A 56,544-nucleotide genomic window follows, 5' to 3' on the forward strand; every position below is an offset into this window, starting at 1 on the left:
GGGGTCAGCGCCGTGGGGCCGTAGATCCAGTCCATGAAGGAGTAGTCGTAGGTGTCGCGGGCACGCATCACCGCGTTGCGCTGCTCCCGCTCGACCCCGACGTGGTGCCACAGTGCGCCCCATGAGCGTGCGGTGAGGACCACCCGACGGCAGTGCTCGGGACGCACGGCCTCATAGGCGGCGAGCGCTGCCTCCCAGTCGACTCCGGATCCGGCCTCGGACCTCTTCGCGACCTGCGCGCCGACATGCTGGGCGAGCACCCAGCCGTCCTCGATGGCCATCACGGCGCCCTGGGCCATGTACTGCAGCGGCGGGTGGGCCGCGTCGCCGAGCAGGGCGATGCGGCCGGTGACCCACTTCATGAGCGGCTCGCGGTCGAACATCCGCCACCAGCGGTCGCGCCACATCAACGGCAGGCCCTTCTGGACCTGGTCGCACGTGCCCTCGAAGGCGCGGTCGAGTTCGTCCGGCGTGCCCCAGTCGTCCTCGCCGGCCAGGGCCTTGGGCGACTGGAACACGGCGACCTGGTTGAACATCTGCCCGCCGCGCAGCGGGTACTGGACGAAGTGGCAGCGGGGACCGACGTACAGGACGACGTCCTTCTCGTGCACCTCGTTGGCGCGCACCTGCTCGAAGGGGACTGCGCCGCGGTAGGAGACGTATGCCGAGTTGACGGGCTCGTCGTCGACGATCAGCGTCCGGGCGACCGAGTGGAGGCCGTCCGCGGCGATGACGACCTCGGCTTCGTCGGTCCGGCCGTCGGCGAAGGTGACGCGCGCGCCGCCCTCGATGTTCGCGTAGGACTCGCAGCGCGTGCCGGTCACCAGCTCCACACCCGCCCACTCGCAGCCGTGCAGGAGGACGCCGTGCAGGTCGCTGCGGTGCATGACCATGTAGGGGAAGCCGTAGCGGCGTTCCAGGTCCTTGAGGTCCACCCGGGTCAGCTCGCTCGCGTCGAGAGCGTCCTTCATGATCATGTGCTCGGGCAGCACACCGAGTTGGACGGCCTCGTCCAGGAGCCCGTACTCGTGCAGGATCCGGGTGCAGTTCGGTGCGAGCTGCAGGCCCGCGCCGACCTCGCCGAATTCGGGAGCCTGCTCGTAGAGGCGGACTCGTAGGCCCTGGCGGGTGAGGGCCAGTGCGGCCGAGAGGCCGCCGATGCCGCCGCCGATGACCAGGACGTCGGGACGGGGGGTGTCTGTGATGTTCATGTCTCGCTCCCGCGTGGTCACAGCCACGGCCTCAGGGGTTTGGCGGGCAAACCGTCCGGGGTCGTCACGCCGGTGTACGGGCGGCCCGCCAGGTAGGCGGTGATATCGGCGTCGCTGCCCTGGACCGTGGGGCCGGTGTCGTGGCCGCGCTTGCCACCGATGTCGTGGCGCAGTTCGGTGAGGAACTCCTCGGGCAGGTCGGCGAATTGGACGCCGGTGTCGAGGTCGACGGCATGCACCATGACCTCCCTCGTGCGCATCCACGGGACCTCACCCGCCGGCACGGTTCGTCCCTGGGCGGTCAGTACCTCCGCCTGCCACTGCTCCTCGGTCAGCTCGGACATCGCATACGTCAGTAGCTGGGCCGACTCCTCGAACCAGGCGACGAGCCATGCGGCGGGCAGCTGTGCGCCCGATTCGATGTCCGCCAGGCGCTGCTCCGGCGAGCTGTACATCGGGGTGGGCTCACCGGTGCGCGCCCAGTGCATGAGGTTGCGGAGGGCTCGGGCGTTGGCGGCCACGTGGGCCACGACGTGCGCCCGGGTCCAGCCGGGGAGCAACGAGGGCGTGCGGTACGACGTTTCGTCGAGGTCGGCGATGGCCTTGCGGCACAGTGCGGTGCCCTCGGCCACCCAGGCGAGCGTGGTCGGCAGCGTTCTCATCGCGCGCCCTCCGAGACGACGCGGTTCTCGAGCCGCCCCACCCCCTCGATCTCGGTGACGATGGTGTCGCCTTCCTGCAGGAAAACCTGCGGCTTGCGGGCGTGGCCGACACCGCCGGGGGTGCCGGTGGCGATGATGTCGCCGGGGTTGAGCCGGATCATCGTGGAGACGTAGCGGACCAGGTCGACCGGGTCGAAGAGCAGGTCGCCGGTGTTGTCCTGCTGCATGACCTGCCCGTTGACCTCGCAGCGGATGTCGAGCGAGGGGCGCGGTCCGCCGACCTCGTCGGTGGTGACTAGGAACGGGCCGAGCGGGGTGGTGGAGTCCCAGTTCTTGCCCTGCAGCCACTCGCGGGTGCGGAACTGCCAGTCGCGGCAGGTGACGTCATTGAGGACGGCGAAGCCCGCGATGGCGGCCTCGGCCTGCGCCTCGTCGGCGCGCCGGACCTGACGGCCGACGACCACGGCGAGTTCGGCCTCCCAGTCGAACTGCTCGGTCTCGACCGGGCGCCGTACGTCGTCGAGGGCGCCGACGAGGGTGTCCGGGAACTTGCAGAAGAGGGTGGGGTATTCGGGCAGATCGCGGCCCATCTCCTTGATGTGCTTCTGGTAGTTCAGGCCGACGCAGACCACCTTGGTGGGGCGGGGGACCAGCGGGGCGAACTCGGCGTCCGCGCCTGCATACCGCTGACCGTCGGCCGCCGCCGCGGCGTCGAGACCGCCGGCCGAGGCCAGCACGGCACCCACGTCCGGCAGACCGAGATCGACGAGGGCGCCGCCCTCGACGCGAACTGCCGTGGTGTGGTCCCCGAGACGGATGGTGGCGAGCTTCACGCGTTCTCCTCGATGTGGGTGCGGAACAGGTTGAGCTTGGTGAACAGGGGGGCGTCGCTGAACTGGAACAGGTCGAGCGCGCCGGAGTCGGAGTCTGACGGTGATGCCTCGGACCGGATCGACAGGGGCTGCCAGGATGGGACGACGAAGAGGTCGCCGCGCTGGACTGACCAGGAGAAGTCGCCGACGGTCACCCGGCCGGAGCCGTCGAACACCTGGTACACCGACGAGCCCGTCTCCCGGCGCGGGGCCGTCTCCGCCCCGCTGACGAGGCGATGGAACTGGGCACGGATGGTCGGCAGAACGTCGCCCGCGGTGGTGGGGTTGGTGTAGCGCACCAGCGCGTGGCCGGGCCCCATGGCGCCGGGGTGGCCCGCGCGCTCCAGCTCCAGCTGGTCGGCCAGAGCGGCGTCCGTGTCGACCCAGCGGTAGCACAGCAGGGGAGTGCCCTCCCTGTGCCCGAGTTGCGAGACCGGCGCCAGACCCGGGTGACCCCACAGCAGCTCCGAGCGAGATCGATTGGGCGTCGCGTGCTCCTCTTCGGACAACTCGTCCCGGCCGAAGTCGAAGAACTGCGCCTCTACGTCGTACTGGAAGGGGATGTCGAGCCCATCGATCCAGGCCATGGGCGTGCTGGCCGAGTTGTGGTGGGCGTGCCAGTTCATCCCCGCCTGCGGCAGGAAGTCGCCCCGGCGCATCGGCGCCGGGTCCCGCTCCACGACCGTCCACACGCCCTCGCCTTCCACGACGAACCGGAAGGCGTTCTGGGTGTGGCGGTGCTCGGGCGCGTCCTCGCCCGGCATCAGGTATTGGATGGCGGCCCACAGGGTCGGAGTCGCGTACGGACGGCCGCCCAGGCTCGGGTTGGACAGGGCGATTGCCCGCCGTTCGCCGCCGCGGCCGACCGGCACGAGGTCGCCGGAGCGGCCTGCCAGGTCGAGCAGCGTCTTCCACTCCCAGCGGTGCGGCTGCGCCTTCGACTTCGGGTGCTCGGGCATCAGGTCCCCGATCCGGGTCCACAGCGGCACCAGCAGGGCCTTCTCGAAGCCGCGGTAGAGGTCTTCCAACTCGGGAGTCACCGGGGGCTGACCCGGCTGGTCCTCGGCGGTCAGGGAGACGGGGGAGACCACGTCGTCGTGTTCGCTCATACGGGAACGGTGCTCCGTATGGTCTGCTCTGGAATAGTAGATTCTGATGGACAGAACATGTGAAGGGCGGTCATGGTGGCCAGGTCGATGAAAAACCCGCCGACATACGGCGTGACGAGCGTGGACCACGCGCTGCAACTGGCGGTGATTCTGCAGGTCGAAGGGGATCTGACCGTCTCCGAAGCCGCCCGTCGGCTCGGAGTGGCCCGTTCCAGCGCCCACCGTCTGCTGTCTACTCTTGTGTACCGCGACTTCGCGGTGCAGAACGAGGACCGCAGCTACCGGGCCGGGCCGGTCCTGGAGATCGCCGACAAGGCACAGTCGAACGTAGGTAGCCTTCGGGCCGCCGCTCTCGGCCCGCTGCGCCGTCTCGTCGACACCCTCGGCGAGACTGCGAACCTCACCATCCGTACCGGCCGGACTGTGCGGTTCATCGCCTCGGTCGAGAGCTCGCAGGCCCTCCGGGTCGGCAACCGCGAGGGCATGGTCTTTCCGGCGCACCAGGTGAGCGGGGGACTGGTCATGCTCGCCGCCCTCACCGACGACGAACTGACCGCCCTCTATGCCAACGCCCCGACCGATGGTTCCGAGGAGCGCCCGGATCCGGCCGAGCTGCGCACCGAGCTCAGTGCCGTCCGACGCAGCGGCACCGCCGTCAACCTGGAACGTTCCGAGCGAGGGGTCGTCGCCATCGGGCGCGGAGTGACCGATGCGATCGGTGCCACGATCGCGGCCGTGTCCGTGTCCATGCCGAGCGTGCGGTACTCGGCGGGCCGGGTGCAGGAGATCGTGTCGGCTTTGGCGGTGACGGCAGAAAGGATCTCCGCCGAGCTGGGGGATGTGATCGATGGCGTACGCCGGTCAAAGGCCCCCGGCTGAGTTCAGCCCTACGCCGAAGGAAGCCGGGTCCACCAGCCCCAGGCCGCCGACCGGCTGTGACCGGAGGCACTGTTGCGCCCATATCGTCTTCCCTCTGCTGGTCTGACGGGTTCCCCAGCGATCGCTGAGCTGCGCGACCAGAAGCAGCCCGCGGCCGCCCTCGTCGTAGGTGCGGGCGCGGCGCATGTGGGGTGCCGTGCTACTGCCGTCCGAGACCTCGCAGATGAGGCTTCTGTCATGGATGAGGCGCAGTTGGATGGGCGGGTCCGCGTAGCGGATGGCATTGGTGACCAGTTCACTCACGATGAGTTCGGTGGTGAAGACGGCGTCGGTCAGGCCCCATTCCTCCACCTGGCGGACGGCTTCCCTGCGGATGCCGGCGACGGCGGCGGGCTCGGGGTCCACCCTCCACGTGGCGACCTGCGAGGCGTCCAGCGCCCGGGTACGCGCGATGAGGAGGGCGACGTCGTCGGTCGGCCGCCTGGGCAGCATGGTGCCAAGAACCGTGTCGCACAACGCGTCCAGCGAGGGCACGGGACGGCTCAGGGTTTCGCACAGCCGGGAGATGCCGACCTCGATGTCCATGCCCCGCTCGCGAGATTCGATCAACCCATCGGTGTAGAGGGCGAGCACACTGCCCTCTGGCAGGTCAACCTCCACAGCCTCGAAGGGTAGTCCGCCCAGGCCGAGCGGGGGTCCCGCCGGCACGTCGAGCAGTTCCACGCCGCCGCCCGGACGCACCAGTATCGGGAGCGGGTGCCCGGCGCGGGCGAGCGAGCAACGGCGTGAGATGGGGTCGTACACGGCGTACAGACATGTTGCCCCGACGTCTCCCGCGGATTCTGTACCTTCGGCAGCCTGCCCCCAGCCCGCTCCGTCTCCCTCGTTCGAGAGCCGGCCCACCAAGTCGTCAAGGTGAGTGAGCAATTCGTCAGGGGGCAGATCGATGTCCGCCAATGTCCGTACGGCCGTACGCAGCCGACCCATGGTCGCCGAGGCGTGGATTCCGTGTCCCACGACATCGCCCACGACCAGCGCCACCCTCGCCCCGGACAACGGGATTGCGTCGAACCAGTCCCCGCCCACCCCGGCGCGGGCCCCGGCCGGCAAATAGCGGGACGCCAGTTCCACCGCGGCTTGCTCGGGCAACCGCTGCGGCAGCAGGCTGCGCTGAAGGGTGACCGCCGTGTCGCGTTGACGTGTGTAGCGCCGGGCGTTGTCGATACAGACGGCCGCCCTGGCCGCCAGTTCCTCGGCCAGCACGAGATCGTCCTGGTGGAACGGCTCGCTGCGCCGGTGACGGACGAAGACCGCGACACCCAGGGGCGCTCCGCGTGCCGACAGAGGCGCCGTCATCACCGAATGGATGCTGGGCTCGCGGACTCGGGCGGTCCGAAGCGGGTCCCGTGCGACCCACTCGGCTACCCCGGGATCGGTCATCCGGTAGAGGGCGGCACGGCCGGCTCGGAGACTTTCCACCGGTGGGGAGCCTTCCGGGTACCCGTCCACTTCGCCCGGAGCGACGACGGCCTCGGGTACGTCGGGATACACGGACTGGTGAGCGATGCGGCGCAGAGCGAGCGGTTCGCCGACCGCCCACGCGTCCGAGGACGGCTCGTGCGCGTCGTCCAGGGACGCCAGCAGGTCGACACTCATGAAGTCGGCGAGTTCCGGGACGGTCACATCGGCCAGTTCCTGCGCGGTCCGCGTCACGTCGAGGGTGCTGCCGACGCGCTTGCCGGCCTCGGCGATCAGTTGGAGGCGCTTGCGGGCCCAGTGCTGCTCGGTGACGTCGTGTGCGGTGAGACTGAGACCTTGGATTCGGCCGTTGCTGTCCCGCAAGGGCGCGTGGGAGACCTCCCACGCGTGCTCGCGGGTTTCGCCGAGGGTGCGCAGATACACCTCGCGGCTGAACGGCTCACCCGTCTCCAGTACGCGCTTCATGTCCTCTTCCGCCAACGCCCCGGCCCAGTTCGGCATGACCTCCGACACACGCAGCCCGCGCATGGAGTCCTCAGTGAGGTCGAGCGCCCGTTGCATGGCCTTGTTCGCCGTCCGGAGGCGGCCGCTGGCGTCGTACAGCGCCACAGTGCAAGTGGGGGATTGCGAGAAGCTCCAGTTCACGAGGGCCTCGTTGCCCGGCTGGGGTGGTGGCCCGGCCAGGGCGGAGACAAGCAGCCATCCGCCGTCGCCGTGCTCCGACAGCCTGTGATGGGCGACCACTCTTCTTTCCAGGCGGTGGCCGTCCCGATGCCTGAGCGTGAGATTTCCCTGCCACTGCGGGAGGTGTGCGAGGGGTGGCAGGTCCTTTGCCGGAGGCTGCTCGGCGAGCAGAGTGGACACCAGCCGACCCAGGATCTGCGCCGACGAGTATCCCAGCAGGCGTTCGGCACCTTCGCTCCAACCGGTGACGGTGCCGTGCTCGTCAACTACGACGCGTGCCGTGAGCGCCTGGCCGACCAGGTCGCGGTCATTGAGGAGACTCGCCTCGTGCCCGGCGGTGTCACTGCGCTCCATGGTCGCTCATCTCGTTCTTGCTGAGATTTTCCAGATCCTCGCCGCACTGAGGTCTCCATGGCTTGGGACGGATGCGCCGCCCGCCCGCCGGGGTTTGCGAGAGTCGTCATACGTAGACGTATTCATGTCGCTTGAATGCATATAGGCGTATTCGGCATTATCTCGCAGCACAGTGGACCAAGCCCGTCCTTCGCTTGACGCCGTGACCGATTCGGAGCCGCACCGGCCAGCCATCCTCCGGCTCTCCCTGGACGGCAAGCCGGTGCCGACCTGGCCGGTCGGGCTGAAGCAGGCCGACGGACCAGTCGAGGCCGGCCCGGCGACCGAGTGCGTCACGCACCATCCACCACGGGTGACCAGGGAAGTCGGACGGGGACGACACGGGGCGGAGTCAGCGGTCGAGGCCCCGGACCAGGTAGTCCCAGACCTGGCGGAGTGCGGCCGCGGAGTAGATGTGCTCGCGCTTGGCGTGCGACTCGTCCGGTTCCGACCACACCGGCCAGCCGCCGAAGCCGTGCGTCAGCAGCTGCTGCTGGCAGGCCCTCTCCAGCAGGACGGCGGTGACGGTGGCGGTCTCCAGGTCCGGGCCGACGGTCACGATGCCGTGGTTGACCAGGAACACGGCTTTGGCGCCACCGAGTGTGGCCGCGACCTCCTTGCCGAGCGACGGGGTCATGATGAGGTCGGCCGTTCCGGTATAGGCGGGCACCTGCGGCGGGACGAAGAAGTTCGCGGCATGGCTCACCGGCCGCAGCGACTGGCCCGTGGCAGCAAGGGCGACGGCGTGGGGCGAGTGGACGTGGACCACCCCGCCGACGTCCGGACGGGCGGCCAGGATCTCCGTGTGAATCGGGTATTCGCTGTGCCGGGGCCCGTCGCCCTCCAGGACGTCGCCGGACTCGGCCACCAGGTGCACCCGCTCGGGTGTCACTTCTTCAAGCCCCCATCCGGCGGCTTTGATCCATGCACCCCTGCCCTGCGGGTCCCGGGCAGAGGCGTGGCCCCAGACGAGGTCGCCGTGGCCGTCGGCGGCCAGGATCCGGGAAGCGGTGGCGACAAGATCGCGCAGGTCGTCTGCCATGGGTCTCCTTCTAGTTCTTCTCTTCAGACCCCAGGTCTGTTAACGGAGGATAGGAGCCCCGTCGGTCAATGCCCATTGCTTTCTGGCAGGCAGAACGCCATGAGCTCCGGTCGCTGGATCCGGTCGGCCATGTCTCGCGTCAACTGGGCCGCCCGCGCGACCTGCTGTTCTCCGAGTCGAGCCGTGGGGGCCGCAACGCTGAGGGCAGCGGGTGGGCGGTTGCCGCCGCGGGGCACCGCGACCCCCACCGAAACTGACGCCCTCCTCGCTCTCGTCGTGGTTGACCGCGTATCCCCGTTCCCGGACGTGGTCCAGTTCCGCGAGCAACTGTGAACGGCGGCGGATCGTGTGGGGGGTGACCGGAGCCAGCGACTCGCCCGGATGCAGGCGCAGCACGGTGTCTGTCGGCAGTTGGGCGAGTATCACCTTGCCCAGGCTGGTCGCGTAGGCCGGCAGCACACGCCCGATCCGCCCGGCCACGCGCAGCGCGAGCTCGCTCTTCACGCAGTCGAGGAAGCGCACTTCGCCCCCCCAGGGTGCCGAGGTGGACCGTCTCACCGGTGACGGAGGCGAGTTTCTCGAGCATCGGGCGGGCCAGGGCGCGGATGTCCATCCGGGCCGCGGCGGCGAGCCCGATCTCCATCAGGGCCGGACCCGGGCGATAGATCCTTGTCTCGGGGTCCGGTATGGCGAAGCGGTGGTACACGAGCATGGCCAGCAGTCAGTGAGCCCGGGACTTGCCGATGCCGAGTTCCTCGTACGCCTCAGTAAGCCGCAACTGGCTTCGGTCGCGGAAGAGGAGCAGGAGGCGCAGGGCCTTGTCGACCGTCTCGAGGGGGTACTGCGGGACCTGCTCCACCTCCTCTTCTGAGTTCTTCATAGCAGAACTTTAGTGGTCTCTTGGCGACCCTACGACTCTGCAGTGCTTGGTCGGCAATATACCTATGTTCTGTTGATTGATGCTCACGTTCTGCTCCGGAAGGCTCGGTGAGCGCGAGCCATCGTTGGAGGCGCTCATGGGAGACCCCACGTCCGGCCTGACGGTGCCCGGCGGCTTGGCCGCCGGGACTCGCCGGGTCCTCATCGGGACGTCTATCCTCTCCTCGGGTCGGCTCATCGCCGGTGTGGGTCGGCGGTGCCACCAGAGCCTTCCGCCGACGCGCTGGCCCGGGCCGGTGACGGCCGGCTCGCCTCGCCCGGACGGTTCCTCCTCTGGTCCCCGCCACTTATCTCTTCGGGGCGATCGACCAGGACGGCAGAAAGTGGCGCCGGGCTCTCGACACCGCCTTACGCCATCTCCTCGGGGTGCCCCCAGAAGCTGTAGCGGACACCTGCATCTGGGGCGCCCCTGGGCAGTTGCTGCACCGGCTGGCCGAGTGGGAGCGCGCTGGCGTCCGGAATGTGAACGTCGCACTGTTCACCGACGGCTGGAGCGCGACACGTGCCCGATCGGCGAGCACAGTGTTCCGCACTTGTCCGGCACACCGGCGGTCACCGTCTGACCGCAGTCCATCGCCGCACATCCGCACTCCATCGTGGACTACGCCTCGATGTAGGGATGGCACGAACCCCACCGCCTCGACCTGCCGGACCCGGTTCGATCCGCCAGCTCTCCCGATCCCCTTCGGCCTTGGCCTGCAGCGCATGATGATCAACCTTGCTCAAGAAGGGCTCGGCCCGCGTGGGGTCGGCCCCGTGCCGCCAGGGCCCCTATGTAGCCATACCCGACCATTTACTGTCTGAACAAGTAAATCCCATGGTTCAACCCCGCCGCATGTGTAACCCGCATCATCTTGCGCGACCTGGGTGCAAGTGTGCGCGGCTGATGGGCTGGCGGGAGCTCGGCCCTCGACCTGATCAGGGGGCGAGGACACCTCCTGCTGTCCGGGAGTCATTTTGCCCCAGTCTTGGTGCTGCCCGGGCGCCACCGTCGAGAGTTGCACCCGTTGTTCGTGCATGCGCAAGTGTCGGCGATCGCGCCCGGGCTCCTGCATGGGGCTGTCCCGAACTGGGCACTCTCGTCGGACAAGCGGCCGGCAGAGCGGAGCGGCTCGCCTACGACGGGCTGAGCAGTTGGGCGAGCACCGGCGCCATGACGCGGATGATGTCGTCGACGTCTGCGTCGGCAAGGGTCGGGATCCCGATCAGCTCTCGGTGTGCGTTGATCCCGAACATGAATGACGCCAGAAGCCCCGCACGCAGCTGAGCGTCGGGTCCGTCGATGATCTTGGCGAGTGGTCCGATGCCTTCCTCCGTGACGACCTCACGCAGCAGCTGTGCTGCCGCTTCGCTGGTGAAACTGGCGCGCGCCAGGGCCGCATGGGCCTGCTCGCCATGCCAGCGGCTCAAGGCGAAACGCAGGATGGTTCGTGCTGTGGCCAGGGGATCCTCGGCCGGTAGCTCCGGGAACTCGGCCCGCAGCTCGACGGCTTCGCGGAACAGCTGGTCCTTCGAGCCGAAGTAGGTGATCACGGCCGCCTTGTCGACACCCGCTGTGTCAGCGATCTCGCGGATCGTCGCGCGCTCGAACCCGGCTTCGGCGAAGCACTGCCGCGCGGCCTCGAGAATGCGCCGGCGAGTGCGCTGGCCCTTGCGTTCATGCCCCGTCGATTCGGCCTCCATGTGAGCGAAGTATGGCGACGGGAGGATAAGAAATCAACCGATGTTGATGTGACCAGCGTGCATTCTCGGAGGGCTATGGGACCGCTCGAAAGCTGAACTTGTGTGGGCTGCGAGGCCGCTCCTAGCGTCTCTGTTCACGACGACCGCACCGGCGCGACGGCGTTCTTCTGCCGTCGCACCTGCGTTGTGCGGCCGCGGACTTGCCGAGCCGCAGAGGAGCGCAGGGACCGTGAAGTTCTCGATCTACATGAACCCGCAGACGTCGGGACCCGATGAGGACGTCGAGCGCATTGAAGCTGGCATCCGCCAGGCAGTGCGGGTGACGGACGCCGGGTTCGCCGGCGTCGTACTGACGGAGCATCACCTGTCGGACTACAACACCTACGGCGACAACATCATGATGGCGGCGCACCTCGCCGCGAGGGCGCAGCCCGGCACACGGTTCTTCCTCGCCGCGGTCATTCCGTCGCTGCATCACCCGATTCGACTGGCGCAGCAGATCAACCTGCTCGACATCCTCACTCAGGGCAATGCGATCGTGGGTCTGGGCTCGGGCGGCTCGCCGGTCGAGTTCTTCGGCCTTGGACGCAATCCGCAGGATCGCTTCGAGGACCACGCTGCGGTGGCCGATGCGATGAACGCGGCACTGGCCAAGGCGCCGGACGACCCTCCCCTGAAGTGGGCGACGCGGTACGAGTCGGGCACCGTCTTCACGCGAGTGATGCCCGGTCGCTATTCCGGAAGCGCTCCGCTGTTCGCGCGCGCCGCGGCGAGCGACGAGGGTGCACGCGCCGCGGGCGAGGCAGGCATGTTCCTGTTCACCGGTCGGGCCCGCCTGGGGGAGATGGCCGCACGCCTGGCGCTGTACCGCGACGGCCTGGTGGAGGCGGGGCTCGACGATCAGGCCATCGAGGAGCGGCTGGAGTGGAGCTTCTGCCAGAAGCAGGTCATCGTCCGGGACAGTGATGACGAGGCACGCGAAGAGGCGTTCAAGCGGATCCGGCTGACCGAGGAGTACGCGGGCCGGATCCAGGGAAAGGTGGCGCACCTTCGGCCGGACAATCGGATGCGCACTATCGTCACCGCCGCCAACACCGAGGCCGCCGAGTTCTTCGAGAAGGCGTTCATCGTCGGGACGCCCGCCACGGTCCGTGCGGAGTTGCAGCGCTACGCCGAGGCCGGCATCCGCCATCTCGCGCTGTACTTCAACTTCGGCTTCATGACCAGCGGCGAGGCCGATCGTTCGATCGACCTGTTCCTGGACGAGGTGTACCCGCACTTCCGACAGGACGCGGTCGCGTCCGCGGGGGCGGTGTCCTGAGCCATGGCGCATCACTTTCTCTCGCTCATCCGGTACACCGAGGACGCCGGACCCGACATGGTCGAGGCGACCACGGTCGCCGCTCAGCAACTGCTGGGCCCATCTCCCGAGTTGCGCGCGCTGAACATCGGTCCGCCGACCGCCGTGCGCAACTACGACGGGGCCATAGATCTTGTGATCGATGCCTCCTTCAACGACGCGGAGGCGTTCGAACGGTTCCGGGGCGCGGCGACAACACGCGAGTTCAGCGAGAAGTGGCTGCGGCCGCACGCCGAGGTGATCCACGTCTCTTACGACGACAAGGCCCAGGTCGAGCGCAACAAAGACAACTTCCGGCGGTTCCAGGAAGAGGTGATCGTCGGCGGCGACATGTCGTTGCTGCCGGAGTTGATGGCGCCGCAGATGCGCGTGGTGCGCGCTGCCAATGACACGCTCATGCGGTGGGAGGGCCGTGTGGTCCCGGAGGAGCGTCTCTGGAAGCACGACCAGTTCATCAATGGCTACCGCGCCGCTGTCGGCACAGTGCGCGACCACCGGCGCATCATCGAGCACATCCACGGCGAAGGCGATGTCGTGTGGGCGCGCTGGACGATCGAACAGCGCCACGACGACGACCGGCACGGCATCCCTGCCACCGGCCGCCTCGTCAGGACCGGCGAGGTCGGCATGGTCCGCTTCGACGACGCGGGGCGCATGGTCGAGGGCTGGTTCATGACCGATCCGTTCGAGTTCTTCGAGCAGGTCGACGCGACGGTGTCCGTCTCCCCGCGCGGGGAGTGACGCGCACACTGCCCGCCCCTTACCCACACGGCGCTCACTTTTCCCCAGGCGTGCCCCAATGGAGAGGTACACCCCATGCAAGGGATCCCACCGTCCACTCGTGGACGCACGAAGCGCAACGTCCTGGCGGTCACGGCCGTGCTGGCCATGACCGGGATCAGCGTTGCCGGTTGCAGTGGCTCCGCGTCGAACGCCGAGTCCACTGACGCCGCAGGCGCACAACAGAAGACCCTCAACATCGTCGTACCTGCGCACGCGGCAGCCGCTCCGCTCTATATCGCCCTGGAGAAGGGTTACTTGAAGGAGGAGGGTCTCGACGTGAAGATCTCTCCGCTGTCGAGTCTCGCCTCGGCCTTCCCCGCACTGGCGACCGGTAAGTCCGACGTACTGTTCGCGAGCATCTCGAGCGGCGCCGTCGCTGTGGCCAACGGCCAGAAGTTCAAACTGATCGCGGAGTCGAGCGTCGGAAGCCCGGGCTCGGTCGGGGTCGTCACCAACGACCCCAAGATCAAGCGCGGCGCAGATCTCGTCGGCAAGAAGATCGCTTCGCCCACCAGAGGCGGCGTGTGCGATCTGGCCACGAATTCGGTGCTCTCGAAGCAGGGCGTCGACACCTCGAAGATCCAGTGGGTCGAGCTGCCGGTACAGAGCAGCGGCGCCGCCCTCGAGCGCGGCGACGTGGACGCCGTGTGCGCCGTGGAGCCCGCGATCACGCAGCTCAAGCAGGAGATCGGCGCGGACCTCGTCGTGGACTCGCAGACCGGCGAATTCGACAAGATGCCCGACGGCGGCTACTTCGTCACCGAGGACTTCGCCAAGCGGAACCCGCAGACCATCGCGGCGTTCCGCCGGGCGCTCGCGCGCGGCGTCGCGGACGCGAAGGCCGACAAGAAGGCGCTGCGCAAGACGATCGCCGACTACAGCGGGATGCCGACCAAGGTCGTGAACGCGATGACGCTGCCCGCCTACGTGACTGGGGCCGACCCCGCACAGGTCCAGCGCGTCCTGGACATGCTGAAGGACGCAGGCGCGCTACCCAAGCCGATCACGGGCCGGGAACTTGTCGTCCGGTAACGGGCGGGCCGAAGCCAGCAGAAGAGGAGACCACATGAGCGGACACGTTCGCATCGTCGGACTCGGAGGATCGAGTCGGCCAGGATCCGTGAGCGCAGCGGCCCTGAGGCTGGCGCTCGACCACGCCACCGCGCTCGGCGCCGAGACCAGCATGCTCAACGTGGCGGACCTGGACCTCCCGCCGTATCCCGTCGCCGTCGCGTCCGGTGGTCGCACGGACGATGCCATCCGCCTCGTCAAGGAAGTCCGCGCGGCGGACGGCATGATCGTGAGCGTGCCCTGCTACCACGGCACCATCGGCGGCCAGCTGAAGAACGCGATCGACTACTTCGAGGACCTGGCCGGCGACGCCGAGCGCCCCTACCTCACGGGGACGGCCATGGGTATCGTCACGGTCGCCAGCGGCTGGATCGCCGCGGTGGGGACCGTGACGACGGTGCGGGCCGTCGCCCACGCGGTGCGGGCCTGGCCCACACCGCTCGCCGTTCCGATCACCACGCGGATGGACCCGGTGTTCGACGCCGACGGCAACTGCACGGACCCGCGCACCGACATGCGCCTGAAGGCGATGGCGCACGAGGTGCACGAGTTCGCTCGGATGCGTCAGGCGCTGCCCGCCGTCGCGGAGCAGCCGTCATGACGGTCACCGGACGCGGTCGGGTGGCGGTGGTCGACCTGGCCGCAGTCAAGCGCGCCCTGCGCGGCGCGGTCGGTGTCGTGGCGTTCCTCGCGCTCTGCCAGGCCGTCACGATGCTGCTCCCTGTGAGCGAGAAGTACCTGCCGGACACGATGTCGGTGCTGCGCGCGTTCTTCGACCTGCTCGGCGACTCGACATTCTGGAGCAGGCTGCTCGAGACGCTCGCGGAGTGGGGCGCCGGCATCGGCATAGCTATCGCCTTCGGGATACCGACCGGAGTGCTGCTCGGCGCGTCGGACCTGCTCTATCGGATGTTCCGCGGGCCACTTGAGCTGCTGCGCCCCATCCCCGGCGTAGCCCTGATGCCGCTCTTCATCCTCGTGTTCGGGCAGACCTTCCAGGCGACCATGTGGCTCGTCGCGTACGCGTCGATCTGGCCGATCCTTCTCAACACCATCTATGGCGTCCACGACGTCGTGGCCACCGCGCGCGAGACCGCCCGCAGCTTCGGCCTCGGCCGCACCGCGATCCTCGTGCGCGTCTACCTGCCTAGTGCGCTGCCGCTCATCCTCACGGGCGTGCGGGTCGCGGCCGGCATCGCGCTCATCATCGCGGTCGCTGTGGAGCTGTTGATCGGCACCGGCGCGGGTATCGGTGCGTTCATCAGCGAGACGACGCTCGCGGGGCAGGACACGGCCATCGTCTACGCCGCCGTCGTGGCGGCCGGCCTGCTCGGTCTGGCCATCAACGTCGGCCTAAGTGGACTGGAGGCCGGAATCTGCCCATGGCGTGCGGCGGGAGGCGGTCGCCCATGAGCGCCCCCCGGCACTCCGTTCGCCGCGCAGTCGAGCGGTGGGGCATCGCCGTGCTCGCCCTCATCGCTTGGCAGTTGGCGACGGCCCGCGCCCAGTCCGTCTACTTCCCTGAGCCGGCGAAGATCCTCCAGCGCATCCAGGAGCTGTGGCTGAACGCCGACGCCGCCCACCTGTTCGTCAACGGCGACTTCCTGAGCCGGCTGCTGTCGTCACTGAGCAGACTGTTCCTAGGCTGGGGAACGGCAGTTGTCGTCGGCGTGGCCGCCGGTGTCGCCCTCGGGCTCTGGCGGCGCGCGGAGGAATACGCCAACCCGACGCTCCAGTTCCTGCGCTCGCTGCCGGTGCCGGCGCTGATCCCCCTCTTCCTCGTCGTTTTCGGGACCGGATTCCAGATGCGGCTCTCCCTCGTGGTGTTCGCCGTGGTCTGGCCGATTCTGCTCAACACGATCGAGGGCGTGCGCAGCATCGAGCCTCAACTCCTGCGCACCGGAGCCGTGTTCCGGGTCCCGCGCAGTCGGCAGATCCTGCTGGTCGTGATCCCGGCCGCCTCTCCGAAGATCTTCGCAGGCATGCGGATCAGCCTCTCCATCGCGCTGATCGTGACGATCCTGTCGGAGATGGTGGCGAGTACCGACGGTGTCGGGATGGGGCTGATCGATGCTCAACGGACGTTCGCCATGCCGGACATGTGGGCCTACATCGTGCTGTTCGCCGTGCTCGGCGTCACCCTCAACGGCCTCTTGATGGCTGTCGAGAACCGAGCCCTCGCGTGGCACCTCGGCGCACGCCGCCGCGATGGCGGAAGCTGACAGGGAAGGACGGACACCCGCAATGCTCACGGTCGACTCGCTGCAGCACACGTACAGGTCGCGCACCTCGTCACACGAGGCCATCGCCGACATCAGCTTCTCGGTGACGAAGGGAGAACTCGTCTCGATTGTCGGACCGTCGGGTTCGGGCAAGACCACCATGCTGCACTGCATCTCCGGCCTGATGCCGCCGACCGGTGGCACCGTCGAACTGCTCGGAGAACCGGTCACGTCCGTCCCGGAGGGGCTCGCGATGGTGTTCCAGAACTACACCGAATCGCTGTTCCCCTGGCTCACGGTCGAGTCCAACGTCGTCTTCCCGCTGCGCTACCGCGGCATCGATCGCGCCGAACGGGACGGACGGGCGCGCGACGCGTTGGAGGCGGTCGGGCTCACCTCGGCGGCGCAGAAATACCCGTGGCAGCTGTCCGGCGGCATGCAGCAGCGGGTCGCCATCGCCAGAGCGCTCGCCTACCGGCCCAGTCTGCTACTGATGGACGAGCCGTTCGCCTCCGTCGACGCGCAGACCCGGGAGGACCTCGAGGACCTGGTCCTGCGCGTCCACGAGACGTACGGTATGACGATCCTGTTCATCACGCACGACATCGACGAGAGCGTCTACCTCGCGGACCGAGTGCTCGTGCTCTCCAGCCCGCCGAGCCGGATCCTGGAGGAGATCGCGGTTCCCCTTCCTCGCCCGCGCGACCAGATCGTCACCAAGGGGCACGACGACTTCGTCCGGATCCGGACCGAAGTCGCGCGGCACATCCGGCATCGCGACGTCCCGGTGGCCGGCGCGTGGTAGCCATGGGCGAGCGTCCGGAGTTCCACCGCCCGAAGGTCGACGGCGTGGCGGTCGACCGCGACGTACGGGTGCCGATGCGTGACGGCGTGCACCTGTGCGCCGACGTCTACCGTCCCGAGGGCGCCGCACAGGAGCGTCACCCCGTACTGCTCGCGGTCTCCCCGTACCAGAAGGACCTCGCCGGCCTCCCCGCCGTACCGACGTACCCGACGCGCGAGACGGGGCCGATCGAGTGGTACGTCCAGCAGGGCTACGTCTACGTTCTTGCCGACGTCCGCGGGACGGGAAAGTCGGACGGACGCTGGGAGGTGCTCGGCGCGACGGAGCAGCGCGACCTGTACGACCTGGTCGAGTGGGCCGCCGAGCAGCCCTGGTCGACGGGCAGGGTCGGGATGATCGGCCAGTCGTACTTCGCCATGCTCCAGTGGCTGGCGGCGATCCAGCGTCCACCGCACCTGGCGTGCATTGCGCCGTACGACGCGTCCATCGACGAGTACCGCGAAGCGGCCTTCCACGGCGGCATCCCCAGCAGCGGCTTCATCACCCTGTGGAGTTTCGCCGTGCGCGCCATGCACGCGATGGGGCCGCGCGGTGCCGACGGCCTTGCCAAGCTCGGCGACGTCGACCGCGAACTGCTCGAGCACCCCACCGACGACGACTTCTGGCGTGAGCGCTCGGCGTACTGGCGCATGGACCGGATCGACGTCCCGGTCTTCTCGATCGGCAACTGGGGCAAGCACGCGCGACACCTGCGCGGCAACATCCTCGGCTTCGAGTTGGTGACGAGCCCCAAGCGCCTCTACGTCGAGGCGGGCGCGCGGCCGTCACAGCTCAACGTCGCCAAGGCCCTGACCGACTACGAGTCCACGGAGTTCCACGAGCGACTCCTGCTGCCGTGGTACGACCACTGGCTCAGGGACAAGGACAGCGGGATCATGACCGGGCCCGCGGTGCGCCTGCACGTCTCGGGGACCGACGAGGAGCGGGCGTTCGACCGGTGGCCGCCGCCGGGCGTGGAGTGCGTGCCGTACTACCTGACGCCGGGCCCGTCAGACGTGGTCGAGTCGCTCAACGACGGCGGGCTGAGCACAACACCGCCCGAGGGCAGTCTGCCGAGCACGAGTTACCACTACCCGCAGGCGGAGTGGCACGTGGGGACGACGCTGGTCAACCCTAGCGGAGTGCCCAACCAGGTGGCCCGCATCCTCACCTTCACCTCGGCGCCGCTCGACGAGGACGTCATGGTTATTGGGCCGGTCAAGCTCGTGTTGTACGCCTCGTCGGATCAGTCCGACACCGACTTCATCGTCCGGCTGACCGACCAGGAGCCCGATGGCACACCGCGGCCCGAGGGAGCCGCCCCACCAGGGCAGGTCCTCACCCGTGGCTGGCTGAAGGCCTCCCATCGGGCGGTCGACCCGGAACGCTCGACCGACCTGCGCCCGTTCCACACGCACCGTGATCCGCAGCCGTTGGAGCCGGGCGAGGTCTATCGCTTCGAGGTCGAGGTCCTCCCGATCGGCCACGTGTTCCGGCGGGGGCATCGCATCCGTCTGGAACTGGCCAACGGCGACTCACCGATGACGGAGGGCATCTTCACCCACTTCTACGGAGTGAAGGCAGGGGTGGACACGGTCCACCATGACGCCGTCTCGCCCTCGCATCTCTTGCTCCCGGTTGTGCGCGGGTAGCCCGTTTCGGAGGAGGCTGTGTGGGTGCGGCGCCGCCGTCAGGCGGCACTCGGCAACGGCGCCGTGCCTTCGTCCACCTGCTCTATCGGGCCTGCACCTGGCGCGCTATGCGTCCTGCGGGCGAGCGCCTCCTCGACGAAGTCGACGTGCAACCACGATCGTTCACGCCCGGCACGGCGGGTGGCGTAGACCGGGACGGTGGGTGTGTGGGAGAGCGTGATCTCACACAGGTCGCCGACGGCCAGGTCGCGGTCCACGGCGCTGCGCATCAGCAGCGCCGCGCCGCAGCCTTCACGGACCGCAAGCTTGATCGCCTCCGGGTGGCCGAGGTCCGTGGTTGCAACCGGCATCGGATAGCCGACCGCTGCGAGTGCGCCGGCAAGGAGGTCTTCGGTCGGTTGGTCGCTGCACGACGTGATGAGGTCGAGGTCGCCCATCTCGCCCGGCGAGATCATGGATCCCGCGCGCGGATGATCCGGCTGGGCCACCAAGGCGAGCTCCTCGCGACCGATCGACTCGACGTCGAGGCCATCCAGATCGGCGGGGGACAGGCACATCACCACCGCCACGTCGGCGTCCCCCGACCGGACGGCTGTGAGCGCCTGCGCCGGTTCGGCGACACGCAACGCGATTCGGATGTCCGGGTGTTGCACCCGCAGTCGGCAGACGATCGGTGGCAGCACGTAGCCTGCCAGAGAAGGTCCGGCGACCACGATCAATGACTCCTTCAGCCCCGCTTCGAGATCCTCGAGTTCACGCGAGATCTGGTGGGTGCGCGACAGCATCTCACGGGCCCAGTCGTAGGCGGCACTGCCGGCCTTCGTCAATCGGACTCCTCGGCCCTCACGCTCGAAGAGCCGTACGCCCAGGTGCTCCTGGAGCGAACGAAGGTGCGCGCTCACCACGGGCTGCGTCACAAACAGGCGCTCGGCCGCGCGGCCGACGCCGCTGGCCTCCACGACGCAGCAGAAGACTTCCAGCTTGTAGAGCGAGAAGCGGTTGTCGAAGGACATGGTCGGCCCGACTAGCCGAGCTGGGGCGCGCGCTGGACCTCAGCGCGGTCGTTGTTGCCAAGCAGTTCGCAGGACATTTCTCCTCCGTCCATGGCCGACGTACAGGACTGTATGACCGCCGATTGAAAAAAACAACGCCTGTTGTGAAAATGGCTCTGGCGCCGTGTGAGGACCCCCATCGAGGCTGAGGGGGACAAGAATTGGCGACCCGCCAGGTCCGCGGCACCGATCGCCGCCGATGGCTCGGCGCGCCCGCCGGCCGGGACGGATCCCACCGCATGGAGCGAACCAGAGCCGGGCGGACCGCTCTGCAGGCTTCGCCAAGCGCCGTTACCGGGTAGTGAAGTCGGCCATCATCGCCATGTCCTCGTGCTCGAGGTTGTGGCAGTGCAGCAGGAACCGCCCCGCATAGTCCGTGAAGCGGATCGCCACCTCAACCGCTTGCGCGGGCAACAGGTCCACGGTGTCCTTCCAGCCTGCGTCGTAGGGCCCAGGTTCCCGGCCGTCGCGGGCCAGGACCTGGAAGGGGTCGAGGTGGACGTGGACAGGGTGGTGGAAGTCGCTGATGAACCGCCACACCTCAGTCGTCCCCAGGCGCGGCGTCGCCAGATCGCGCCCCGGCATGTAGTCCTGGCCGTTGATCGTCCAGCCGGCCTCACGCGAGCCGCGCGCGAAAGTGAAGGTTCGGGTGGCCGTCGCCCGGGCCGGATCGAGCCGCCCGATGGTGGACAGCTGGTCGGGCACTGCGGTGTCGTCCGCGGGTGTGCGGGCGGTGGGGGAGACATCGAAGCGCATCACCTCGGCGGTGGTGCCGGAACCGAGCCTGTTCACCAAGCGGACCCGTGTGCCGGGGCGGTAGCGGCCGAAGTCGACGACGATGTCGAAGCGTTCGGCCGAGGCCATGTCCAACCGGTCGTGGGCTACCGGCCGTTCCAGCAACCCTCCGTCGCCGCCGATCTGAACCAAGGCGTCTCCGCCGGGCGGCTGGGGATCCAACTCCAACCGGTAGCGACGGGCGTTGGAGGCATTCAGCAGGCGCAGGCGGTAGCGCTGCCGGGCGACGTCCAGAACGGGCCAGGGGGCACCGTTGACCAGGATGACGTCGCCGAGTACGCCGTTCATGTACCGCTCGGTCACCCCGGGCTGACTCCCGAGGTACGGGTCGAGGGAGGGGTAGGCGAACGAGCCGTCCGCGGCGAAGGAGCGGTCGCAGATCATCAGGGGGATGTCACGGTCGTGGCGAGGCAGCGGCAGGGCATCCTCCTCGTCGTCATGGATGACGTGGAAACCCGCCAGGCCACGCCAGACGCCGGGCCCGGTGAAGCCCATGCGGTGATCGTGATACCAGAGCGTCGCCGCCCGCTGGTCCAGCGGATAGCTGTACGTGCGCGTCCCTTCCGAAACCACAGCCGTGGCGTCCTCGTTGTGGGCCCCCTGCATCCCTCCCGTCGAGGTTGTCGATCTCCGCGCGCCGACCGGCAGGATCAGATCGGTCGGATAGCCGTCGCTGTCGTGCGGCGTATGCCCGCCGTGAAGGTGAACCACCGTCGGCTGCGGCAACTCGTTGCGATGGTGCACGATGGTCCGACGACCTGAGCGAGAGACGATCGTCGGGCCGGGGAAGCTACCCGCGTACGTCCATGCCTCGGTCCGCAACCCGGGCAGAATCGACAGGTGAGCGATGCGCTGCGTGATCTCGTAGGAATCGGCCACGGCGTCGGTGTGGGCAGGCCGCAGGATCGAAGGTACGGGCAGCGGCACCTGGTACGGGCGTGGCAGCGGCGCGGTGCTGGTCAGCAGGAGGCCGGGTTGGCCGTGGCCGAACGCACGCCAGGCGGCCGGGACACCGGCGGCGATCGCCCCCGAGCCCACAGCCGTGCCCGCCGCCGCCGCGAGGAAACGTCGTCGGTTCACGCCTGCTCCTCGGACGATTGCCGCACCGGGCGCCAGGCCCAGACCAGCATGAGCAGCGCACTCGCGATGATCGCCGTGCCCAGTGGCACGTGAAGGGCGAGCACGCGACCGTAACCGAGGCCGATCTCCACCCCCTCCGCGGTGAACAGCACTGCGCTGGCCACCGCCGGCCATCCGGGACCACGTCCCGGCCGCCACAGCAGCACGGCGGTGATCGTCAGCAGGACGGCCGCCAGAGCGGTGGCGGCGGCGCCGGCGGCATGCATGCCCAGCGCACTGTAGTTGCCGGAGAGGAATCCGCCCGCGAGCGCCGCCTGGTCAAGCGCGAGCAGCGCTTCACCAGTGATGACGATCCGGAACAGCAGCCGCGGCCAGCGCGGCGGAGTCGGCGCCCTGTTGGGCGTGTGGGTCACTTCTTGTTCGTCGGTCACGATCGCTTGCCCTGTCGAAGTCTCAGCCCTCGAGTCCGCGGTGGTCATACCAAGCCCAGGAGGGCCTCGGCGTTGCCTGCGAGGATTCTGTCGGTGTCCTGCGCGGCGAGACCGGACCGCTCGATGTAGCTGACGCTGTCGAGGTAGTGCTCTCCTGCCTGGTAGGGGAAGTCACTCCCGAGGACGAGTCGATCCGCGCCAACTGCTTGAACCGCGGCGTGCAATGCCGCCTGGGAGCCGTGAGCGACCGTGTCGTACCACATCTGGCGAGCGGCCTGGCTCGGCGGGACGGGTGCGTCGGGCGCCTCCACGTGCGCGAGGTGGTCCCACCGCTCCAGCAGCACGGGCAGCGCACCGCCGAGGTGGGAGTTGAGGATGCGCAGGCGGGGGTAACGGGTCGTGACCCCACTGGTGATGAACTGAGCGGCGGCGACCGTGTCCTCGGTGGGCGCGCCGACCATCCAGGTGAGGTGGTGGTCGGTGATGTGCGGGGAGCCCGCGCCGACACCCGCCGGGTGGACGTACACGACGGTGCCGCGGTGGTTCAGTTCCTCCCACACCGGCGCAAAAGTCGGGTCCGTCAGCGCCCTGCCTGCCGCCGTGGTGGTCACAGCCACGCCGACGACGCCCGGAGCACCCAGGACGCGATCAACTTCAGCCAGGGCGGCGTCCACGTGGGGCAGCGGCAGAGCGGCGAAGGCCAGGAAGCGGTCGTGGAACCGGTCGACGAGGCCTATGTATCGATCGTTGATCATCTGCGCGGCCCGCGCGGCCTGGGCGGCGTCCGGCAGCGCCCCGGTCAACGGGGAGGCGGAGAGCACCTGTCGGTCCACGCCGGCCCGGGCCATCAGGGCGAACCGGGCCTCGAGTTCCTTGTCGGTGTCGTCGGCTCCAAGGCCGCGGTGGCTACCGGTGGTGGTGACGCCGCAGCTGTCCAGGTAGTCGAGGTAGTCGCTGGGGTACACGTGGGCGTGCGTGTCGATGCGCATGGAGGTATTCCTTTGCGGTCGAGAGGCTGAGGGGGTGGGTGAGTGGGTACCTGGCCGGCCGACTCCGCCACACCAAGAGCCCTACGCATCGGCCGGTCCGCCCAGGTAGGCGTCCATCCGAATGGACCGTAACACGCAGAACTCAACGCTCGTTGAAATCTGCGCCTGCCCCGTCCGCTCCGTCTGCCCCGTAGCGAAGTCCGTCGGCGAGCAGGGTGATCACGCGTTCGGTGTAGTCGGGGTCGTCGGGAGCTACGAGGTCGCTCATGGCTCGCAGTAGGTCGTACGGGACGACGTCGGAGCGGATCCCCCCGGACTTGGCGGCGGCGTCGACCAGGTTCGTGATGGCGGGGACAAGGCGGTCCTGGAAGTAGACGGGCAGGCTCTCGTAGGTGGCGGGTTCGCTGGAGTGCAGCGCGGCTTTGAGCCCGCGCTTGGTGACGAGGAACTGTGCGAAGCGCCGCAACCACCGCTCGAGGGCTTCGACCGGCTGGTACTCCTCCGCCAGGGCGGGAGCCGCGTCGGCGCACGCGTCGATCTCTCGGCGGAAGACGGCGGTGATGAGGTCCGAGCGCTGCGGGAAATGGCGGTAGAGCGTGCCGGCGCCCACCCCCGCCTTGGTGGTGATGCGACGCACGGGGGCGTCCACGCCATCTGTTGCGAAGACCTCGGCAGCTGCCGTCAGCAGGGCGTGCAGGCTGCGCTGCACGTCAGGTCGTACACGGCGGCCGGTGGGTGGCTCCTCGGCGGGGCGATCGGGCATGAAAGCGAACCTCTTGCAATCTGGAACGATGTTCCATATTCTCAACATTGAACGGTGTTCCGTTTTTACCATAGCGGGGTGCCGGACCAGTAGCCCACACGAGGAGAGCCATGCAGTACCGCACGCTGGGTCGAACCGGCATCAAGGTCAGTCCCTACTGCCTGGGCGCGATGATGTTCGGTGCCCAGGGCAATCCCGACCACGATGATTCCGTCCGCATCATCCACAAGGCGCTGGACGCGGGGATCAACTTCGTCGACACCGCCGACGTCTACGGACGTGGTGAGTCCGAAGAGATCGTCGGCAAGGCGCTCAAGGGCCGTCGGGACAACGTCGTGCTCGCCACCAAAGCCCACCGCCCCATGGGGGACGACCCCAACCAGCAGGGCAATTCGCGGCGTTGGCTGATCCGCGCCCTGGAGGACTCGCTGCGCCGACTGCAGACGGACCACGTCGACGTACTTCAGCTCCACCGGCCGTCGCCGGACACCGACATCGAGGAGACCCTCTCCGCCCTCACCGACCTGGTGCGCGCCGGGAAGGTCCGGGCCATCGGCACCTCCTCCTTCACCGCCACAGACATCGTCGAGGCGCAGTGGGCGGCAGATCGTCACGGCCTGCACCGGTTCCGCACCGAGCAGCCGAACTACTCGATACTTGACCGCGCCATCGAGCGTGAGGTCCTGCCTGTCTGCGAGCGCTACGGGATGGGCACGCTGGTGTGGAGCCCGCTGGCCGGAGGCATGCTCACGGGCCGCTATCGCAAGGGTCAGGAGAACACCACTCACCGGAGTGGGTTCGGCTTCAGGCACCTGAGTGACGAGCGTCGCCTCGACGCCGTCGAGCAGCTCATCCCCCTCGCTGAGAAGGCGGGCATGTCGATGACGCACATGGCCATGGCCTTCACGATCGCTCACTCCGGTGTCACGTCCGCGATCATCGGACCGCGCACCATGGCCCACCTCGACGACCTGCTCGCCGGCGCCGAGACCGCCCTCTCCGACGAGCTCCTCGACCAGATCGACGCCATCGTGCCGCCCGGCACCAACGTTGGTCGGCTCGACATGGCTTACGACCCGCCCGCCATCCAGCGTGCCATGCTGCGCCGCCGCCAGCCCTCCGACCGCGCTGCCGCCTGATTCATCCCGGGCGCGGATCCGACGGCCGTCCGCCGGAGATCCACCCACCCGGTAGTGGCTGCCGATCACAGCGGATGGGATCGAGACCGCCACCGATCACGCGATGCCACTCTTAGACAGGAAATTCTGAAATGACCACACAACCCATCGCCACCCCATCCCGGACCCGAGCTGTCACGTTGTGGGTCGTGCAAGGGATCCTCGCCGTATTCCTGCTCATCATGGCTGCCGGGCCGAAGCTGCTCGGAGACAGCGACATGGTGGAGATGTTCGATGACCTCGGTGCCGGACAATGGTTCCGGTACTTCGTCGGGGCAGTGGAGCTGGCCGGCGTGATCGGGCTGGTGATTCCCGTTCTCGCCGGGCTCGCCGCGCTCGGGCTGAGCGGCGTGCTCCTCGGCGCGGTGGTCACCCAGCTGTTCGTGCTCGACGAGCCCAGCATGGCGCCGGCCCCGGCCGTGCTCGCGGTGCTCATGGCTGTCATCGCGTGGGCGCGGCGCGCGGAGATCCAGGCACTGGTGACCCGGCTGCGCCGGTGAGCACATCGAGGACCGCGTTGACGGCGGGGACGTGCCCCGCCGTCAACGCGGTCCTCCTCAACCTCGCTCGGCGTCTCGCTTGAGCCGGGCTCTTGGTGGTGTGTTGTCCCTGGCGAATCCCCTTATCCGTGGCTGACGACATGGACACGGCGCCTGGCGCTCGCCCTCATGCTCCTCGTCGTCGGCGCGGCACCGGGTCTTCGTCGCACTCATGCGGCCGTCGACGACGCGCTCTCGACGGTGTGACAGGACCGAGGGCTGCGGCCCGGTGCCGTGTTCCTCTGTAGCGGCCCGCGTGTTGGCGACGCATTGTCGATCGTGCGGCTGGGTGTACTCGGCGCCCGCTCCCCCGGACGCCATCGGCTTGGGCGACAGTGTCCGGGGAGCGGGCTGCGCTTATCGCGCATCGCTGGGCGATTCGGTCGCGACATCGATGATGACGCGGCCGAACACCTTGTTGGCCCGTATCGCCTCCAGAGCCTCCTCGGCAGCGGCCAGCGGGTAGGAAGCGCCGATGACCGTCGGGACCTTCCCTTCGGCCACCAAGCTCAGGGAGTGATCGATCTCGGCACGGGTCGCGTACCGCGACCCGGTCACTTCCACCTCGTGGTTGACCAGAAACAGCGGATCAACTGTCACCGACGAGCGAATGTTCGGCGGCACCCCGACCACGATGAACTTACCGTTGACTCCGAGGGTCGTGACCGCGCTGGTCGTGCTCGCAGTACCTACCAAGTCGATGCATGCGTCCAGCGGTCGGCCCGCAGTGTTGATGATGTCCTCCCGCCAACTGCCGGAGTTGGAGTCGACGACGGCGTCAGCGCCGGTTGCTTCGAGCGCCCCGAGCTTCTCTTTGTCGCGCTCCACCGCGATCACGAGGGCGCCGAAGGCTTTCGCCATCGCCACCATGTGGATACCGACACCGCCGCCGGCCCCGATCACGGCGACCCGCTGCCCTGGGACGATCTTCGCCCGTTCTCGTGCCACGTGGTACGTCGTCGCGACCGCGTCCGCGATGACCCCTCCTTCTCTGAGTGGTACAGCCGCTGGTATCCGGACGAGATTGATGGCAGGGAGGACGGTGTACTCGGCGAATGCCCCGTCCACCGCCGCTCCGATGAACCCCTTGAAATTCAGGCAGTGCGTTTCCCTGCCTGAAGCGCACATGGCGCAAGAGCCGCAGAAGAGATAGAAGGAAGCGGTCACCCGGTCGCCCTGGCGCCAGCCGTGCACACCGGGGCCGAGCTCCGCGATCGTGCCGGAGAGCTCGTGCCCGATGATGCGCGGGGCCGAACCACCCAGGTTCCCTGAGCGTACGTTCTCCAGGGTGAGGCCGGCGCCACACGCGACGACCCGCACCAGGACTTCGCCGACCCCGGGCCGGGGCACGGGCACCGTCTCCTGCACGAGCCGCCCGCCGAACTCCTTCAGCACCATGGCCTGCATGTTCACGATCCGCTCCCCTCGCCGTCACGCGAACCGGAGGTTTGACGCGGAACGAGACGGTCGACGGGCGCCCAAGCAGGCGTTTGGCCGAAGCCCGACGGCATCCGGACGTTCTTGGACCGGACGAACTCCCGCAGCGCCTCCTTCGCGTTCTCCCGGCCGAAACCACTGGCCTTCATACCGCCGAACGGCGAGCCGAGCAGCGACCCGCGGAAGTAGTTGTTGACGAACACGATGCCCGCTTCGATGTCACGGGCTGCCCGGCTCGCCTGCTCCTGGTCTCGCGTGTAGACGGCGGCCGTCAGACCGTAGTCGGTGCTGTTCGCGATGCGGATGGCTTCCTCGTAGGACTCGAACCGCATCACTGAGCACACAGGCCCGAAAATCTCTTCCTGGGCGATCCGCATCTTCTCCGTGACGCCTGTGAAGACGGTTGGTGCTACCCAGAATCCGTTCCTGAACTTCGGGTCGTCCGGAACTCGGCCGCGCGCCGCGACCCGGGCGCCTTCCTGCTGACCGATCTCGATGTAGCTCAGTACGCGTTCCTGCTGGGCGCGGTCGACCATCGGCCCGATATCGGTCGCCTCGTCGAGGCCGTCGCCTACGTGGAGTCCCTCCGTGGCGGCGCAGAAGCGCTCCAGGAAACGGTCATGGACCGAAGCATGAAGCAGGAGCCGTGACGTCGATGTACACGCCTCGCCCTGGTTGAAGTACATGCCTTCAATCGCTCCCCGCAGGGCGTCGTCCAGATCCGCGTCCTCGAACACGATCAGTGGGTTCTTGCCGCCGAGTTCCATCGTCACCATGGTCAAGTTGTCCGCGGCGCTGCGCATCACCGCCTTCCCCGTCTCGGAAGCGCCCGTGAACGTGAGCCTCCCGACCATCGGATGGCCGGCGAGCGCGGGGCCCGCCGCTCTCCCGGTGACGCTATTGACCACGCCCGACGGCAACACCTCCTGCATGAGCTCGATCATCCGCAGCGCGACCAGCGGTGCCTGCTCCCCGGGCTTGAGGACGATCGTGTTGCCCGTGGCCAGGGCGGGGGCGATCTTGCCTGCGAGGTGAATCGGCGGCCAGTTGAAGGGCAGGATCGCGCCCACCACGCCGTACGGCTCGGGAACCACCTGCGCATTCGTTGGACCTTGCAGGAGGAATTCCCCGTCAACCTTGTCAGCGAGACCACCGAAGTACTCGAACAAGGCAATGGAAACGGCGACGTCGAAGTTCCGTGAGTCCCGGAGAGGCTTGCCGACCTCGCGTGTCTCCAGCCAGGCCAACTCGTCGGCGTGCCGACGGATCACGTCGGCAACGCTGAACAGGAGTTGCCCGCGCTCCCTGGCGCTGCGGTACCGCCAGCCCCCCTCGTATGCACGCCGTGCCGCCCGTACAGCGGCATCGACCTCGCCCGCTGTGCAATCCGGAACCCGGGCGATCGCTTCACCGGTCGCGGGATCCTGCACCTCGAACCACCGCTGGCTCTGGCTGTTGGTCCGTGTTCCGTCGATGAGGATCTGCCAGTCCGTACGGTCCAGTGTGAAGCTGGCTGTCATGGGAACCTCCCTTTCGTATCAAGTGGTGGTTCGTTGACGAATGCGGTTGGGCGGGAGGCCGTTGCTCGCGGTGACTGTGTCGAGCGTCGAGCAGGCCCCGGAGTTCGAGTGGCGGGCCAATCTCGATCCAGACCGGCCACCGGTGGGGGAGGGCGACGTGGGAGGAGTGAACCGTTGCTTTCGGAAGCAGGAGATCGCACGGTCTCTCAGCGTCCGGTGGCGATGGATGGCTGGGCCGAGCACACGTGGAAGGCGCTCTGGATTAGCTCGTCCTGACAAGCCGTCAAACCTGCGGTGTACGCCGCCACCGGAGCCGGAGCAAGTAGCCGCGGACGACGCGCGGTCGCCGTAGCCCGGGGCGCCCTACTGCTCGGATCCCGGTTCCACGGTCACCTTGGCGCCGATCTGGTTGAGCACCTCGATGGGATCCTGCATGAACCAACCCTCGATCATCCGACCCTGGCTGTCGAAGCGAACCATCGCGGCCTCGTCGATCGTCAGCAACTTGCCCGTGGGCGAAACGCCGTAGCGGTCGCTGTCGTGCTCCTCCTCGATCTTCCAACGAGCCCAGATGACGTCTCCTTCGCCGTGGATCGCTTCGATCGTGCGGCGGTGGATCTTCGGCTTGCCTATGACCTCGCCGTACCGTCGGATGAACTGATCCGGTGTGATGACGCGTTCCTGCGGAACCTCGCCCCCGCCAAGACGGACGAAGGAGTCGTCTCCGCTTCGCAGAAGGCGCATCTGGGGCGCTATCAATTCCGGTACCACGGACATGTCGCCGCCGACTACCACCTCTTGCTGGAACCGTCGGAAGTTGCGCTTGTTGCGTTCGACGTTGTCTTCACTCACCTGGTACTCCAACTCGTCTGTGGTGTGCCGGTCGTTTTGCACTGGGCCGAGGGCGTCCCTGGTCGCTTGCGCCGAGGTCGTCGAGTCACATGTGAGTAGCTTGCTAATTTCGTGGCTGAAGTAGGAAATGTCCTCATCTGCTTGACTCGATTGAGCAGGCGGGCTGAACGGAAGATTTCCTCGTGTCATCGACTTCGAGCGGCGGACGCATGGTTATGAAACGCGTGCTTCGCCCTACCGGTCCAACATCTTGTGCCTCCGCAGTGACAACCTGGAGTTGTCGAACCGTGGTGATTGGCAGAGTCGGAGCAGCGCTTTCTGTCGGCCTCGTGGGCGCAGGAGGGGAGCTTGTAGCGCGCGGCTGCCAGTTTTCACGGGCGGTGAACTGCCGTGTACCAGAGGCCACATGGACTATGCCGGAGGAATGCCTTGATCGCGATGGACCCGCCACCTGACGGGGCCCTACGAGTAGTCCGTGTGTTTACCTGTCTTGCATGGACCTGGACCTGCGCCTGGTGCGTTACGTGGTGTGCATTGCTGAAGAGTTGCACTTCGGCCGTGCGGCTGGGCGTCTGCACATCACTCAACAGGCCTTGTCTGCTCAGGTCGGCAGGCTTGAGCGTCGGCTCGGTATAGCGCTCTTCATACGCGACCGTAGGCACGTGGAATTGACCCCTGCTGGTGCGTTGTTCGTGGAGCATGGACGGCAACTCCTTTCCGACGCCGACGACCTGCTGTCGGAGTTGGCCGACGCGGTCCCGGCCGTCCGAGTGGACATGGTCACCGAGGGACTGCCTCTGTCGACTCTGGTGACCCATCTGAGAGCCCAACTTCCGCAGGTGGCATTGGAGTTCACTCAGCACCACGGCCTCACCGCCGCTGTTCCCCGACTGCTGGCGACTGAGCTCGATGTGGCCTTCGGTTGGGTCGGTGGTCTACAGGAACCACTGCCCGTACCTCTGGAACACCAGGTGGTACGGCGCGAGCGCCTGCGCCTCGTGGTGCCTAAGGATCATCCGCTGGCGGGGCTCACGGAGGTGCCGCTGAGCCGGCTCGCAGCACACCCGATCATGCTGCATACGGCCAAAGAGGCAGCCGAGTGGGAACGCTGGAACGATGCCCTCAGCGCTGAGTTCGGGCTGCGCATCGTCGAGCGTGTGCATGGACACGGCAAGGCCAGCACTCTTGCGGCGATCCGGGCATATGGCCGTCCAGCGGTCGCAACGCTGGAAATGCCGGTCCCTGAGGATTTGGTGGTGCGCCCATTGGTGGCGCCTGTGCCGGTATACGAATGGTCGATGGTGTGGCGGTCTGCCCACCAGACACCGGCGGCGATCCGGGTGACCAACCTCATCGCGGAGATCGCCGAGACTCTTGCGTGGCAGGCGCCACCTGCCAGAGCCTATTGGGAACCGACCGCTGGTCACCGAAGGGCGGATCAACCTGATCCCTGAAAGGGCCAGGCAAGAATCTGACGGACCAGCGGCGCCACTTCCGCAGCGAAGGTAGCGATCTGGCGTGCGTGGTCGGCAGCTGTCGACGGTCAGAAAATTCCCCACGATCTAAAGACCGCCCAATCCCTCGGCCGCCGCCTCGCCACCCCTGCCGATTTCCGGGGGGCTCATCAGGCTGGCTCAGCCGGAGTCCGCAGGCTCACCCGAGGGAAGCTCACCATGACGAACAACGGACCTGGAGCACACCACGGGCCACCGCCGAACGCTCACCTGTGGAGCCGGGACGGCTTCAACGGCGACATGCGCGTCACCGTACGGCGGTACCTCATCGTTGATTGCGCCTCAGTGCAGGGCCGGCACGCACCCCACCGCCTCGATCTCCACCTGCCCGACCGGACCGACCCAGTCCGCTCTCCCGACCGTCTTCGCCACAAGCCGCAAGGACCTCTCCCTCGCGGCCTCAGCCCGCTCGGCGCCGACGCCGTTCGTCTGGCGCAACGCAGGGAACGACGAACTGCACTTCGTACAGGACGGCGAACTGGACTACGTCACCGACTTCGGCACCCTGCGCGCCGAACCGGGAGACTTCGTCTGCCTGCCGCGAGCCGTCACGTATCGCGTCGTGCCAGTGAGGACACCGACCCTTCGCGTGATCCTGGAAACCCCGGAACAGCTTCGGCTCAGCGCCACCGGCACCGTTCGGAATGATCAACTTCGCGCGGGACGTCAACGCCCCGACCCCAGTCTGAGTTCGGACGAGCCCGGCCAGACTGACCTCCTGGTCAAGGCTTTCGACGGCATAACCCGGTTCAGCCTGCGGTGCGACTCCCTTGCGTTCGTCGCGGTTGTCGGCGGACGGATCCCCGTGTTGAAGCTCAACCTCGCCGACGTCCAGCCGCAGTCCTACCTCCCGCACGGCGGACCCCGGGCTCCTTCGCCGAGAGCAGCAGCCGCGATCTGCTGCTGTATACCTCAGCGCGCGCCCCGGCGCCCGTCCGCTGATGCACCACAACGCCGACTACGACGAACTCATCTTCTACTTCAGCGGACCGGGCGCCTACGGGGCTCTCGACGAGCCCGGCCAGATGACCTGGACGCCCAAGTCGGTCGGTCACTGGGGCCCGGCAGAGGACGTTCCCAAGGGCTACGCAGAAGAACGAGCCCGTGATGAAGACGATCGTCTACACGGCGAAGACGGTCTTACGGCCGTACATGTCGCCGAACTTGCCGACGAGCACGGTCGAGACGGTCTGAGCCAGCAGGTAAGAGGTCACCACCCAGGATATGTGCGAGCCGCCGCCCAGATCCGCGACGATCGTCGGCAGCGCCGTGCCGACGATCGGCTGGTCGAGCGAGGCCAGCAGCATGCGCCCGGCGATTGGTGACGAAGATGACGGTGCGTTCGCGGGGGCTCAGAAGCTGGGGCGCGGACTGATCTGTCCCTGTCCCTGTCCCTGTCCCTGTCCCAGGCGAGGCGGCTGATGCCGTCACGGGAACCGTCTCGGTAGGAGGGGGCGTTCGGCTCTCGGAGCCAACAATGCCATAGGTGGCCGACCATGGAGATGAGGAAATTAGATGGAGGAAGCACCCGATCTCAATCCATTGCTACTGATCAGAGGCTATATTTCAGGACGTCTTGTAAAGAATTTGCCGACCAATAAATTACCGCCGCGACGGCTTCACCTACACCGGGCGGGTGGAACGAAGAACCCGCTGGGGGTGGCGGCGGACTTGCGACGTGGGTCGGATCCGCTCTGCGGCTCCGCCGGGGCGCCCGATGCGACATTCGGGCGCCCGTGCCGGCCAGTGGAGTACCCCACTCTGAGACCTGGGCCGGAGTCTTCGTTGCCACGATGCCGCGGCCGACCTGTGCGGCACCTGGCACGCGCTTGTGGGCGCGGGGGATTCCCCGTAGGGCGGGGCCGGGTGTCGGCTTCCGCTCATCTCGAACGGTCGGCGTCGAGGGTACGTACGATGGGTCAAGGAAATCAATGAATGTCTATTTTTGTGTCGGTGTCGCCCTCGACCACGGGTCGGCGTCGCCCCCACCACGGGATATGCCGCTTGTAGCATCGAGTTGGGCGAGGAGAGGAGGCGCAGCGTGGCTGCCGCCGAGGTGACGGAAGAAGTGCCGCAGTCGAGGCCCTCCGGGCGAGGACGGCCGAGGAAGCAGACTCCCGAGGGGGAAGTGGATTGTCCACGCAAGGGCGAGCGCACCCGGCGGCGCATTCTGGAGGCGGCTCGCCGGAAGTTCGCCGAGGTCGGCTACGAGCGGGCCACCATCCGGGCCATCGCGGCCGAGGCCGATGTCGACAAGTCGTCGGTCATCCAGTACTTCGGCAGCAAGGACGCCCTGTTCCGTGAGGCGGTCCACTGGAGCATTCCCATCGCCGAACTCACCACCGACGACCCGGGTGAGACGGTGGAGAACTACCTTCGCGGCATGCTCGACGCGTGGGCGGCCGACCCGCACACCCCCATGGCCGTGCTGCTGCGGGCCAGCATGACCAGTGAGGATGCCGCGGAGCTGTTGCGGACGCACGTCACTGCCGAGTCCGTCGGGCCGATCGCCGCCACCGTCACGGCCGGTGATGCCCGTCTGCGCGCCGCGCTGGCCAGCGCGATGCTGATGGGGATCGCCAGCCAGCGCCACCTGCTGCGCATGCCGGATCTCGCAGCCGCGGACGTCGAGGACGTCCTGCGCCTCGTCGTCCCCGTGTTCCGCGGCCTGATCGCACCCGAGCAGGCTTCCGAGCAGGCCCACAGAGATACTCCCGAGCAGTCGGCGCCCGCCGGGGACTGATCGTTCCGGGCTGCAGCGCGTCCCGATGTATTCAGACCGACCGCGACGTCTCGGCCTCGAACCTGGCCTGGGTGGTCAACGCCCACGCGAGCTCACCGGGGCCTCGTCCTGGAGGAGGGTGTCAGTCAGGGCCGAGACCAGCAGCCACTTACTGTGGCCCTGGTCTGTCGTTCTGTGGTGTATCGACCACCCTCTGGTCGATACAGTGGCCGTCCTGGTGCCTCAGGGCGAGTTCGCCGTGCCATCGCGCAAGCGTGGCGGGCGGCGGCAGGTCCTCTTTTGGAGGTGCCCCGGCGAGCAGGAGGACGGATGCCCTTGGGTGCCCCAGCATGGGGAAGTGGGTCCGCAGGCGCATGCCCACCACCCGAGTTGCATGTATCCATCTATGAGGCATTGTCGCGCAGGCCTGGAGCCTCAGAACGTCACCCCTGAAGTCTTGCCGGCGCGACTGCGGCCGGGTCGGGTCGCCGGGGCCTGTCAGTAGAGGCGCGGCGGGATACCCGGGGAGTCTTCGCCGTCGGTGGATGATGTGTCCATGAGGTTCGCCTCGATGCGGGCCAGTATCCCCATGGCCTGGTCGTATTCCTCGCTCGTGAACCCGTCCGCGGTGATCGTCTCCAATTCGCGCCATACCTGCAGGACCCGGTCGCGCAGGGCTTGGCCGGCGCGGGTCGCGTCCACGACGACAGCGCGACGGTCCTCGTCGGACGGCCTGCGGGTGACGAAGCCCGACTGTTCCAGGCGCTGCAGCATCTTGGTGACTGTCGACGGATCGAGGCCCAGGGTCTTGATGAGGTCCGCTTGGCGCTGCGCGCCGCGCTGCCACAACTGCATCATCAGAAGCTCCTGCCCCGGGTAGAGGCCGGTCTCGCGCAGCAGGTTGCTGGCCACCATCCGGTGCATGCGAGCGGCGCGGAAGAGGGCCTCACCCATCGGAGTGTCGACGGCGGTCGGGGCCGCATCGGCCCTCCGCTGTATCGACTCGGACGTTGGCGGCACGGTTGCTGCTCCTCCTGTGTGGCGGCACGGGGCCGGGGCCGGAGACCAAAGAGTCATCCGACCCCAAGTTATTGGTCGACCAATATAATACCTTGAGAGTGACCATTTGTTGATGTCGCTCTCTGTTCAGGGGGGAACCGCTCCCGTGGCGCGCTCGTCCGCGTTGATGGCGCCGCGGTCGCGGCTGGTCGCACCATCGCCGTACTGTGCCGAGATCGCACGCCCTGAGGGCTTCTCCGGACTGTCAATCTCTCCCGTTTCGTCACTTGAGGAATGCGTTCGCAGTGTCCGAGGTCGAAAGGACTGTTGGGCGACCAAGTGAGTGAATGAATCGGGGTCGGGCCGATCCGAGATTTCCAGCTTGCGGATGCGTTGCTCGGCTCCGTCATATCCCGGTGCGGTCGTTCGCCGTCCGCCCCGTGGAGGTGGCGGGCGGCGTGAGATCCGGCTGCGCGCAGCGCACCCGGTGGGGCCAGGCGTCGGTGGCGCGGTGGCGACCGGTCTGTTGCCGACGGTCGGCACAGTGCACGGGCAGCACGTCAACGCGGCGGGCCGAGCACTACCTGCCCGTAGAGCTCCGATGCTTCGGCGAGCTTCTCGGGCGTGATGGCGAAGTCCTCGGGCCGAGGGGTGGTGATGTCACGCCCGGCGTGCCGGAACAGTCCCTCGATGCCCGAGGGCGTGGCGATCATGAGGAGGTCGGCCGTGTCCGAGGTGATGCGGTATCCGTGAGGAATGTTCTTGGGCAAGTAGACGATGCCGCCTTCGGAGAGCTCCATTTGTTCCTCGCCGAGCCAGAGCAGCGCGGTGCCCTTGATCAGCATGAAGATCTCGTCCTCGAGGGTGTGCATGTGGAAGGGCGGTGCCTCGTCCTTGCCGACCGCGAATCTTCCCACGGTGAGTTGCCCGTTCGTGGCCTGGCCGTCGAGGAGGACGGAAAACGTGCTGCCGTCCAGCCATTCAAGTGTCTGCTGTTGGTCGGGCTGGGCCAGGTAAGCCATGGTCATGGTGTGATTCCTTCTTGTCTCGGCCGCCTTTGACAGTGGTCTTCGGTGGTCTTTGGTGGTCGTAGTGGTCTTCGGTGGGATGGATCGGCGCGACTGGTCTGCTACGCCAGGAACGGGGCGAGCGTGGCCAGGAGGGCTTCGGGCCGCTCGTCGGGGATGTAGTGTCCGCTGTCGGCTATCACTGCCGTCGTGACGTCGGGTGCGACCGCGGTCAGGCTGCGTGCCAGGTAGGGCCCCACGCTGTGTTCGCCGCCGACGGCCAGTACGGGCATCGTCAGGACACCGCCCGCGTCACCCCAGGCCCGGTTGGCCCGGCCGTCGTCGAGCATGGTGCGGTAGTGCTCGAAGCCGCCGCGCAGGGCTTCCGGGGCGCGCAGGGACGCGACGATGACGTCGATCTCCTCCGACGGGAACGCCTTGGGGTCGGCTGACATCTTTGCGAACCACCAGCTCAGGAAAGCGCGTTCGTTGCCCTGGAACAGCAGTTCCGGTGCCTCGGGGGTCATGAAGAGCCCGAAGTGGAAGTAGCCGCCTGTCGCCGGGTCCATGATGTCTTCCAGGCCGTACCCAGGGACGGCCAGGTCTGCCAGGACGAGCCGGTGTACCTGCTGGGGGTACAGGCGGGCATAGGAGAAGGCGACCATGCCGCCAATGTCGTGTCCGACCAGGCGTACCGGGCCGTTCAGTCCCAGGGACTGGAGCAGCTCGTGCACATCGCGTGCCTGGGTGTCCTTGTCGTAGCCGGTCTCCGCGACTGCAGAGCCGCCGGTGCCGCGCAGGTCGGGGGCCACGACGGTATATCCCATGTCGGCGAGGGGGCGCAGGATGTGCCTCCATTCCCGCCATGTCTGCGGCCAGCCGTGCAGCAGCACAACGGGCTCGCCCGCGCCGCCGATGACGCTGTGTATCAGGGTGCCGTTCACTTCCCGGACGACCTGTGAAAAGCCCTCGGGGAGGTCTTCGGCGACGGCCTGCTCGTACGGGGTCTGCGGGGTGGTACTGGTCACTGCTGTCTCCTAGGAATCTTTTGGTGCCGTCAACGCTGGGATGTGGCACGTGTGACAGAGGTGAAGTGAGGGCGCCGGGCGGCGCTGCCGGTCTTGGCTCCGCCGCCCGGCGGGCGCCTTCTTGCGGTGCGTCACCGTGTCGAGCTCGATGGGGTTGACACGGTGACGGACTGGAGCGCTACGGCGGGCTCGTTGCCCCATGGAGTGCCGCCGACGTGCCACCTGGGTCGGGGTGGCTTCAGGCGCCCCCGGCTCCGCAAGGTCACTGCTGGGGCATGAGTCCCATGACGAAGGGGATGATCTTGCCGCCGCGGTCGCTGGTCCAGTTCCCGGCCAGTTCGGCCATGAGTTGGATTGAGGAGGTGATGGTGGCGCCGGCGTTCTCCATGCGGCGGATGGAGATGTCGTCGGCCATCTTGGTGGGGGAGCCGCCCGCGTCGGCGACGACCTGGACGTCGTAGCCGAGCTGGAGGGCGGTGAGGGTGGGGTAGACGGTGCACACGTCGTTGGTGACGCCCGCGATGATCAGCTTCTTGCGTCCGGTCTCCCGCACCGCGGCGGCGAAGTTCTCGTCGTCCATGGCGTTGACGACGCCGAGGCGCTTGATGCGTGCCTCGAACTCCTTGGGGGCGATCTCGGCGAGTTCGGCGAGCAGCGGGCCCTGGGCGTACTCCTCCATGGAGGAGGTGAGCACCAGCGGGATGTCGACCGCCTTGGCCGTGTTGGCCAGCGCCAGGGCATTGGCCTTCAACTGCTCGAAGGGGATGGAGCGGACCCACCCCATGGTGCCCACCTGGTGGTCGATGAGCAGCATCGCCGTGTTCTCGGCGGTGAAGGACTGTGCAGACATGATGACCTCTTTCAGGACGGTGTGACCGGCTGGTGCGTGGATCGTCCAGCGCTTCCACGAAGCATATTACTTGGTCGACCAAGTGTTTGCTGCCATCGATGTACGACACTCGGGACCCCTCGGGGATGGGGTGAGGCGGAGCCGAGGTTGACCGGGCCTGTCCGGTCCTCGGTGGCAGGTGATGTGAGGAGAGGGGTTGCGTAGTGAGGATTAAATCTGCAGGTCAAGGCTGCCAAATGAGTATCTCGGGGAGGTTTGGTCGAATGGTGGGCCTGCAGTGCACGCAGGGCGCGACCCTCCCTGTCTCGATGCCGGGCGGGCCGTCCGGGCCGGACCTCGGCCTGCTGGAGGGTGTGAGCTATCGCACTCGAAGGGAAGCTATTGGCCGACCCAATAATTGCCAGGATGGAAACCGCTTCGTACGCCGGAGGGCCGGTTCGGGGAGGGGTTGCTTGCCGTGGATGCGCTGCGGGTGGTCCTGGCCAAGTGTGCCGAGCGGCTGCGCAAGGAACTCGCGGAGAGCCAACGATCCTGCTGCGGCGCGGGAGTTGGAGTGGGCCTGACGGCTCCGGGGGCAGGCGGCATGTTGGTAGTCCTGCACTGCGAGGACGGAATGGACGAGAGCGTGCTTCCCGCCGACTGCCAGGCGATCCTCAAGGTCGAGAGCCAGAGGCGCGCCCCCGCCTTGACCGCGCCTTCCGTCGTGGCCATGCCCGGCCCGCAACCGGGCGTCGGCCACCCGTCCCGTAGCACTCGACGCGCCTGCGGTGTGGGTTCCTGCTGTCGGACACCGCCCGTCCGCACGGGGTGGCCTTCCATTCCAGTGGGGCCATCAGATACGGCTTCCGGCCGGCCCGGCACCGGCACGCGGCCCGCCCCTTCCGCGAGGCGCTTGAGCAGGCCGGCGCCCGACCGAAGGGCGTCGCCGATGGCGTGCGCGTGTCGACCAAGACTGAACGTTGTTCCAATCCCTGCTGCATGCCATGTAGTTGATGCCGGGGCATCGTCCAGATGCACGGAAGCTCCTGACGCGCCTCCGCCGCAGGGGCACCTACGCCCGTCTCGCCGCCACCCGACATCTAGAGCTCGGAGGCTACCTCGGGACAACGAAACCACGGCCACGGACTTGCACACCGTACGGCGCGGGAAGGGCTCCGTGCGGCTCGGCCGAAGTCGGTGGTGCTGGACAAGCCGAGCCTCGGTCGCCGAGGCGGGCCCGGGGCCTCGTGTCATGCCCCCATTTCGTCCGCGATCGCGCGGACGGTCTCGAGCAGCGCGGCAGAGGCGCTCTCGATGGAGGAGCCGGTGGCGTGCCGGGCGGGCATGACGACGGCGACGACGACCGGAAGCGGACTTCCCGACGTGAGAACCGGGGCTGCGATGGACGTGACACCGGGTACGACGCCACCCGAGGTGATCGCGACCCCGGTCTTACGGACCTCGGCTCGAATGGCGGCGAGTTCTGCGGCGGGCCGTTTCTCGGAGTCGGCGAGTTCGCCGCGCAGGACGGGCTCGGTGAGGGTCTCCGGGAGATGCGCGAGGTAGACCCGGCCGATGGACGAGGCCAGCATCGGCAGGGTTGCGCCGATGCGTACGGTGATGGGAAGGGCGTAGGAGCCGTAGTCCCAGCGCACGACGACCGGTCCGTTGTCGCCCCACACCGCGAGGTTGACGGCATGGTTCGTGCGGTCGCGCAGTCCGGGCAGGAACTCCCCGGCGATGCCGACCTCGTCCATGCGCCGCAGGGCCTCGATGCCGAGACGGCGCACGGCGGGGCCGAAGTCGTAGAGGCCGGAACTGCGGGACTGGGAGACCAGCCCTGCCCGGCCGAGGCTGACAAGGTAGCGGTGCACCTTGCTGGCCGCCATGCCGCAGGCCGCGCCGAGCTGGGTGAGGCTCATCGGACCGCGGCCCTGCTCGAGGGCCTGGAGCACGGTCATGGCGATCTCGACGGACTGGATGCCCTGCCGGGCGTCGGGTTCGTTGGCTGTTCCCACAGGGTGACTATACGAACCCGGTCTCCGTGGGGCGCTCACGGGTGGTGACGACGTTCCGGGCGGCGGAGTGCTCGGCCCGGGCGAGCGGGACCAGTGCCGCGAGGACGGCACCGAGCAGGCCGGGGACGGCGAACAGGTAGAAGTTCCACTCCACGGCGAGGCCGGAGGACAGCACCCAGCCTCCGGTCGTGGGTCCGGTGATGGCGCCGAGTCGGCCGACGGCGAGGGTCCAGCCGATGGCCGGACCGCGCAGCGCGTCGGGATAGCGGGTGACGACGAAGGTGTTGGTGAGGGCCTGGGAACTGATGAGTCCCATGCCGCTGATGAACATCAGCGGGAACAGCAGCGCTGGTCCGGGGTGGAGGGGTATCAGGATCAGGCAGACCGCCCCGGTGAGGAAGGCGACGCCGACGACCGGTTTGATGCCGAGCCGGTCGGCGATGCGCCCGCCGACGACCATGCCCACTCCGGCACCCGTCCACATGGCGGCGGTCTGCAGCAGCGACGAACCCAGCGAGTACCCGGCCGTCCGCATGATGGTGGGGAGCCAGGTGCTGATCCCGAACACGAGCAGCAGCCCGCAGAACGCGACCATCCAGAAGAGAAGGGTCACCGACCGGACGCCGGGGCCGAGCAGGAGACGGAGCCCGAACAGATCGGAGCCGGATCGCGTGGACGACGGCAGAGGCGAGGCCGTGCCCGGAGTGGTCGGGCTCTCCGGAAGAAACTTGACCGCGAGAGGGATGACAACGGCTGCCGGCAGCGCGCCAAGCACGTAGATCCAGCGCCAGGAGACGTCCGGCAGCAGTGCGGCGGCGAGCAGCGGCGCCATGAGCGCGCCGGCCGCGTACCCGGAGTTCATCATTCCGATGGTGCGGCCCCGCCGCTCGGGCTCCGACAGGTCCGCGACGTAGGCGTTCACGGTGGGCAGCACCACGCCGAGCCCGACGCCGACCAGCAGGCGCGCCGCGCCGAGGAGCGTGAACGTCGGCATGGTGGCGCAGACGAGCATGCCCGCCGAGAACAAGGAGGCGCCGGAGATCAGGAGGCGGCGACTGCCGATCCGGCGGATCAGCGCGGCGGACAGGGCTGCGCCGAGGAGCATGCCGATCGGGACGAGCGAACCGACGGTTCCTGCGGAGGACTTGGTGGCGCCGATACGGGAGTCCGCGAGCAGGGAGGGGACGGAGGCGCCGTAACAGGCGAGGTCATAGCCCTCGAACGCGGCAAGCAGAGCGGCGAGGGCGAGCACGGACGGCCGTAGGATGCGACGGCTCGGGAGGGGGACGGATGGGGCCATGGGCGTTACCTGCCTTCGTTGCCAGGTGGTGCGTGGGCCGGGGGACGAGTGGGCGCGGATGGCAAGGGGGGTGAGCGGTACGGCCGTTCACAGGGCTGCGAGCAGGTTCTCGGCGAGCGTGGCGACACCGGTTCCGGTCGCGGTTCCGTAGACGTAGAAGTCGGGTCGGACGGCGATCGCGTCGACGCCGACCTCGGCGAACCAGGCCGCGTAGCTCCCGTTGACATCGTGCACGAAGGGGAGTGCGCCGCTGTCCGCACCCGGAGCCACGATGGTGACGCCTGCGTCCCTGAGTGCATCGAGACGCGGCCTCAGCGCCGGGACCGAGGCCGGGCGCAGCAGGAGATGGAACCCGGCGCCGACGACTTGGTCGAGCAGTCCCTTGCGTCGGCCGTCGTCGACGACGCCCTGCACCGACAGGGCACCGCCGCCGTCGCTCAGCAGACCCGGCCCGAGTCCGGGAAAACGGATCTTCTCGGGGGCCTCGGCCGCAGCTCGGCCCGCGATCAGCCTGGCGTCGCGGGCCGCGGCCCGCATGGGGTCGCGGATCGTCTGCGTACGGCCGAGCTCGATGCCCTTGGCGATCACGGCGCGGACATGTGGTTCGCGCTCTGTCTGATACGTGTCGAGCAGCGCGTCGTCCGCCCGGCCGCGCAGGACGAGGTCGAGCTTGAAGGCGATGTTCTGTGCGTCGCGTACCCCGGAGCACATGCCCTGGCCGAGGAACGGGGGCATCTGGTGGGCGGCGTCACCGGCGAGCAGCACGTGTCCGATCCGCCAACTGTCAGCGACCAGCGAACGGAAGGTGTAGGTCGCGACGCGGATCAGATCGGCGTCCTCGCGTGAGAGGTGGCGCGCGACGCGGGCCCACACCTTGTCGGGGGCGCGCTCGAAAGCAAAGGCTTCCTCGGAGTCGAGCATGAAGCTGAACCGGTGGTGGTCCGGCCCGAGCGAGATGATCGAGGTGGGACCGGCGGGATCGCCGAGTTGCAGTGCGGCCGGGACGGCGGTGGCTCGGCGGAATCGGAAGTCGCAGACCATCCACGGCTCGGAGAACCCGAAGTCCTGCTGTCCGACCCCCAGCGCGGCACGGACGAAGCTGTTGCCGCCGTCGCCGGCGACGACGTAGCGGGCGTTGATCTCCTCGCCGCCATCGATGCTGAGGGTGACGCCGTCTGCGTCCTGGCGGACGGCGGTGACCGGGCTGTTGTGCCTGACGTGCACAGTGGGGGACGACCGGCACATCCGGTCGAGGGCTTCCTCCAGGTCGGGCTGGTACATCGAGTACCACTCGGCCCAGCCGCTCCGGCCGGTCTCGGCGTAGCCCTGCTCGATCAGCAGGTCGCCGGAGCCGTTGCGCCATTCGTAACTGTGCTGCACGCGCAGCTTGGGCAGCAACTCCTCCGCGATGCCCAGCCGGGCGAGGGTCCGCATCGTCTCGTCGTCGAAGATCGCGGCTCGGGGGAGGTTGTACAGCCCCGCGTACCGCTCAAGGACGAGCACCCGGTGCCCGGCCTGACCCAGCAACGCAGCCGTCGTCATTCCGACCGGCCCGTAGCCCACCACGGCCACATCAACCTGGTGGGACGTTCCGTCGATCGCCATGTCCACTCCTCTGTGAGCCTTGACGACCGCACACGCTAGTTTCATTATTCGTGAAGTCAATGCCTAATGGTGAAATTGCTCGAAGGAGATCGCGATGCGGACGATCGGTCTTGAGGAACACTTCGTCACGCCCGAGCTGGTCGGATACGGTGCCGGATCGGCATCCATCGCCCAGCCCGGTGCGTGGAAGGAGGCGTCGCGGCGCCTGTTGGACCTGACCGACGAACGGATCGCGGAGATGGACGCGGCGGGCCTCGACGTCCAGGTGCTGTCACTGAACGCGCCGGGCATCCAGGCGGAGCCGGACCCGGCCGTCGCGGTCGCTCGCGCTGTCGCCGTGAACGACCTCCTCGCCGCAACGATCGAGGCGAACCCGACCCGCTACGCCGGGTTCTGCGCCCTGCCGCTGCAGGACCCGCAGGCGGCGGCCAAGGAACTCGAGCGCGCGGTACACCAACTCGGCCTGCGCGGAGCACTCGTGAACGCCCACACCCGCGGCCGGTATCTCGACGACCCGGAGCTGCGCGTGGTGTGGGAGTACGCCGAGGGGCTCGATGTGCCCCTGTACCTGCACCCTGCCAACGGCATCGATTCCGCACATGTGCTGTCCGGGCACCCGGAGTTGATCGGCCCGATGTGGAGCTGGGGCACGGACACCGCCTCACACGTGCTGCGGCTGATCTTCGGCGGAGTCTTCGACGACTTCCCCGAGGCAAAGCTGCTGCTCGGACACATGGGCGAGGGGCTGCCCTACGTTCTGTGGCGGCTGGACTCCCGGTGGGGCTTCCACAACCATCACGGCATCGAACTGCGCCGGGGCATCCCCTCGGAGTATCTACGCCACAACCTGTACATCACCACCAGCGGTGTATGTTCGGCCCCGCCACTGGTCTGCGCGCTACTCGCCCTCGGCCCCGATCACATCCTCTTCGGCACCGACTACCCCTTCGAGGAGATGAGTACGGCGACCGAGTTCCTGCGCACCGCTCCGATCAGCGACGAGGACCGGGCCAAGATCGCGCATGTGAACGCCGAGCGACTGCTCCGCATGTGAACCGTCCCCGGCGTAACCGGGCGACGAGCCGGTCAGCGGCGGCCGGTCCATGGCGAGCCGACTGATGGTTGCCCCCTGCCGCAATACTGAATCACGGACGACTTGTCCACGTGCAAGGGCGCGCTGTTCTGTGACGCCCTCCACTGGACCATCCCAATCACTGAACTCGCCACCGATGATCCGGCCCGGTCGGTGGAGAATTACCTGCGCGGCATGTTCGAGGTATGGGCGGCCGACCCTCGCACTCCCATGGCCATGCTGCTGAGGGCCAGTATGACCTGCGAGGATGCCGCGGAACTCTGGCGGGAGCGCGTCAGTGCCGAGGCCATCGGGCCGATCGCCGCCACGGTCACGGGTGACGACGCCCGGCTGCGGGCGGCGCTGAGCAATGCGATGGTGACGGCCATCGCGAGTAAGCGACTTCTGCTGAACATGCCCGATCTTGCCGCCGTGGATGTCGAGGACATCCTTCGGCTTGTCGTCCCCGTGTTCCGCGATCTGATCGCTCCCAAGGGGGAGTCGGGGCCGTCGCCGTCCGCGGGGAGTGATCTCTGCGGCCGAGGAGTAGTCCTCGATCGGAACACCGCCGCCGGCCGTCGTCCTGTCCACGCAGGCGCGCCCGTCGGGCCGGGTGTTTTCGCATGTCAGAGGCGCTCCGATGGGTGACTGTGCTGCTTGGCCGCGCAATGCGCGACGGGCCTCGGGCGGCCAGACGCATCGAGAACGTCACCCCAGCTGATAATTTTTCTCAACGCTTGTATATTTCACTCGATGGCACTTGTCACGCAGCTCTGAACCTGGAGTCACCCATGCCCACCGACAGCCCGGTCACGGCCACCGGCCAGCGCTCCGCAGGAACCACCAAGGTGCCCCGCCACCTCGGACTGGCCCTTGTCGTCATTGCCACCGCGCAGCTGATGGTCGTCCTCGACGCCACCATCACCAATATCGCGCTCCCGAGCATTCAGACCGACCTCGACGTGTCAGCTTCGAACCTGGCCTGGGTGGTCAACGCCTACGCGCTCGCGTTCGGCGGCCTGCTGCTCCTGGGCGGCCGGGCCGGCGACCTGTATGGCCGGCGCCGTATGTTCCAGGTCGGTATCGCGACGTTCACCGTGGCTTCGCTGCTGGGCGGGCTGGCGCAGAACGAGGGGCTGCTCATCGGCGCCCGCATCCTGCAGGGGATCGGCGCCGCGATCTCCGCACCATCCGCGCTGTCGTTGATCGCCACGAACTTCCCCGAGGGCAAGCCCCGCAACCGGGCCATGGGCGTCTACGCGGCCATGGCGGGGCTCGGCTCCACGGTGGGCCTGCTGCTGGGCGGCATCCTGACCGACTACCTCGACTGGCGCTGGGTGTTCTTCGTCAACATTCCCATCGGCGCTGCCGTACTCGTCGGGACCAGGGTGCTCGCCGAGGGCGAGCGGAATACGGGCCGTCTCGACGTGCCCGGAGCGATCACCGGCACCGGCGGTCTGATCGCCCTGGTGTACGCCATCACCCGCGGCGGTGAGGACGGTTGGACCGACGGCCTGACGCTCGGGTTCCTCGGCGCGGCTCTTGTGCTGCTGGTGCTCTTCGTCTTCCTCCAGGTGCGGTCCGCGCATCCGATGATGCCGCTGCGCCTCTTCAAGGACCGCAACCGCGCCGGTGCTTACGCGAGCATGCTGTTCGTCGGCGCGGGCCTGTTCGCCACCTTCTACTTCCTGACGCTCTACATGCAGCAGATCCTCGGCTACAGCCCGGTCAAGACAGGGCTCGCCTACCTGCCGTTCAGCGTCGGCATGGGTGTCGCGGCAGGCGTCAGCTCGCAACTCGTCGCCCGCCTGGCACCCCGGCAGATCGCCGGCCCCGGTCTGGCGGTCGGAGCCGCGGGCATGTTCTGGTTCGCCACGCTCGAACCGGGCGCCTCCTACGTGACGCAGCTGATGCCCGCCATGTTCGTCACGGCGGTCGGCCTGGGCATGACGTTCGTCCCGATGACCCTCGGCGCGGTGAGCGGTGTACGAGACCAGGACTCCGGCATCGCCTCAGCCCTGCTCAACACCTCACAGCAGGTCGGCGGTGCGCTGGGCCTGGCCGTACTCTCCACGATCTCGACGTCGGCAGCGAACGACCAACTGCCCGATGCGGCAGAGACCTTGTACCGGGCCCTCGCCATGAAGGACTTCGGCCTGGTGGCCAAGGCCGGCGACGCCCTGACCCATGGCTACACCACGGCGTTCGTCGTCGCGGCGGTGTTCTTCATCGGCGGTCTGCTGATCACGCTGTTCGCCATCAATGCCGGCAAGCAGGGACAGGGCGAGGCCGCGCACGCCGCCCACATGGGCTGACCACCCACACGCCAACGACCGCAAGGAGGACGGTATGCACGGGCCCCGTGTCCTGTCGACCGTCACCGACATCGACACCCACAAGATCGGGACGCAGTTCTCGGCGCGCGGTTCGCGCTTCGCCGTCGACCTGGATCCCTTCCTCAACATGGATCTGTTCGAGATCACCGGACCGACCTTCGCGCCGCACCCGCACGCCGGATTCTCCGCGGCCACCTACATGTTCGACGACTCCGTCACCCGGCTGCACAACCGGGACAGCCTCGGCGACAACAGCCTGATCGAACCCGGCGGCGTGCACTGGACCGTCGCGGCTTCCGGGATCGTGCACGACGAGGTAGTCGAGGAGAGCGGCCGTCTCGGGCACGGCGTGCAGATCTTCGTACGGCTGCCGGAATCCGCTGAGGAGGCCGACCCGTACGGCCTGCACTTCCCCCCCAACGAGCTACCCAAGGGCGAACTCACCGAGGGCGTGACACTGCGAGTGGTGGCTGGCGAGGCGTTCGGGATGCGCTCGCCCGTCCGTGAGGCGGCCGAATCCCACGTGTACGACCTGCTGTTGCAGCCCGGCGCACGCGTCGAGATCCCCGTCGACCCTGACCACCGCGGCTTCGCGATGACGGTCCGGGGCAGCGGGCGCATCGCCACGCCGACCAGCCGCGGTGACCTCGGCCCGGTCGGCCTGGCCGTGTTCGAGCCGGGCGAAGGGGCCGTGGAGATCGAGGCCGGCGAACAGGGGGCGCAGTTCCTCTTCGGAGCGGGCAGGCCGCTGCGTACGCCCGCCTACATGTACGGCGGGTTCTGCATGTCCAGCGAGTCGCGTGTCGTCGAAGCCGTGGAGCGCTACCAGTCGGGCGCCATGCACGGCCTGCTGACCGCACCGTGATCCATCCCTGGCAAGTCCTCCAGCAAGCCAACTTCCAGCACATGCACACCCATTGAGGAGAACATGATGTCCAAGAAGGTAGTAGTCGTCGGTGGTGGCTACGGCGGCAGCGCCGCGGCGAAGGCGCTGGACGGCGTCGCCGATGTCGTTCTGGTCGAGCCCAAGGAGGCCTTCTTCCACGCCGTGGGCGCCCTGCGTGCGGTGGTGGACCCCGACTTCCTGCCCCGGATCTTCTTCCCCTACGACAAGTTGCTCACCAACGGGCGTGTGGTGCGCGACCGTGCGGTGCGTGTGGAACCGGGCCGCGTGACGCTGGCCTCCGGCGAGGAGCTCGCGGCTGACTACATCGTGCTGGCCACCGGCTCCGGTTACCCCTTCCCCGCCAAGATCGACGTGGACTACACCGCGGACGCCCAGCAGAAGTACCGCGAGGCGCAGGCCAATCTCCACGCGGCCGAGCACGTCCTGCTGCTCGGTGCCGGGCCGGTCGGGCTGGAGTTCGCCGGGGAGATCAAGGCCGTCTGGCCGCAGAAGAAGGTCGTGGTCGTCGACCCCGTGGCCGACATCCTCAGCGAGTACGCGCCGGAGCTGCGCGAGGAGGTCCGCCGTCAGCTCGGTGAACTGGACATCCAGCTCGTCCTCGGCTCCCCGCTGAAGGACAACCCGCCCACCCAGCCGGGCGAGCGCGGCCCCTTCCATGTCAGCACCGCCTCCGACGTCGACATCACCGCCGACATCTGGTTCCGCTGTTTCGGCGTCGTCCCGCAGACCGGATACCTCGCCGGGGCCCTCGCGGACATACGCCAGTCGGACGGGCAGGTGGCGGTGACCGAGACCCTCCAGGTCAAGGGTCAGGACACGGTCTTCGCCCTCGGTGACATCACCGATGTGGCCGAGCCCAAGCAGGCCAGCGCGGCGAACCGCCACGTCGAGGTGGTCGCGGGCAACATCAGGGCGCTGATCGAGGGCGAGGGCGAACTCGCCGCCTACCAGCCGGGCCCTGCCGCCATCATCCTCCCGCTCGGCCCGACCGGGGGAGCGGCCCAGCTGCCGGGCAGGGGAATCGTCGGCCCCGACGTCACCTCCCAGTTCAAGGGCGCGGACCTGCTGACGGGCCGCCTCGGGCAGCTGTTCGGGGCGGCTGGTGCCTGACCCCGTGACACACGCTCACTGATCGCGGCTTTCGCCCACAGAGGAGGCACGGATGTCCTTCACCGAAGAAGAGATCAGCTATCTGGGCTCACAGCGGCTGGCGCGCCTCGCCACCGTCTCGGCCGACGACCAGCCGGACGTCGTACCGGTCGGGTTTGAGTACGACGGGACGTACTTGTACGTGGGGGGCGTCGCCCCCGCGAAGACCCGCAAGTTCCGCAATGTCGAGGCCGGGAAGACCAAAGTGGCCCTGGTCGTCGACGACGTGGTCAGCACCGATCCGTGGACGCCGCGCTATCTGCGCGTCTACGGCACCGCCGAACTCGTCGAGCGCAAAGGCCGCTTCGGGACGGCGCCGTATATGCGGATCACGCCAACGATCTCGTGGAGCTTCAATCTTGAGGGCGGGCCGTTCGCCCGTGACCGAACGGTCAGTGTCCGGCGGACTGTTCACACGGGCGGCGCCGGGGACGGCGCGTAGTGGGACTGCGGGCCCGAATCGCGGACGAACTCAAGTCGACCGTGCACGGCGGGGAATTGAAACTGGAGCGGTACGCGGGTCCGCCCGGTGATCCCGGACTGCTCGGGATCGCTCCGGACAGCCCTGTCTGGCGGGTGCACGGCCATCCGACGGGGATGCTCACCGGCGGGTTCGCGGCGCTCATGCTCCAGTCCCTGCATCCGTTGGCGATGGCCGGGGTCGACCAGCACTCGGACTTCCGTACCGATCCGACCGGCCGGCTCGTTCGTACCGCTCGGTTCATCACCACGACCACCTTCGGGTCGCAGCAGGCGGCTCGGGAGGTGATCGACCTGGTACGGCGGATCCACACCCATGTGCACGGGACCGCGCCGGACGGCCGGCCGTACCGCGCGGACGACCCCGAGCTGCTGACTTGGGTGCACACCGCCGAGGTCTACAGCTTCCTGACGGGCTACCAGGTCTACGCACCGCGACGTTCCCGGCTCACCCGGGCCGAATGCGACACCTACTACGCGCAGGCCGCCCCCGTCGCCGAGGCGCTGGGCGCGGTGCAGGTGCCGCGCAGTACACGCGAGGTCACCCGCTATCTGGCCCGCATGCGACCCGAACTCCACGTCACCCCAGCCGCGTTGGAAGCCCTGCGGTTCCTTCGCGGCTTCGGCCGCACCGGGCGGGAACGGCTGGTCGCGCGCCTGCTGATGAACGCCGCGGTGGGGCTGCTGCCGGGCTGGACGCGGGCAGAACTCGGCATTCACCGTCCGGTCCTGGTGCGCGCCGACTGGGACCTACCGGTGGCCACCGTGGTCGGCCGCGGACTCGAGTGGGCTCGCGGCCCGTCCGAGATCCATGCAGCCGCGCGGGCTCGGCTGGCCGCGGTGGCAACAGGAGCACATGGCAGCGATTCCGGCAGTCACCTTCATCGAGAGGACTCAACGTGTCGAACGATCCAAAGGCCGCCGTCAACCGGCTGATCGAGGACGTAATCAACGCCCATCGCCCCGACCTCGCCCACGAAGTGCTCCACCCGAAGCTCCAGATCCGGCGCATGGGGATGCAGGGATCGGCGCAGTACCTCGGAAGCCTCGCCAAGGCGTCGCGGGACGGCCTCAATGAGCACGGCGCGCCCCCCGCGGACCCCGTCGAGGGTTTCAAGGCCGTCTACGGCCTCCTGCTGAGCGCGTTCCCCGACCTGCGCAACAACGTGGTGGGACCCCAGGTGGTCGTCGATGACCTGGTCATCACGCACGTCACCTTCTCGGGCACTCACGAGGGCGAGTTCCTCGGGGTCGCCCCCACGCACCGCAAGGTCGAGTTCGACGAGGTCCTGTACCAGCGCGTCACCGACGGCAAGGTCAGCGAGGTCTGGGCAGTGGGAGATGAACTCGGCTTCCTGCAGCAGCTCGGAGTGCTGGCGAGCCCCGGGGCCTGACGCGTCGCCAGAGCCCTTGCCGTAGACACCCGCAGAGTAGGGAGACCAGAAGTGAGCAACAACTCCGCCGCTCTCGGCGGCCCCGGATTCGATCCGGAGGCGATCCGCCGCAAGTACCTGGAAGAGAGCGAGAAGCGACGGTCGGCGGAGCCGACGCCGGCACGGACGGTCGCGGAGAGCGCGGTGCTGTCCGTCGAGGACCCCTTCGTCGAACCGGGCTTCGAGCGGGAGGCGCTGCACGACGAGGTCGACGTCGTCGTAGTCGGCGGTGGACACACCGGACTCGTCACGGGCGTGAATCTGCGCAAGGCGGGCGTGCCGCGCGTGCGCCTGTTCGAGAAGGGCGGCGGCTTCGGCGGCGTCTGGTACTGGAACCGCTACCCCGGCATCCGCTGCGACGTCGACGCCTACTCGTACATGCCGATGCTCGAAGAAGTCGGCACGATGCCCAGCGAGAAATATGTCCAGGGCGACGAGATTCGCGCGCACGCCCAGGCGCTCGCCGAGAAGTTCGGCCTGGACGAGACCGCATGTCTGCAAACGCAGGTGACCGGCGCGCGCTGGGACGAGGAGGCCGACCGCTGGATCGTCACGAGCGACCGCGGCGACGAGATCCGCGCCCGGTTCATCTGCCTGGGCAACGGAACGCTCGACGACCCGAGCATTCCCGACGTGCCCGGTCTCGACGAGTTCCAGGGCCATGTCTTCCACTCCAGCCGCTGGGACTACGACTACACCGGCGGCAACGAGCGCGGCGGCCTGACCAGGCTCGCGGGCAAGCGGGTGGCGGTGGTCGGCACCGCGGCGTCCGCGATCCAGTTCATTCCGGAACTGGCCGAGTACGCGGAACATGTGATCGTCGTCCAGCGGACCCCGGTGGTCGTCATACCGCGCAACAACGAGCGCACGGATCCCGAGTGGTTCCGCAACCAGCCCGCTGGCTGGCAGCAGGAGCGCATCGAGAACCTCACCGCGATCGTGCAGAGCCCTCCGGGAAGCAAGCCGCCCGCGAAGGACATCCTCAACGACTCACTGACCGGTCTGTCCAAGATGTCCCGCAACGTGTCACCGGAGCTCGCCGTCCTGATGGAGGGAGCCGAGCCCGCCACGCGGATGCTGTACGGCAACTACGCGGCCATGGAGAAGATCCGGGCCGACATGGGCTCGGTCGTCAACGACCCGGACACGGCCGAGAAGCTCAAGCCGTACTACAACCTGGGCTGCAACCGCCCCCAGTTCAGCGACACCTACCTGCAAGCCTACAACCGTCCCAACGTCACCCTGCTGGACACCGAAGGCCGGGGCATCGAACGACTCACCGCGAAGGGCGTCGTGGTCGACGGCGTGGAGTACGAGGCCGACTGCGTCGTATTCGGCACCGGCTTCGCGATCGACGCGGGCCGCTTCCCCGTGGCCGGACGCGGTGGGGAGCTGCTGTCCGACAAGTGGGCCGACGGTGTCAGTTCGCTGCACGGCATCCTGACTGCGGGCTTCCCCAACCTGTTCGTGGTCGGCGGCATCCCCCAGGCGACCCACGCGATCAACTTCACGCACCAGCTGTACGACCAGACGACCCACGTCTCCACCCTCATCAGGCGCTGCCTCGACGAGAACCTCGCCAGCGTCGACGTCCGCCCCGAGGCGGAGGAACGCTGGGCCCAGCAGATCAAGGAAAAGGCGGCCGGCCTGCCCCGCCCGGACCTCAACTGCGCGCCCAACAGGCAGACGGAGCTGATCCACTCCGGCTACCCGGGAGGCCCCATCGCCTACGCGCAGGCCTGCCGGGAGTGGCTCCAGGGCGGCGGGTTCGACCGCGACCTCGTCATCGAGCGCCCGGCCGGCACGGCGGCGTGACAACAGCGAACGCCGACGCATGACAGCAGCGAACGCAGACGGAGGACCGTACATGGATGCCATAGCCACCATCACCGCGCACACCCAAGTGACCACGCTTATCAACGTGTTCACCGTCAAGCCGGAGAACCAGCGCGCCCTGGTCGACCTGCTGGTGAAGACCACCGACGAGGTCATGCGACACCGCGAGGGCTTCATTTCCACCGCCGTGCATGCCAGCACGGATGGCACCCGGGTCGCCAACTACGCCCAGTGGGAGACCGAAGCGCACCTGCGCGCCGTGCTGGCCGACCCCGTGGCCCAGCAACAGCTGGGCCAGGCACAGAAGTTCGCGGAAGGCTTCGAGCCGAACATCTACAGCGTGGAGTCGGTGCACCGCCGCTGACTACAGATGGTTGGCCGACAGTCTAATTTGAAGGGTCTGACTGGATGGTGAGTGCACTTGGGCGCGCTCGCCAGCAGTCAGGCCCTTCAGACCGTAAAGTTTGCCAACCAAGAAAACTCTTGAGTTTCGCATGTGTAGTGGCCTACGCTCGCGCCATGGCTGGACCCGACGAAACGAGACGCACCCGGCTTACGCCGGAGCGGGAGCAAGAGATCTACGCGGCTGTCGTCGACCTGCTGAACGACGTCGACTACGACACGCTCACCATGGACGACATAGCGGCCCGGGCGCGGGCGAGCAAGGCCACGTTCTACCGCCAGTGGAAGAGCAAGTCGAACCTTGTCGCTGCCGCCGTACGGCACTACAAGCACTACGACCTGGCGTCGATCGACACCGGTTCGCTGCGCGGCGACCTGCACGAGATCGCGCGGATCGTCGGTGACGCCATGGGCAGGAAGAGCACGGCGCCGGTCAGGGCGCTGAGCCAGGCCATGCGGAACAACGCGGAACTGGCGGACGCCGTACGGGAATCCAAGACCAAGCCCGAGATGGAGATGCTGCACCGTGTGGTCGAGCGGGCGCTCGTACGCGGTGAGATAGCACCGGACAACCCCGCCCTCGCCTTCATGGGGCCCCTGATCACCGGCGCGGCGTTCGCCCGGCCGTCGTTCGATGGCGTCGAGGCCGACGCCGTCTACCTCGCCCGCTACATGGACGCCTGCGTCCTGCCGGCGCTGCTGCGGGGCTGAAGCGTCCGCACTTCAGACTCCGCACCTCGTATCGAGGTGCGTCCTCCCGTCCCCCGCCCCGGGCCGGTTACCCGGCGAACCATGCCGCCACGGGGGGATCCCGCGCCGAGCGCGGCCGACCCGGCCGGGCTCACAGCGCTGCCCGCAGCCGCGAACAGCGCTCCCAAGCCTTCGCCTCCGCGCCGACTGACCGTGCCCACGCACGTGCGGCACCGCGGGTGAGGGCGAGCACACCTTCGAAGAGAGAGCAATGAACGCCAGGAAAACCCCGATGAAGAAGCGGCTCATATTCGCCGCGGCGATCGCCGCCGCGGCAGCCGTCGTCACCGTGGCGCCGTGCGCGTCCGCGGAGACCCCGGCCGACCACCACGGCCAGGTCGTCACCCAGGTGAAGACCGCGGCCGCGTTCGACTTCGCGGCCGGTGAGTCGCCCGAGAACATCACCGTCAATCCGGACGGCTCGCTGACCCTGTCGATGCTGGGCATCTCGGCCGGCAAGGCGCCGGAACTGGTGCGGATCGCCGAGTCCGGGCAGCGCACGGTGCTCGTCACGGGACACGCGGGTGACGCGATCACCGGGAACACGCGCGGGCGCGACGGAGCGGTGTACTACAACGTCCTGTCCAGCGACGCCTCCCGGTCCGGCGTGTGGAAGGACACGCCCGGCGGCACCCCCGAGCGCATCGCGGCCCTGCCCGTAGGCGCTTTCCCCAACGGCCTGGCCATCGACCCGTCCGGCCGCACCCTGTACGTGGCGGACAGCTACAAGGGCACCGTATGGGCCGTCCCGGCCTCCGGCGGAACGGCGACTGCCTGGCTGACCAACGCCGCCCTTGCGCCCGACGCCTCCTCGGCCCCGCCGCTCGGCGCCAACGGGCTCCGTTTCCACAACGGCGCGGTGTGGGTCTCCAACCTCAGCAAGGGCACGCTGCTGCGGGTGCAGGTGAACGCCGACGGCACGAACGGACGGATCCACGTCGTGACCACCGGTGTCGTGGGGATCGACGACTTCAACTTCCTCAACAGGCGTTCCGACGTGGTGTTCGCCGCGCTGCACGCCCTGAACCAGATCGCGGCGGTCTATCCGGACGGTGCCAAGAAGATCGTCCTGACCAAGGCGGACGGCGTCGCAGCACCCACCGCCACCGCGGTGCGCGGGAACAGGCTGTATGTGACGGACAGCGGCATGGACGAGACGCCGCACGACCCGAAGCTGCAGGTGGGGAAGATCAACTTCCGCGCCCTGTTCGGTGGCGCTGCTCACTGATCGCAGCCTGACCCGGCCGCCGCACCCCCTCTTCTCCGGCCACTGCGGCGGCCGGGTTCTCCGCCACCCACATTCAAGAGCAACCAAAGGACCGCATCATGACACCCGTACCGTCCGACGCCGAACTCGCCCAGTCCCTGGACGGCGACTTCGAGAGCCGTCACGCCGAGGTGAACGGCCTCGATCTGCACTATGTGATCGGCGGCCAGGGCAGCCCGCTGATCCTGCTCGGCGGCTGGCCGCAGACCTGGTGGCAGTTCCACAAGATCATGCCGGCGCTCGCACGGCAGCACCAGGTGATCGCCGTCGACCTGCGCGGCATGGGCTCCTCCGGCAAGCCCGAGTCCGGCTACGACAAGAAGACGATGGCCGGCGACATCCTCGCTCTGGCGCGCCACCTCGGGCACGAGCAGGTGGACATCGCCGGCCACGACATCGGCGCCATCGTCGCTTACAGTTTCGCCGCCAACCATCCCGAAGCGGTCCGCCGCATAGCGCTGTTGGACGTGCTGCACCCCGAGGAGAGCTGGTTCCAGTTCAGCGTGCTGCCCCGGCCCGGACAGTTCGTCGCGTGGTGGTTCGCATTCAACCAACTCCGCGGGCTGCCGGAGCAGTTGCTCGAAGGGCGGTCGCGCTACCTGGTCGATGCGATGTTGGACCTGTTGACAGCCGACCCGGCGGCCATCAGCGACTTCGACCGCGCCGTGTACGCGCAGGCGTACTCCACGCCGGAGGCGATCAGGGCGGGAAACCGCTGGTACCAGGCCTTCACCCAGGACATCGAGGACGAGAAGGGCTACGGCACGCTGACTCCGCCGATCCTCGCCGTGACCAGCGCGCACACCTACGAGCCCGCACGGACCATGCTGTCCCGCACGGCGCTAGACGCCGAGATCGTGAAGGTTGACGGGTCCGGGCATTTCCTGGCAGAGGAGCAGCCGGAGCTCGTGGTGCAGCACCTCACCAGGTTCTTCGGAAAGTAGTGTGCAGCGTGGTCGGTAAGGGTGGCGAGTCGGCGGAGTCGGATGAGAACACGGAAGCGGATGCGGACGAGCGGCATGCCACCTGGCTGGAGCTCTTCTTCGATCTGATCGCCGTCGCCGGAGTCTCCCAGCTCGCGCATCTGCTGCACGGCGAGCCGGGAGCAGGGGACTTCGCGTAATACGTGGTGCTCTTCTGCGCGTTCTGGATGACTTGGACGTGCTTCACCCTGTACAGCAACGTGGCCGGCGACCGGACCCGCACCCGCATCCGGCTGGCCGGTATGTTCGGCATGGCGGTGATGGCCGCCGCCGTGCAGGGCGTGCGCGAAGGCGTGCACATGCAGGCCTTCGCCGTTGTGTACGTCCTGATGCGGATCCTGGGCAGCCGTGTCTGGCAGGCCCGCGGTCAAGTGCTGCTGGATTGCCCTGGAATGGCAGGGCGCCCGCCCCTGGAGAGGCGCCCTGAAGAGGCCCTTGCAAAGACCGTCACGCAACGGCCTCGCCGTCCCAGGCGGCGGCAATCCGCAGGTAGGGGGCGGCCTCGTCCGCGCGGCTCTGCCGTTCCAGGGTGCGCCCCAGGAGCAGGTGCGCGTAGGCATCGGCCGGATCACGCTCGATGAGTCTGCGGACCGTGGCCTCGGCCTGCTTGAGCTGTGCCGAGTGGTAGTAGGCACGGCCGAGCAGCAGCCGGAGGGCGTTGTCGTCGGGGAAGTCCTGGACGAGCCGGTCGAGGATTCGCGCGGCACCGGTGTAGTCCTTCGAGGAGAACATGAACTTGGCGCGCGTCCACAGGGCGTCCGGGGTCTCGAGGATGTCGTGGATCGGGTTCGGATTCATGGCGTATCCAATGCGTGCTGCGGGTCGGTCAGTCGCAGGGTTCGTCGGCGCAGACGCAGGGGGCGTTCCCCGCGTGGTGGGACAGGTTGCGCTCGAGGCGTTCCAGTACGGCGAGTGCCTCGGCCTGTGCCGCCTCGCTGAGGCCGTCGGTGAGCTGGTGTTCCAGGTCGATCCGGATGGCCTCGGCCTTGCGGCGCAACGCGAGGCCGGCATCGGTCGGCTCGACGATGACGGATCGCTTGTCGCTGGGGGAGGGGATACGGCGTACCAGGCCCGCCCGCTCCAGGCGCTGCACGGTCCGCGTCATCGTCGCCGCGTCCGAGTGGACGAGTTCGCCGAGGTCCACTTGGCGCATGGCGCCGTGCTCCCACAGTCTCCGCATCACCAGCTCCTGGCTCGGGTGGAGTCCGATTTCCCGCAGCAACTGGCCGGCGAGCATGCGGTACAGGCGCCCCATGCGGAAGATCGCATGGCTGACCGGGCCGTGATGCGCGGCCGACGGGACTTCCGTGGCCTCGTTCCCTGACGTTGTGTCCATGCGTATCGATCCTCCAAGCCGGCACGGTCGGTGGTTGGTCCGGAAAGCGC

At 68.0% G+C, this 56,544-nt stretch carries 53 protein-coding genes and 2 pseudogenes (1 of these 55 cut by a window edge); 27 read left to right on the forward strand and 28 right to left on the reverse strand.

Annotation, left to right across the window (positions count from 1 at the left end; all coding sequences use genetic code 11):
- The 4 genes in view from ACIRA5_RS36615 to ACIRA5_RS36630 are tightly spaced (at most 17 nt apart) and all read right to left on the reverse strand, a layout consistent with a single transcriptional unit that may run on beyond the window.
- A protein-coding gene (locus ACIRA5_RS36615) for an FAD-dependent oxidoreductase (protein WP_403698374.1) crosses the window boundary here: on the reverse strand, positions 1-1,211 show its 5' portion. 55 nt of this gene lie to the left of the window's left edge; 1,211 of the gene's 1,266 nt are visible here — the first part of the coding sequence; it begins with the start codon at positions 1,209-1,211; its stop codon lies off the left edge, out of view.
- Between the two features lie 17 nt (positions 1,212-1,228).
- Positions 1,229-1,873 carry a maleylpyruvate isomerase family mycothiol-dependent enzyme gene (locus tag ACIRA5_RS36620; protein WP_403698376.1) on the reverse strand — a complete coding sequence of 215 codons (645 nt, stop codon included), beginning with the start codon at positions 1,871-1,873 and terminating at the stop codon, positions 1,229-1,231.
- A complete protein-coding gene (locus tag ACIRA5_RS36625) occupies positions 1,870-2,706 on the reverse strand; it encodes a fumarylacetoacetate hydrolase family protein (protein WP_403698378.1) in 837 nt (278 codons plus the stop codon). Before ACIRA5_RS36625 ends, ACIRA5_RS36620 begins: the two co-directional genes overlap by 4 nt.
- A complete protein-coding gene (locus ACIRA5_RS36630; RefSeq protein ID WP_403698380.1) occupies positions 2,703-3,854 on the reverse strand; it encodes a cupin domain-containing protein in 1,152 nt (383 codons plus the stop codon). The genes ACIRA5_RS36625 and ACIRA5_RS36630 overlap by 4 nt, the downstream gene beginning before the upstream one ends.
- Before the next feature lie 87 nt (positions 3,855-3,941).
- Between ACIRA5_RS36630 and ACIRA5_RS36635 the strand changes: the two genes are divergently transcribed.
- Entirely contained in the window at positions 3,942-4,733 is a 792-nt protein-coding gene (locus tag ACIRA5_RS36635; RefSeq protein WP_403698381.1) for an IclR family transcriptional regulator, read from the forward strand.
- On the opposite strand, the gene ACIRA5_RS36640 is transcribed toward ACIRA5_RS36635, so the two are convergent.
- The 5 genes from ACIRA5_RS36640 to ACIRA5_RS36660 all read right to left on the reverse strand — a co-directional run bounded on the left by ACIRA5_RS36640 (position 4,716) and on the right by ACIRA5_RS36660 (position 10,953).
- Positions 4,716-7,250 carry a SpoIIE family protein phosphatase gene (locus ACIRA5_RS36640; protein WP_403698383.1) on the reverse strand — a complete coding sequence of 845 codons (2,535 nt, stop codon included), beginning with the start codon at positions 7,248-7,250 and terminating at the stop codon, positions 4,716-4,718. The genes ACIRA5_RS36635 and ACIRA5_RS36640 overlap by 18 nt on opposite strands.
- Positions 7,251-7,641: 391 nt before the next feature.
- Complete coding sequence (locus tag ACIRA5_RS36645) at positions 7,642-8,331, reverse strand: class II aldolase/adducin family protein (RefSeq protein ID WP_403698384.1); 690 nt, start codon at positions 8,329-8,331, stop codon at positions 7,642-7,644.
- Positions 8,332-8,370: 39 nt separating this feature from the next.
- On the reverse strand, positions 8,371-8,889 hold the full coding sequence (locus ACIRA5_RS36650; protein ID WP_403698385.1) for an IclR family transcriptional regulator C-terminal domain-containing protein: 519 nt from the start codon (positions 8,887-8,889) through the stop codon (positions 8,371-8,373).
- A gap of 163 nt (positions 8,890-9,052) precedes the next feature.
- Entirely contained in the window at positions 9,053-9,211 is a 159-nt protein-coding gene (locus ACIRA5_RS36655) for a helix-turn-helix domain-containing protein (RefSeq protein ID WP_403698387.1), read from the reverse strand.
- Between the two features lie 1,175 nt (positions 9,212-10,386).
- Positions 10,387-10,953 carry a TetR family transcriptional regulator gene (locus ACIRA5_RS36660; protein WP_403698389.1) on the reverse strand — a complete coding sequence of 189 codons (567 nt, stop codon included), beginning with the start codon at positions 10,951-10,953 and terminating at the stop codon, positions 10,387-10,389.
- 229 nt (positions 10,954-11,182) lie between these two features.
- Here ACIRA5_RS36660 and ACIRA5_RS36665 point away from each other — a divergent pair, with 229 nt between their 5' ends.
- From ACIRA5_RS36665 to ACIRA5_RS36700, 8 genes are all read left to right on the forward strand, one after another.
- Positions 11,183-12,274, forward strand: a complete 1,092-nt coding sequence (locus ACIRA5_RS36665) for an LLM class flavin-dependent oxidoreductase (protein WP_403698391.1) — start codon at positions 11,183-11,185, stop codon at positions 12,272-12,274.
- Positions 12,275-12,277: 3 nt separating this feature from the next.
- On the forward strand, positions 12,278-13,054 hold the full coding sequence (locus tag ACIRA5_RS36670) for an ester cyclase (protein ID WP_403698393.1): 777 nt from the start codon (positions 12,278-12,280) through the stop codon (positions 13,052-13,054).
- A 75-nt stretch (positions 13,055-13,129) separates the two neighbouring features.
- Complete coding sequence (locus ACIRA5_RS36675) at positions 13,130-14,128, forward strand: ABC transporter substrate-binding protein (protein WP_403698395.1); 999 nt, start codon at positions 13,130-13,132, stop codon at positions 14,126-14,128.
- Between the two features lie 34 nt (positions 14,129-14,162).
- Positions 14,163-14,768 (forward strand): NADPH-dependent FMN reductase, encoded by a 606-nt coding sequence (locus tag ACIRA5_RS36680; protein ID WP_403698396.1) that lies wholly within the window; start codon positions 14,163-14,165, stop codon positions 14,766-14,768.
- Positions 14,765-15,580, forward strand: a complete 816-nt coding sequence (locus tag ACIRA5_RS36685) for an ABC transporter permease (protein WP_403698398.1) — start codon at positions 14,765-14,767, stop codon at positions 15,578-15,580. Before ACIRA5_RS36680 ends, ACIRA5_RS36685 begins: the two co-directional genes overlap by 4 nt.
- Positions 15,577-16,389 carry an ABC transporter permease gene (locus tag ACIRA5_RS36690; protein ID WP_403698399.1) on the forward strand — a complete coding sequence of 271 codons (813 nt, stop codon included), beginning with the start codon at positions 15,577-15,579 and terminating at the stop codon, positions 16,387-16,389. The genes ACIRA5_RS36685 and ACIRA5_RS36690 overlap by 4 nt, the downstream gene beginning before the upstream one ends.
- 22 nt (positions 16,390-16,411) lie before the next feature.
- On the forward strand, positions 16,412-17,194 hold the full coding sequence (locus ACIRA5_RS36695) for an ABC transporter ATP-binding protein (RefSeq protein ID WP_403698401.1): 783 nt from the start codon (positions 16,412-16,414) through the stop codon (positions 17,192-17,194).
- A gap of 2 nt (positions 17,195-17,196) precedes the next feature.
- Entirely contained in the window at positions 17,197-18,885 is a 1,689-nt protein-coding gene (locus tag ACIRA5_RS36700; protein WP_403698403.1) for a CocE/NonD family hydrolase, read from the forward strand.
- Positions 18,886-18,923: 38 nt separating this feature from the next.
- On the opposite strand, the gene ACIRA5_RS36705 is transcribed toward ACIRA5_RS36700, so the two are convergent.
- From ACIRA5_RS36705 to ACIRA5_RS36725, 5 genes are all read right to left on the reverse strand, one after another.
- Positions 18,924-19,898 carry a LysR family transcriptional regulator gene (locus ACIRA5_RS36705; protein ID WP_403698405.1) on the reverse strand — a complete coding sequence of 325 codons (975 nt, stop codon included), beginning with the start codon at positions 19,896-19,898 and terminating at the stop codon, positions 18,924-18,926.
- A 330-nt stretch (positions 19,899-20,228) separates the two neighbouring features.
- Positions 20,229-21,812 (reverse strand): multicopper oxidase family protein, encoded by a 1,584-nt coding sequence (locus tag ACIRA5_RS36710; protein ID WP_403698407.1) that lies wholly within the window; start codon positions 21,810-21,812, stop codon positions 20,229-20,231.
- The gene (locus tag ACIRA5_RS36715; protein ID WP_403698409.1) at positions 21,809-22,243 is read right to left on the reverse strand and encodes a hypothetical protein; all 435 of its coding nucleotides are present in this window, start codon (positions 22,241-22,243) and stop codon (positions 21,809-21,811) included. The genes ACIRA5_RS36710 and ACIRA5_RS36715 overlap by 4 nt, the downstream gene beginning before the upstream one ends.
- 44 nt (positions 22,244-22,287) lie before the next feature.
- Positions 22,288-23,232, reverse strand: a complete 945-nt coding sequence (locus ACIRA5_RS36720) for an amidohydrolase family protein (protein WP_403698410.1) — start codon at positions 23,230-23,232, stop codon at positions 22,288-22,290.
- 142 nt (positions 23,233-23,374) lie between these two features.
- On the reverse strand, positions 23,375-23,995 hold the full coding sequence (locus ACIRA5_RS36725; protein WP_403698412.1) for a TetR/AcrR family transcriptional regulator: 621 nt from the start codon (positions 23,993-23,995) through the stop codon (positions 23,375-23,377).
- Between the two features lie 110 nt (positions 23,996-24,105).
- Here ACIRA5_RS36725 and ACIRA5_RS36730 point away from each other — a divergent pair, with 110 nt between their 5' ends.
- Together ACIRA5_RS36730 and ACIRA5_RS36735 are read left to right on the forward strand one after the other, a co-directional pair.
- Positions 24,106-25,134, forward strand: coding sequence for an aldo/keto reductase (locus ACIRA5_RS36730; protein WP_403698413.1), 1,029 nt, complete (start codon positions 24,106-24,108; stop codon positions 25,132-25,134).
- A 188-nt stretch (positions 25,135-25,322) separates the two neighbouring features.
- On the forward strand, positions 25,323-25,673 hold the full coding sequence (locus tag ACIRA5_RS36735) for a DoxX family protein (protein ID WP_403698415.1): 351 nt from the start codon (positions 25,323-25,325) through the stop codon (positions 25,671-25,673).
- Positions 25,674-26,069: 396 nt separating this feature from the next.
- On the opposite strand, the gene ACIRA5_RS36740 is transcribed toward ACIRA5_RS36735, so the two are convergent.
- The 3 genes from ACIRA5_RS36740 to ACIRA5_RS36750 all read right to left on the reverse strand — a co-directional run bounded on the left by ACIRA5_RS36740 (position 26,070) and on the right by ACIRA5_RS36750 (position 29,521).
- Complete coding sequence (locus tag ACIRA5_RS36740; RefSeq protein ID WP_403698417.1) at positions 26,070-27,110, reverse strand: alcohol dehydrogenase catalytic domain-containing protein; 1,041 nt, start codon at positions 27,108-27,110, stop codon at positions 26,070-26,072.
- Between the two features lie 11 nt (positions 27,111-27,121).
- On the reverse strand, positions 27,122-28,669 hold the full coding sequence (locus tag ACIRA5_RS36745; protein ID WP_403698419.1) for an aldehyde dehydrogenase family protein: 1,548 nt from the start codon (positions 28,667-28,669) through the stop codon (positions 27,122-27,124).
- 363 nt (positions 28,670-29,032) lie between these two features.
- A complete protein-coding gene (locus ACIRA5_RS36750; protein WP_403698421.1) occupies positions 29,033-29,521 on the reverse strand; it encodes an ester cyclase in 489 nt (162 codons plus the stop codon).
- 494 nt (positions 29,522-30,015) lie between these two features.
- On the opposite strand from ACIRA5_RS36750, the gene ACIRA5_RS36755 reads away from it, so the two are divergent.
- Positions 30,016-30,975 carry a LysR family transcriptional regulator gene (locus ACIRA5_RS36755; RefSeq protein WP_403698423.1) on the forward strand — a complete coding sequence of 320 codons (960 nt, stop codon included), beginning with the start codon at positions 30,016-30,018 and terminating at the stop codon, positions 30,973-30,975.
- A gap of 460 nt (positions 30,976-31,435) precedes the next feature.
- Here the strand turns inward: ACIRA5_RS36755 and ACIRA5_RS36760 are convergent, their stop codons facing one another.
- Both ACIRA5_RS36760 and ACIRA5_RS36765 read right to left on the reverse strand, forming a co-directional pair.
- The gene (locus tag ACIRA5_RS36760) at positions 31,436-31,891 is read right to left on the reverse strand and encodes a hypothetical protein (RefSeq protein WP_403698425.1); all 456 of its coding nucleotides are present in this window, start codon (positions 31,889-31,891) and stop codon (positions 31,436-31,438) included.
- A 268-nt stretch (positions 31,892-32,159) separates the two neighbouring features.
- Positions 32,160-32,391 (reverse strand): annotated as a pseudogene (locus ACIRA5_RS36765) (MFS transporter); the annotation flags it as partial.
- A 685-nt stretch (positions 32,392-33,076) separates the two neighbouring features.
- Between ACIRA5_RS36765 and ACIRA5_RS36770 the strand changes: the two are divergent.
- Positions 33,077-33,778 carry a TetR/AcrR family transcriptional regulator gene (locus ACIRA5_RS36770; RefSeq protein WP_403698427.1) on the forward strand — a complete coding sequence of 234 codons (702 nt, stop codon included), beginning with the start codon at positions 33,077-33,079 and terminating at the stop codon, positions 33,776-33,778.
- A gap of 477 nt (positions 33,779-34,255) precedes the next feature.
- Here ACIRA5_RS36770 and ACIRA5_RS36775 read toward each other — a convergent pair whose 3' ends face one another.
- The 7 genes from ACIRA5_RS36775 to ACIRA5_RS36805 form a co-directional block, all read right to left on the reverse strand.
- The gene (locus ACIRA5_RS36775) at positions 34,256-34,777 is read right to left on the reverse strand and encodes a MarR family winged helix-turn-helix transcriptional regulator (RefSeq protein ID WP_403698429.1); all 522 of its coding nucleotides are present in this window, start codon (positions 34,775-34,777) and stop codon (positions 34,256-34,258) included.
- Between the two features lie 539 nt (positions 34,778-35,316).
- Positions 35,317-35,784 (reverse strand): cupin domain-containing protein, encoded by a 468-nt coding sequence (locus tag ACIRA5_RS36780; protein ID WP_403698430.1) that lies wholly within the window; start codon positions 35,782-35,784, stop codon positions 35,317-35,319.
- 101 nt (positions 35,785-35,885) lie between these two features.
- Positions 35,886-36,791, reverse strand: a complete 906-nt coding sequence (locus tag ACIRA5_RS36785; protein ID WP_403698432.1) for an alpha/beta fold hydrolase — start codon at positions 36,789-36,791, stop codon at positions 35,886-35,888.
- Between the two features lie 262 nt (positions 36,792-37,053).
- Entirely contained in the window at positions 37,054-37,641 is a 588-nt protein-coding gene (locus ACIRA5_RS36790) for an isochorismatase family protein (protein WP_403698434.1), read from the reverse strand.
- A gap of 1,229 nt (positions 37,642-38,870) precedes the next feature.
- Positions 38,871-39,638, reverse strand: a complete 768-nt coding sequence (locus ACIRA5_RS36795) for an IclR family transcriptional regulator (protein WP_403698436.1) — start codon at positions 39,636-39,638, stop codon at positions 38,871-38,873.
- 7 nt (positions 39,639-39,645) lie between these two features.
- The gene (locus ACIRA5_RS36800) at positions 39,646-40,938 is read right to left on the reverse strand and encodes an MFS transporter (RefSeq protein WP_403698438.1); all 1,293 of its coding nucleotides are present in this window, start codon (positions 40,936-40,938) and stop codon (positions 39,646-39,648) included.
- 87 nt (positions 40,939-41,025) lie between these two features.
- Positions 41,026-42,543, reverse strand: a complete 1,518-nt coding sequence (locus ACIRA5_RS36805) for a bifunctional 3-(3-hydroxy-phenyl)propionate/3-hydroxycinnamic acid hydroxylase (protein WP_403698439.1) — start codon at positions 42,541-42,543, stop codon at positions 41,026-41,028.
- A gap of 94 nt (positions 42,544-42,637) precedes the next feature.
- Between ACIRA5_RS36805 and ACIRA5_RS36810 the strand changes: the two genes are divergently transcribed.
- From ACIRA5_RS36810 to ACIRA5_RS36875, 14 genes and pseudogenes are all read left to right on the forward strand, one after another.
- Positions 42,638-43,597, forward strand: a complete 960-nt coding sequence (locus tag ACIRA5_RS36810; protein ID WP_403698441.1) for an amidohydrolase family protein — start codon at positions 42,638-42,640, stop codon at positions 43,595-43,597.
- 102 nt (positions 43,598-43,699) lie between these two features.
- Positions 43,700-44,263, forward strand: coding sequence for a hypothetical protein (locus ACIRA5_RS36815; RefSeq protein WP_403698443.1), 564 nt, complete (start codon positions 43,700-43,702; stop codon positions 44,261-44,263).
- Between the two features lie 143 nt (positions 44,264-44,406).
- Positions 44,407-45,930 (forward strand): MFS transporter, encoded by a 1,524-nt coding sequence (locus ACIRA5_RS36820; protein ID WP_403698445.1) that lies wholly within the window; start codon positions 44,407-44,409, stop codon positions 45,928-45,930.
- 34 nt (positions 45,931-45,964) lie between these two features.
- Positions 45,965-46,816: a pirin family protein gene (locus ACIRA5_RS36825; protein WP_403698447.1), complete on the forward strand. Its 852-nt coding sequence runs from the start codon at positions 45,965-45,967 to the stop codon at positions 46,814-46,816.
- Between the two features lie 63 nt (positions 46,817-46,879).
- On the forward strand, positions 46,880-47,968 hold the full coding sequence (locus ACIRA5_RS36830; protein WP_403698449.1) for an FAD-dependent oxidoreductase: 1,089 nt from the start codon (positions 46,880-46,882) through the stop codon (positions 47,966-47,968).
- A 52-nt stretch (positions 47,969-48,020) separates the two neighbouring features.
- Positions 48,021-48,449, forward strand: coding sequence for a PPOX class F420-dependent oxidoreductase (locus ACIRA5_RS36835; protein ID WP_403698451.1), 429 nt, complete (start codon positions 48,021-48,023; stop codon positions 48,447-48,449).
- The gene (locus ACIRA5_RS36840; protein ID WP_403698453.1) at positions 48,449-49,423 is read left to right on the forward strand and encodes an oxygenase MpaB family protein; all 975 of its coding nucleotides are present in this window, start codon (positions 48,449-48,451) and stop codon (positions 49,421-49,423) included. Before ACIRA5_RS36835 ends, ACIRA5_RS36840 begins: the two co-directional genes overlap by 1 nt.
- Positions 49,387-49,881, forward strand: coding sequence for an ester cyclase (locus ACIRA5_RS36845; protein ID WP_403698455.1), 495 nt, complete (start codon positions 49,387-49,389; stop codon positions 49,879-49,881). The genes ACIRA5_RS36840 and ACIRA5_RS36845 overlap by 37 nt, the downstream gene beginning before the upstream one ends.
- Positions 49,882-49,932: 51 nt before the next feature.
- Positions 49,933-51,735: a flavin-containing monooxygenase gene (locus ACIRA5_RS36850; protein WP_403698457.1), complete on the forward strand. Its 1,803-nt coding sequence runs from the start codon at positions 49,933-49,935 to the stop codon at positions 51,733-51,735.
- Positions 51,736-51,787: 52 nt separating this feature from the next.
- A complete protein-coding gene (locus tag ACIRA5_RS36855) occupies positions 51,788-52,120 on the forward strand; it encodes an antibiotic biosynthesis monooxygenase family protein (protein WP_403698459.1) in 333 nt (110 codons plus the stop codon).
- A 155-nt stretch (positions 52,121-52,275) separates the two neighbouring features.
- On the forward strand, positions 52,276-52,869 hold the full coding sequence (locus ACIRA5_RS36860; protein ID WP_403698461.1) for a TetR/AcrR family transcriptional regulator: 594 nt from the start codon (positions 52,276-52,278) through the stop codon (positions 52,867-52,869).
- A gap of 250 nt (positions 52,870-53,119) precedes the next feature.
- Positions 53,120-54,136, forward strand: coding sequence for an SMP-30/gluconolactonase/LRE family protein (locus ACIRA5_RS36865; protein WP_403698463.1), 1,017 nt, complete (start codon positions 53,120-53,122; stop codon positions 54,134-54,136).
- A 98-nt stretch (positions 54,137-54,234) separates the two neighbouring features.
- On the forward strand, positions 54,235-55,119 hold the full coding sequence (locus ACIRA5_RS36870; protein ID WP_403698465.1) for an alpha/beta fold hydrolase: 885 nt from the start codon (positions 54,235-54,237) through the stop codon (positions 55,117-55,119).
- Positions 55,120-55,127: 8 nt separating this feature from the next.
- Positions 55,128-55,508: pseudogene (locus ACIRA5_RS36875) on the forward strand (low temperature requirement protein A); the annotation flags it as partial.
- A gap of 97 nt (positions 55,509-55,605) precedes the next feature.
- On the opposite strand, the gene ACIRA5_RS36880 reads toward ACIRA5_RS36875, so the two are convergent.
- Positions 55,606-55,956 carry a tetratricopeptide repeat protein gene (locus ACIRA5_RS36880; RefSeq protein WP_403698467.1) on the reverse strand — a complete coding sequence of 117 codons (351 nt, stop codon included), beginning with the start codon at positions 55,954-55,956 and terminating at the stop codon, positions 55,606-55,608.
- Positions 55,957-55,984: 28 nt separating this feature from the next.
- Positions 55,985-56,494, reverse strand: a complete 510-nt coding sequence (locus ACIRA5_RS36885) for a MarR family winged helix-turn-helix transcriptional regulator (RefSeq protein ID WP_403698469.1) — start codon at positions 56,492-56,494, stop codon at positions 55,985-55,987.
- Positions 56,495-56,544: the final 50 nt, after the last annotated feature.

This window comes from Streptomyces sp. NPDC096311 (genome assembly GCF_044763085.1).
GTDB lineage: Bacteria > Actinomycetota > Actinomycetes > Streptomycetales > Streptomycetaceae > Streptomyces.

Excerpts from the sequence above, each read along its gene's own strand:
- ACIRA5_RS36620 (WP_403698376.1), bottom strand. The coding sequence starts at position 1,873 with ATGAGAACGCTGCCGACCACGCTCGCCTGGGTGGCCGAGGGCACCGCA.
- ACIRA5_RS36630 (WP_403698380.1), bottom strand. The coding sequence starts at position 3,854 with ATGAGCGAACACGACGACGTGGTCTCCCCCGTCTCCCTGACCGCCGAG.
- ACIRA5_RS36635 (WP_403698381.1), top strand. The coding sequence starts at position 3,942 with ATGAAAAACCCGCCGACATACGGCGTGACGAGCGTGGACCACGCGCTG.
- ACIRA5_RS36640 (WP_403698383.1), bottom strand. The coding sequence starts at position 7,250 with ATGGAGCGCAGTGACACCGCCGGGCACGAGGCGAGTCTCCTCAATGAC.
- ACIRA5_RS36645 (WP_403698384.1), bottom strand. The coding sequence starts at position 8,331 with ATGGCAGACGACCTGCGCGATCTTGTCGCCACCGCTTCCCGGATCCTG.
- ACIRA5_RS36655 (WP_403698387.1), bottom strand. The coding sequence starts at position 9,211 with ATGAAGAACTCAGAAGAGGAGGTGGAGCAGGTCCCGCAGTACCCCCTC.
- ACIRA5_RS36660 (WP_403698389.1), bottom strand. The coding sequence starts at position 10,953 with ATGGAGGCCGAATCGACGGGGCATGAACGCAAGGGCCAGCGCACTCGC.
- ACIRA5_RS36670 (WP_403698393.1), top strand. The coding sequence starts at position 12,278 with ATGGCGCATCACTTTCTCTCGCTCATCCGGTACACCGAGGACGCCGGA.
- ACIRA5_RS36675 (WP_403698395.1), top strand. The coding sequence starts at position 13,130 with ATGCAAGGGATCCCACCGTCCACTCGTGGACGCACGAAGCGCAACGTC.
- ACIRA5_RS36680 (WP_403698396.1), top strand. The coding sequence starts at position 14,163 with ATGAGCGGACACGTTCGCATCGTCGGACTCGGAGGATCGAGTCGGCCA.
- ACIRA5_RS36685 (WP_403698398.1), top strand. The coding sequence starts at position 14,765 with ATGACGGTCACCGGACGCGGTCGGGTGGCGGTGGTCGACCTGGCCGCA.
- ACIRA5_RS36690 (WP_403698399.1), top strand. The coding sequence starts at position 15,577 with ATGAGCGCCCCCCGGCACTCCGTTCGCCGCGCAGTCGAGCGGTGGGGC.
- ACIRA5_RS36695 (WP_403698401.1), top strand. The coding sequence starts at position 16,412 with ATGCTCACGGTCGACTCGCTGCAGCACACGTACAGGTCGCGCACCTCG.
- ACIRA5_RS36700 (WP_403698403.1), top strand. The coding sequence starts at position 17,197 with ATGGGCGAGCGTCCGGAGTTCCACCGCCCGAAGGTCGACGGCGTGGCG.
- ACIRA5_RS36705 (WP_403698405.1), bottom strand. The coding sequence starts at position 19,898 with ATGTCCTTCGACAACCGCTTCTCGCTCTACAAGCTGGAAGTCTTCTGC.
- ACIRA5_RS36720 (WP_403698410.1), bottom strand. The coding sequence starts at position 23,232 with ATGCGCATCGACACGCACGCCCACGTGTACCCCAGCGACTACCTCGAC.
- ACIRA5_RS36725 (WP_403698412.1), bottom strand. The coding sequence starts at position 23,995 with ATGCCCGATCGCCCCGCCGAGGAGCCACCCACCGGCCGCCGTGTACGA.
- ACIRA5_RS36730 (WP_403698413.1), top strand. The coding sequence starts at position 24,106 with ATGCAGTACCGCACGCTGGGTCGAACCGGCATCAAGGTCAGTCCCTAC.
- ACIRA5_RS36740 (WP_403698417.1), bottom strand. The coding sequence starts at position 27,110 with ATGGTGCTGAAGGAGTTCGGCGGGCGGCTCGTGCAGGAGACGGTGCCC.
- ACIRA5_RS36745 (WP_403698419.1), bottom strand. The coding sequence starts at position 28,669 with ATGACAGCCAGCTTCACACTGGACCGTACGGACTGGCAGATCCTCATC.
- ACIRA5_RS36755 (WP_403698423.1), top strand. The coding sequence starts at position 30,016 with ATGGACCTGGACCTGCGCCTGGTGCGTTACGTGGTGTGCATTGCTGAA.
- ACIRA5_RS36780 (WP_403698430.1), bottom strand. The coding sequence starts at position 35,784 with ATGACCATGGCTTACCTGGCCCAGCCCGACCAACAGCAGACACTTGAA.
- ACIRA5_RS36790 (WP_403698434.1), bottom strand. The coding sequence starts at position 37,641 with ATGTCTGCACAGTCCTTCACCGCCGAGAACACGGCGATGCTGCTCATC.
- ACIRA5_RS36800 (WP_403698438.1), bottom strand. The coding sequence starts at position 40,938 with ATGGCCCCATCCGTCCCCCTCCCGAGCCGTCGCATCCTACGGCCGTCC.
- ACIRA5_RS36805 (WP_403698439.1), bottom strand. The coding sequence starts at position 42,543 with ATGGCGATCGACGGAACGTCCCACCAGGTTGATGTGGCCGTGGTGGGC.
- ACIRA5_RS36810 (WP_403698441.1), top strand. The coding sequence starts at position 42,638 with ATGCGGACGATCGGTCTTGAGGAACACTTCGTCACGCCCGAGCTGGTC.
- ACIRA5_RS36820 (WP_403698445.1), top strand. The coding sequence starts at position 44,407 with ATGCCCACCGACAGCCCGGTCACGGCCACCGGCCAGCGCTCCGCAGGA.
- ACIRA5_RS36825 (WP_403698447.1), top strand. The coding sequence starts at position 45,965 with ATGCACGGGCCCCGTGTCCTGTCGACCGTCACCGACATCGACACCCAC.
- ACIRA5_RS36830 (WP_403698449.1), top strand. The coding sequence starts at position 46,880 with ATGATGTCCAAGAAGGTAGTAGTCGTCGGTGGTGGCTACGGCGGCAGC.
- ACIRA5_RS36835 (WP_403698451.1), top strand. The coding sequence starts at position 48,021 with ATGTCCTTCACCGAAGAAGAGATCAGCTATCTGGGCTCACAGCGGCTG.
- ACIRA5_RS36855 (WP_403698459.1), top strand. The coding sequence starts at position 51,788 with ATGGATGCCATAGCCACCATCACCGCGCACACCCAAGTGACCACGCTT.
- ACIRA5_RS36860 (WP_403698461.1), top strand. The coding sequence starts at position 52,276 with ATGGCTGGACCCGACGAAACGAGACGCACCCGGCTTACGCCGGAGCGG.
- ACIRA5_RS36865 (WP_403698463.1), top strand. The coding sequence starts at position 53,120 with ATGAACGCCAGGAAAACCCCGATGAAGAAGCGGCTCATATTCGCCGCG.
- ACIRA5_RS36870 (WP_403698465.1), top strand. The coding sequence starts at position 54,235 with ATGACACCCGTACCGTCCGACGCCGAACTCGCCCAGTCCCTGGACGGC.
- ACIRA5_RS36880 (WP_403698467.1), bottom strand. The coding sequence starts at position 55,956 with ATGAATCCGAACCCGATCCACGACATCCTCGAGACCCCGGACGCCCTG.
- ACIRA5_RS36885 (WP_403698469.1), bottom strand. The coding sequence starts at position 56,494 with ATGGACACAACGTCAGGGAACGAGGCCACGGAAGTCCCGTCGGCCGCG.